Here is a 57,671-nt window from a genome sequence, read left to right as displayed (position 1 = left end):
CCGAAGTCCAGGCGGCAGTTGATCCTTGCCGTGCTCATGTTGTGCTCGCTGGTGATCTGGCTGGACAACACCGTCCTGAGCACCACCTTGGAGACCCTCGCGGATCCCGTCCGGGGGCTGAATGCCGATCCGGCCGAACTCCAGTGGGCCACGGGCTCGTACACTCTGGCCTTCGCCACCTTGATGTTCACCGCCGGCGCACTGGGTGACCGCTTCGGCCATCGGACCGTGCTCGTGACGGGACTGGTCGTCTTCGCCGGGTCCTCGCTGTGGGCGGCGTACGCGGGCGACGCAGGTCAGCTGATCGCCGCTCGAGCCGCGATGGGTCTGGGCAGCGCGCTGATCATGCCCGCCAATTTGGCCATTCTCATGTGGACGTTCAGCGGGCCCGCGCGGACAACCGCGATCGCCGTTTCCTCGACGTCCGCCGGTGTCGGAATGGCCGCGGGACCGGTGCTGGCGGGATTGCTTCTCGACCATTTCTGGTGGGGTTCGGTCTTTCTGGTCAATGTCCCGGTCGTGGCCCTTGCGCTGATCGGTATCGCCATGCTGGTCCCCAATTTCCGCAGCCCCGTCCGGCGGCCGCTGGACCCGGCCGGGATGTTGCTGTCGATCAGCGGCCTCGCGGCCTTGGCCTACGGGCTGATCCGTGCGGGGCAGGTGGCCGCCTGGAGCCATGCGGATGTCTGGGCGCCGATCGCCGCCGGACTGGTCCTGCTGACCGCTTTCGTACTCGTCGAACTCCGGATCAAGTCGCCGAGCTTCGATCCCCGCCTGCTCGCGCAACGCGCATTCGGTGGCGGCAACGCGGCCCTCGGCCTGCTCCTCTTCGCCATGGCCGCCGTCACCTTCTACAGCGCGTTCTATCTGCAGGGCGCGCGCGGCTTCTCGCCGATGGAGGCGGGCCTGGCCACTCTCCCCACCGCCCTCGGAGCGGTCCTGGGGGCGACCCTCGGCGCGCGTCTGGTCCGCCGCTGGTCGCTGCGCCCCGTCTGCGTGCCGGCCCTCACCGTGGCGGCGCTGAGCATGGGCGCGTACGGGGTGCTCGGACTGCAGACCCCGCTCGTCTGGATCGAGATCGTGCTGTTGGTCCAGGGTCTCTCGATCGGCATGGTGATCGGTCCGGTGACGGCAGCGATGATCAGCTCACTGCCGTTGGCGCAGGCCGGGGCCGGGTCGGCCGTCACCAACACCGTGCGGCAGACCGGCAGCGTGGTCGGGATCGCGGTGGGCGGCACGATCATGTCGATCGTGTACCGGCGCGCGATCGATCCCTCGCTGAGCGAGGTACCCGGGCCGGTACGGGACCGGGCGCGGGTCTCCGCCGAACAGGCCCGGCATGTCGCCGCCGCGACGGACCGGCCCACCCTCGTGCACGCTGCGGACGACGCGTTCGTTCACGCCATGCACGTCGGCGCGGTCTGGGTCATGCTCGTCGCACTCGTCGGAGCGGCGGTGCTCGTGACGGCCCTGCGCCCCACCGGAAAGCCTACGGAAGCCGCGCAGGAGCCGACCATGAGCGAGTCCGGCGCCGGTAGTAATGCACTGTGACCGCGCCCAGCAGCGGACCCCACAGCAGCAACGGCGCGTACGCGATGTTGAGCAGCCAGATGCCCCAGGTGGTGGCTTCGATGTCCGCGTTCAGCGACGTGAGGACGAACAGCGCGCCGAAGACACTCGTGGCCAGCGCGCCGAGTCCCGCCACGCCGGTCCCCAGCAGGATTGGAACCCGACGCCCGCGCAGACAGGGGACCCAACGCGGCCACCTCTCGCCCCAGCTCCGCACCAGCCCGAGCGTGAGGAACGCGAAGGCCTCGGAGACCAGGCTGAGGGCGACGAGGACCAACGATCCGAGGCCAGGAGCCCCCATTTGATCGTATTCGGATCGCGCCAGCCCGACCGGGACACCTACGGCGATGGCCACCCGCCAAAGCGCCGACGGCACGTTGGTCAACGCGGCGCCCGCCGCGGCGAGTCGGGCCCAGCGCGGCACATCGGGCAGTGCGTTCATTCTCGTTCTCGGCATGTGAGCCACGCTCGTCGAAGGGGCGCCGACACACATCGGCCTGCGGTCCCATGCCACCTCACGTGTCTCACCCGTGAGGCGCAGCTACCCGTACGACCGGGCCTTCGACGCGAGGCCGGTGGCGCGACGGCTGCTCGGCTCAGGTCAGTCGCACGTGGTCTCCCCACCAGTTGCCCGGTGGCCGCTGCCAGGAGGTGTGCGGTCCGGCGAGTCTGCCGTCGGCGGTGCCGGACAGGGTGAGCAGCGTGGCCGCCCCGTCCGCCGTGCTCTTGAACAGCGCGATGTCCCGCCGCCCGTCCGTGTCGTAGTCGCCGGAGACGAGGTGGCTGTGGGAGAACCTCCAGGTGCCGGGCGGGGAGCTCCAGGGCACGGTGGGTATCTGGAAACCGCCGTCGGGGGTGGTCGCGAAGCGGAACAGGGAGACCGATCCGTCGTCGTACCCGTACATCGCGACCAACTCGTCGCTGCCATTGCCGTCGTAGTCCCCGGCGGTCAGCTTCGTGTGGCTGCCCCACCAGTTGCCCGGCGGCCGCTGCCAGGACTTGAGCGGTGCGCCGAGGCCGCCGTCCGCCGTGCCGGTGAGGGTGAGCAGTTCGGCGGCGCCGTCCGCGGTGCCTTTGAACAGGACGACGTCCTGGCGCCCGTCCGCGTCGAAGTCGCCCGTGGTGAGCCGGCTCTGGGCGAAGTTCCAGGTGCCGGCCGGCGCCTTCCAGGGAGTCGAGGGCACCTGGAAGGCGCCCTCGGCGGTGGTGCGGAAGCGGAACAGGGCGGCGCTGCCGTCGTCGTAGCCGTACAGGGCCATGACCTCGTCGCGGCCGTCGCCGTCGTAGTCGCCCGCGGTCAGTTGCACGGCGGCGCCCCACCAGTTGCCGGGCGGTCGTTCCCACGACTTGAACGGGGCGGCGTACCCGCCGCCGGCGGTGCCGAGCATCGTCAACAGAGCGATGGAGGCGTCGGCTTGGCCGCGCAGCAGTGCCACGTCGCGGCGGCCGTCTCCGTTGAAGTCCCCGGCGGTGACATGGCTCAGGGCGGAGTTCCAGGTGTCGGCGGGGGAGTGCCATGCCACGTCGGGGGTCTCGAACCCGCCCGCGCTGTTCGCGGGGAAGCGGAACAGCGAGGCCGCCGAGTTGTCGTACCCGTACAGGGCGAAGAGGTCGTCGCGCCGGATGTCGTTGCCGGTGCGGTCCGGCCGTTGCTGGAAGGCGATCCCTTTCTGGTTCGCGCACGTCGACAGCACGATGGGGGCGCCCCGGCGCTCGGAGGAGTTCTCCACTTCCAGGCAGCGTGTCGGCGTGGTCGCCATGGAGAGGATCCACGCGAACTCCGCACGGCTGTCGAGCACGAAGTCGACCCCCGGCGAGCCGGCGCAGCCCCACTGCTCGACACGCGGCGCCGATGTGCCGCCCTGAGGCGCGTCCGTGCGTACCGCCAGGCATTTGCCGCTGTGCGCGTTCACGATGTTGACCGCGTCGGAGGAGGTGGCCGAGGGGCGGAGCAGCCACCGTGCGCCGGGCTGGCCGTCGCAGTCCCACTGCCGGATCCTCGCCCCGTCGGCGCTGGAGGAGTTCTCCACCTCCATGCACCTGCCGCTGTGGACGTTGAGGAGGTTGACCGGTGTGTCGGCCCCGGAAGCCGCGGCCGTCGCGGTCCTCGGCGGTGCCAGCAGGGCGGCCATGACGGACAGAGCGGTGACGAGGAACCACGCGAGCGTCCATCGGCGTGTACGGACACTCCCACTGCGCATGCGGACCACCTCTGGGCGTCGGACGAACCGGGCCGGATCCTCGCAGCCCGTCCTGACGGGCTGCTGATACGTATCCGGGGATCCGGCCGAGCAGAGGGGGGAGCGACGATCAGGTACGGAGTTCAGCGCACCGGGAAGCCGAAGGCGTGGCCCTGCTCCTTGAGCCGGGGGAGGAGCCGGCGCAGGGCCTCGACGGTCTGCGTACGGTCACCGCCCGCGTCGTGGAAGAGGAGCGTCGGTCCGTTGGGCAGCTCCCGCTCGACGGTGGCGACGATGGCGTCCGTACCCGGACGCTCGAAGTCCTTGGTGTCCACGTTCCAGCCCAGCGGGCGCATGCCCCGGGACGCGGCGAGCTTGCGGCTGTACGGGGTGAACGCCCCGCCGGGCGCCCGGTAGTACATCGGCCGCACGCCCCCGGACGCCTTGGTGATCATGCGCTCGGCGTCGAGTATCTGCCGTGACTGGTAGGCCTGGGAGTCCTTGTCCATGGCGGTGTCGTGCGACACCGTGTGATCGCACAGCCGGTGCCCGGCCGCGACCACCTTCTTCACCAGGTCCGGGTGGGCCTGCGCCTGCGTCCCCACCATGCAGAACGTGGCCTTCACGTCGTACTCCCGCAGCACGTCGAGCACTTGAGGGGTCCATACCGGGTCGGGGCCGTCGTCGATGGTGAGGTTGATGCCGCGCGCCCCCTTCTCCGAGGCGTGCGCGATGGTCGCCGCGACCCGCTTGACGTCACTGCCCGGCGCGGCCGGTGCGCTCGCCTTCGGTGACGAATCGCCCGTGACACCGGCCTGCGCGGTCCACACCGAGGCACCGGTGGCGAGCACCGTCACCCCGAGCGCCGCGCCGATCATCTTGCCGTACCAGCTGCGCCCGCCACCGTGCCGTGCCATGTCCGCCCCTCTCACGCAAATTCCTCGCCGATTCCCGGTCGCCCTGCGACCACCTGGCAGGACGAGGCGTGGGGGCCAGGGGATGCGTCCGTTACCGTTCACGGACAAATCCGGGATGGTTCGCGGACAACTGGCGGCGTTGATTCTCGGGGGGTACGTGTGCTCTGCCTCTGGAGCGCGGTCTGCCCGGGTGCGCTGTCAGTGGCAGCTGCAAGGCTGGACGGATGGAGCGTGATGATGAGCAACTGCTGCGCCGCCGGGTCTACGGCGCCGACCACGACCACCCGGGCCCGCGGCCGGACCGGCGCTACGTCGAGTTGGTCGGCGGGCCGCTGGACGGCCTGCTCCTCGATATCACCGGCTGGACGCGGGGCGAAGTCGCCACCGGCGTGGCGCTCCCCACCGAGCTGGGCCAGTTCGGCGCCGGCGGCCGGGTGATGTACGACCCGCGCCCCGGCGATCCGTCCCGCTTCGACTGGACCGGCGACACACCTTGACCACGGGCCCCCGGCCGACCAGCCCTGGCCTTCCCAAGGCCACCGGCGGAGGGCTGGTTTGCGGGGTTGCTGGTTCGTCGGGCCAGCCCAGTGGTGGTCTGACCTCGCTGTTCCGCATAGCGGGAAAGCGCGAGCAGGACGGCCGGAGCCGCCGCCGAACTCCCAGGCGTCGACGTCGCGGTAGCGGATCGGTGCCGGGCCGCGGCCGAAGTTGCTGGCGACCAGATGCAGACGTTCATCCGCCCTTCGGCCGCCCGCACCGCGCCAGTCAGATGCGGGCGCAGCTCCCGCTCCACGAACCGGATCCCGCACTCCTTCACCACGGCACGCACGTCGTCAGCCAGCAAGTGCAGCCCTTCGAGGTCCCCGTCGATCCCGCTCCACAGCACACGCTCGTCGAAGTGCCCACCACCGCTCAGTGACAGGGTGAGCGGACGGCGCGCCGCCGCGAGGTCCGCGAGCGGCGGGCACAGCGACGGCACGACCGCCCTCTGGACCTCGCCGAGGAACGCCAGGGTGATGTGCCAGTCCTCGATACGGTTCCACCGCATCCGCGGATGGTCGTCCCACGCGGGCCCGAGCTCCCGCGCCAGTTCCTGCTTCGCCTCGTCCGGTGGGGCCAGCGCGATGAACACACGAACGGTCGCGGGCTGAATCTTTTCCTTCACGAAGGACTTCGTACCGCATCCACGTGACGCGCCGACCGGCGCCCCCTGACCCGCCGGGCTTCAGCGCTGCGTGCCGTTCGCCTTCAGCTGCCGCATGGGCCCGTCGAGCGCGCGCTGGTAGAAGTCGATGAAGCCCTCCGGATCGGGCCCCGCGTTCTGCATGACCAGCCTGTCGAAGCCCGCGTCGACGAACTTCTGCGCCACTTCCAGATACCGGGCGGGGTCCGTGCCGCAGGCGAACTTCTCCAGGATGTCCTCCTCCCGCACCGTCGTGGTCGCGGCGTCGAAGTTGACCGGATTGGGCAGCTCGCTCATGACCTTCCAGCCGGTCACCGCCCACCGGGACGTGTCCAGGGCCGCCCTCGCCGCGGTGTGCTCGTCGGCCGCCCAGGCCATCGGCACCTCCGCGTAGCGCGGGCCACTGCCACCGGCGTCACGGTAGTCCCGGACGATCTCCGGCTTGTCCTCCGTGGCGAACAGCCCGTCGCCCAGCTCCGCGGCGATCCGCGTGGACGCCTTGCCGCTGGCGGCCACCGCGATCAGAGGCAGCTCCTCGGGCAGGTCGAACACCCGAGCGTCCTCCAGCCGCAGGTGCTTGCCCTCGTACGACCGGTAGCCCCCGCTCCACAGCAGCCGGATGATCTCCAGTGCCTCCCTGAACATCTCGTGCCGGATACGCACCGAGTCCGGGAAGCCCTGCCCGACCACGTGCTCGTTCAGCCGCTCGCCCGAACCGACACCAAGCACGAACCGGCCCTCCGACAACAGGGCGAGGGTCGCGGCCGCCTGGGCGATGATCGCCGGGTGGTAGCGCACGGTCGGGCATGTCACGCCGGTCGCCAGCCCGATCCGGGAGGTCTTGGCCGCGATGCTGCCCAGCACCGTCCACGCGAAGGGCGAATGCCCCTGGTTGTCGAGCCAGGGATGGTAGTGGTCGCTGATCTCGACGAAGTCGAAGCCCGCTTCCTCGGCGAGCACCGCCTGCCTCACCAGCTCTGCCGGACCGAACGCCTCGGCGGCCAGCTTGTAACCGATCTCCACGCTGCTCCTCGTCTCCTCACACCGGCGCCGTCGTCATCCGCACAGGGGTACCCGCCGACGCCGGGGCACAACGCGACGCCTGTCGACGCCTGCCCCGCCCTCCCTATTCTTTTCACCCGGCCCGCTCCACCGCACCCCGAAGCGAGGGGCATGGCGGAGCCCCGGGCCGTCACGGCGAGCTGTCGAGAAACCGACCGGGTGAAAAGAAGGTGTGGGACTGTGGCGACGCGTCGAACGGTGCTCAAAGCGGCAGGTGCGGGACCCCTGGCAGGCGCCCTGACCGCGCCCGCCGCGGACGCGTCACGGGCGGCGGAGGCCGACGTCCTGGTCGTGGTGGAGAAGAGCGGCCACGCGGTCGGCTTCTACGACACCACGTCGGGGCAGCGCCTGCGGACCGTCCCCCTGCCCGACCACCCGCACGAGATGGTCGTCGACTCGCGCCGACGGTTCGCCTATGTGGGGCACTACGGCGTGCGCATGTCCTCCGCCATCGGCGAGGGCGGCGCCGCGGTGTTCGTCATCGACCTGGCCGAGCGCTCCCTGGCCCGCACCATCGACGTCCGGCCGTTCAACCGCGTCCACGGCATGGGCATCGACCGACACGACCGGCTGTACGCCCTGAGCGAGGAGAAGGCGGTGCTGCTCGGTTTCGACGACCCGGCCACCGACGTGGCACCGACCCGGGCGGTGCCCACGAATGGAGTGAAGACCCATCTGTTCACACTCAGCCGCGACGGCGAACGCGCCTACGTCACCGGCCTCCTGTCACACACGGTCAGCCTCGTGCGCCCCCACGACGCCTCCGTGCCGCCGCTGCTTGCGACCCCCGGCCAACTGCCCGAGAGCAGTTGCCTGAGCCGGGACGAGAAGACCCTGTTCGTCGGAGCCCGCAAGAGTTCCTCGCTGGTGGCCCTCGACGCCCGCACCCTGAAAGTCCGGCGGCGCCGCGACGTCGGCGGAGACCCCCTGCGCGTCTACACCCTCGACGACGAGCGGCTGCTGGTGGCGGACATCGCCGCCGACACCCTCACCGTGTGGAGCACCGACCTGCGCCGGATCCGCTCCCTGGAACTCGACGGAACACCGGCCGCCGTCTCACTGCACCCGACCAGTTCCCTGGCCTACGTATCTCTGCTGGGCGCCAATCGGGTCGCCGTGGTCGACCTGGACCGGCTCGCCGTCGTCGGGGGCTTCGGGACGGGACTGGAGCCCGACTCCTCCGTGCTTCTGCCGGGCACGCCGTGAGGGCGGTTGTGCCGCCCCCGCCCCCGGCCGCGGGGGCGGACGTGGCCGGAATACAACCTTGACCGTGGCATGCCGAAGTCTATGGTCTGGACTAATCGCCCCACGGGAGCACTTCACGCCGCACGCCCCACGTAGCACCGCTCGTGAAGGAGTCACGCATGGACAAGAAGCGGAAGATCGCCGCGGCGATCGGTGCCGGAATGGCACCGGTCCTCGCCCTCACCCTGCCGACCGGTTCGGCCAGCGCACACGGGTACGTCAACGCTCCCGCGAGCCGGCAGGCGCAGTGTGCCGCGCGCACGGTGCCCTGCGGCGACATCAAGTACGAACCGCAGAGCGTCGAGGGGCCCAAGGGCCTGCGCAGTTGCAGCGGCGGCAACGCCCGGTTCGCGGAACTGGACAATGACGCCAAGGGCTGGAAGGTCAGCGACGTCAGCAGGACGCAGACCTTCACCTGGACGTTCACCGCCCGGCACCGCACCGCGAACTACGAGTACTTCGTCGACGGCACCAAGGTCGCCACCATCGACGGCGGCAACCAGCAGCCACCGGCGACCGTCTCGCACCAGGTCAACCTCGGCAACTTCACCGGCAGGCACAAGGTCCTCGCGGTGTGGAACATCGGCGACACGTCCAACGCCTTCTACGCGTGCATCGACGTCAACATCCGCTGAATCAGGGCTCGGCACCCCGCCGCATTGAGGCACGCCCGGGCACGGAACGGGCGCCCTTTCCGGTCGGCGAATCCGCGCGGCGGAACATCGGAATGGACGGGCCGGGGTAGATGGGTGCCATGGCCGATGTCGTGGACTCAGACGAACTGCTGCGGCGCATTCAGCGCGCGAAAGCCTATGCGGGGGAGGAGGAGCGGGAGTGGCGTAAGCGGGGCGAAAGCCTGCGGGCGACCGATCCGGAGGCGGCGCGTGAGGCCAACGTACGGGTCATCGCCTACGAGGCAGTCCTCACGGTGCTGGACGAGATCCTCGCCCCAGGACGTCATTGACGCTGCCGAGGCCGACACCGTCCGCAGGGCCTGCCGTCCACCTCGCCGGTCCTCTGGCGGCCGGCGGTTCAGGCCGGCCGGTGCGGCCGCGGTCGGCGATGCGGGGGTCGCCCGCCCTCACCACCGCTGACCACTGCCTGCGTGGAGTACGGCCGCCGCGATCTCCCGCACGCGGTCGAGAGTGATCCCCGTGCGCTGTTCGACGGCGAGGGGATGGTCGGTGGGCTCAAGCTCGACGTAGGGGCGTTCACCGACCGGGCGGGTGTGGACATGCGTTTTCAGGTCGAGGGTCGTGGGGGAGTAGACCGGCAGGTCGGTGGTGAGCCAGCCGAAGTACGGCTGCTCCGCCTCGCGGTCGGGGCTGTCCCACAGATCCGCGGCTCGGGCGAAGTTCTCACGGCTGAGCGAGACCCATACACCCCAGGAAAACACCTCGTCGCTGTCGACGACCGGTATCTCGATCAGCCCCTTGACGAAGTAGTGCTGCCCGCGGACCATGCACTGGTCCGATGAGAGCAGGCAGTCATCGGCGCCGACGAAGGCCGGATCCCACACGGCCGGGGCCTCGGCCGTGTGGTTCATCGGCAGTTCAAGGTGCTGAGCCCCGCAGCACGTGCAGGTGAATCCGGGATCACTGGTCATGGCGCTGGAGCCTAGCGACAGGCGCCGGAACCACCTTGGACGGGAACCCGACCGGGTGCGGCTGCGAAGCTGGGGCGGTGATCTTCGAGATCCCGATCCTTGAAAGGAACCGCCGTGCCCGACAGTTGTGCCCCGCGTGTCAGTGAGGTCCGGATCGCCGAGGAAGGGGCGGGCCCGTACGGCATCGCTGCCGGTGCCGACGGCGCCCTGTGGCTCACTCTTAACGGCAGCGGTGAGATCGCGCGCCTCACGGTGGAGGGGGAGTTCACCCGGTACGACCTGGGCGCGCCGGAGTGCGGCCCGTCCGTCATCACCGCCGGGCCCGACGGCGCGCTCTGGTTCTCCCGTCTGAAGGACCACCACATCGGCCGCGTCAGCGTCGACGGGAAGGCCGAGGCGTACCCCGTGCCGACGCCCGGGAGCGGGCCCTACGGCATCGCCGCCGGGCCGGACGGCGCCCTGTGGTTCACGGAGTTGAACAGTGACCGCATCGGTCGTATCGGCGCGGACGGTGAGATCACCGAGTTCGAACTGCCGGTCGAGGGAGGGTTCCCCTCGATGATCACGGCGGGCCCCGACGGCGCGCTGTGGTTCACCCTCAATCAGGCCAACGCGGTCGGCCGCATCGGTGTCGACGGCACCGTGAACCTGCATCCGCTGCCCACCGAAGGCGCCGGGCCGGTGGGCATCGCCTGTGACGGCGAGGCCCTGTGGTTCGTCGAGATCATGGCCGGACAGATCGGCAGGATCTCCGTGGACGGCCGGATCGAGGAGTTCCCGCTCCCCGACCGCACCGCCAAGCCGCACGCCATCGTCGCGGCGGCGACCGGGGACTGCTGGTTCACCGAATGGGGTGCCAACCGCGTCGGCCGCATCACGGCGACGGCCTCCGGGGCGTACGAGATCAGCGAGTACGACCTGCCCTCACCCGCGTCCGAACCGCACGGCATCACCGTGGGCCCGGACGGCGCGCTCTGGACGGCCCTGGAAACGGGCGCGGTCGCCCGCATCGCCCCCTAGGAAGGGCGCCGCCGGTGTGGGGCGGCTGCCGGTGGTCGTGGGTGGTCGTCGGTGATCTGTCGGTGATTTGTCGATGCGTGCCGGGACATTGGAGTCCGTGGTCGCGCCGGGCTCCCAGAGCACCGGCCACCGGCCACACCGGCTCGCATCGCACGACCACTGGAACGACGCTCCCGGCGTGACCTGCCGGGTGTCCGTCCAGCGGTTCATGCCCAGGAAGGAACCCCCCTCATGACCACTGACGTCACGATCATCGGCGCCGGGCTCGGCGGCCTCACGCTCGCCCGCGTACTGCACCTCCACGACATACCGGTCACGGTCTACGAGGCGGAGGCGTCCCCGGTCGCGCGCTCACAGGGCGGGATGCTCGACATCCACGACTACAACGGACAACTCGCCATCGAGGCAGCGGACCTGATGGACGAGTTCCGTGGGCTCATCCTTGAGGGCCGCCAGGCGATGCGGGTCCTCGACCCGGACGGGACCGTCCTGTTCGACAAGGCCGACGACGGCACGGGCGGCCGCCCCGAGGTGCAGCGCGGCGAGCTGCGGCGGCTCCTGCTCGACTCGGTCCCGGCCGGCACCGTCCGGTGGGGGCACAAGGTCAGCGGCGCCCGCACCCTCGGCGAGGGGCGCCACGAAGTGACGTTCGCCGACGGCCGCACCGCCGTCACCGGCCTGCTGGTCGGCGCGGACGGCGCCTGGTCACGGGTCCGGCCGCTGCTCTCCGCCGCCACGCCCGAGTACACCGGCAGGTCGATCGTGGAGACTTACCTGTTCGAGGCAGACACCCGGCACCCGGCCACCGCGAAAGCGGTCGGCGACGGGTCGATGATGGCGCTCACGCCGCGCAGGGAGATCTTCGCCCACCGGGAGGCGGGCGACACGCTGCACGCCTATGTCGGGCTGGCCGAGTCGCAGGACTGGTTCGCCGCCATCGACTTCGCCGACGGCCCCGCCGCGGCCGCGCGGATCGCGAAGGAGTTCGCCGACTGGGCACCGGAACTCACCGCGCTGATCACCGACGGCGACACCGCCCCCGTCCTGCGGCCCCTCTACGCGCTGCCGACCGGACACCGGTGGGACCGCGTGCCGGGGGTGACCCTGCTCGGCGACGCCGCCCACCTCGCGCCGCCGAACGGCGAAGGCGCCAACCTGGCCATGCTCGACGGAGCCGCCCTAGGCCGGGCTCTGGCGACGTACCCCGACGACATCGAGGCCGCCCTCGGCGAGTACGAGCAGGCCATGTTCGCCCGCGGCGCCGATGCTGCCCTCTCCGAAGGCGCCAACGGGGCTGCCGCCGGCTCCGGCAACGATCCGGTCCACGACCTGATCACCACCTTCACCCGGCACGAGCCTTCCCGGTAGGGCCCGGGGCCCGGCGGGGCCCTCGGCAGGCAGCGCCTGTCACGTGGGGGGCTGGAAGCAGGCGATGACGGCCTTGCCCTTGGCGCAGGGCCTGACCTGCCAGTCGTCGGCCACCGCGTCGACCAGCATCAGGCCGCGCCCGCCCAGGGCGTCGTCTCCGGCGTCGCGCGGCTGCGGCAGGCCGGGGGCCGGGTCGTGCACGGTCACGTGCAGACATTCGTGATCCCAGGTGAGGATGAGCTGCGCGTCGGCGCGGGTGTGCACATGGGCGTTGGTGACCAGCTCCGACACGGTCAGCAGGACGGCGTCCACCATGTCGGGCGCCGTCTCCGACCAGTGCAGCGACCGCAGATGCTCACGGGTCCAGTCACGAGCGGCCTTCACGCCGCTGCTCACCGGCAGCGATCGCGCCCAGCCCACGGCGGTGAGCGAGACTTGCTCTTCCATCATCCCTCCTTCGTCCTCGTAGCGTTCGTCTTCGTCGCGGTACCTGTCCCTGTGCCCCGCAAAGCGGCAGGCACGCCGTGCCGAAGCGGACAGGAGGGAGGCCCGGTTGATACTGGACGTGCTGCGCGCCGCTCCACCGCCCTCAACGAGGCGCAGAGAGAGAAGAGTTCGAACCAGTGAGCACAGGCGAGGACGTCATCAGGCCGATCGCGGAGATCCTTCGGGACCATGCCGCGCGCCACGGGGAGAAGGTCGCCTTCGAGGACCGCCGAGTGCGCAGGACCTACCGGGACCTGGAGCGGCGGACCGGACGGCTGGCCGGCCACCTGGCCGGGCTCGGACTGGCGCGGGGCGGCCGGGCCGCCGTCCTGCTCGGCAACCGCGTCGAGGCGGTCGAGAGCCTGCTGGGCGTGACCCGGGCGAGCGGAGTGGGCGTACCGCTGGACGCCGGTGTCCCGGAAGCGGAACTCGACCGCCTGCTGGAGGACTGCGGTGCGCGGGTGCTCGTCACCGACGAGGCGCGGCTGAACCGGCAGCCGGGGCTGCTCTCCCGCCCCGGACTCACCCTGGTGGTCGCCGGGGGCGGCGGTGAGGAGAGCGGTGACAGGAGGCCCGCCGTCGGGGATCCGGTCGTGCCGACGCACGCGTCCGGTGCGCCGGACGGCGTCGTGCGGTACGAGGACCTGGCGGGCACGGAGGCGGTCGCGCCCGCCCGGGACGACCTGGGGCTGGACGAGGTGGCGTGGACGCTGTACACCTCCGGCTCCTCGGGCACCCCCAAGGGCGTGCTGTCCACGCAGCGCAACCGCCTGGCGCCGGTCGAGACGGGCCTTATCGGCGTGCTCGGCCTGTCGGCGCGGGACCGGCTGCTGTGGCCGCTGCCGCTGCACCACGCCATGAGCCAGGTCGTCTGCGTCCTCGGCGTGACGGTGACCGGGGCGAGCGCCATGCTGGTGCCCCGGTTCTCGGTACGGGACGTCCTCGCCGAGCTGCGCCGCGAGGACGCTCCGTGCACACTCCTCGGCGGGGTACCGACCACGTACTCGGCCCTGCTCGACGAGGTGCGGGGCACCGGCCACGGGGTACCGGCCAGGGACGGCGAGCGCGACGCCGGCGGTCTCGGCGCGCCCGCGCTGCGCGGCTGCATCAGCGGGGGCGCCTCCGCGGGGCCCGAATTCCGCGGCTCCTTCGAGGCGATCTGCCGCGTCCCCTACTTGGAGCACTACGGCAGCACCGAGGCAGGACCGGTCACCATGACGGCGCCCGGCGAGACGTCGGCGGGGGAGTCCTGCGGCCGCGCGCTGCCCGGCACCCGGCTCCGGGTCGGCGGCGGCGCGGACGGACAGGACGTCGGCGAGGGCGAGTTGTGGGTGCACGGGCCCGGTGTCATGACCGGCTATCACGGCGCGCCGGAGGCCACCGCGGAGGTGCTGCGCGACGGCTGGTTCCGTACCGGCGACCTGGCGAGGATCGAGCCGTCCGGCGAACTTGTGATCACCGGCCGGGCGAGCGACCTGATCATCCGGGGCGGCACGAACGTCCATCCCTCGGAGGTGGAGGCGGTGCTGCGGCGGCTGCCCGGGGTGGCGGACGCCGCCGTGCGGGGACGCCCGCACCCCGTCCTCGGCGAGGTGCCGGTCGGTTACCTGGTACCCAGGGCCGACGGCGGCGCCCTGGACCGAGGCGCCCTGCTCGCCGCGTGTCGCGCGGAACTGCCCGCCTACAAGGTGCCCGCAGAGCTGTACGAGGTGGACCACATCCCTCGTACCGCCTCCGGGAAGGTCCAGCGGTACGCCCTGAACGACCTGAACGCGCGGGCGTTGGATGCCGGGACGGCGACCGGACCCACGGACGACCTGCTGGCCCTGGTGCGCGGCGAGACGGCGGCCCTGGTCGGCTGCTCGGTGGCGGAGGTCGAACCCGAGACCGCCCTGCGGGACCTGGGCATGGACTCGCTGACGGCGACGGCGCTCCGGGAGCGCTTGTCGGCGGCCACCGGGCTTCCCCTCTCCGAGGCCGTCGCCTTCGACTTCCCCACGGCCGCGGCGCTGGCCGCCCACCTCCGCTCGCGCGGCGCCACGGATCGCCCCGCCACCGCCACCGCCACCGGCGCCGCGCACGCGGGCACGGACCGGCCGGACGACGACCCCGTGGTGATCGTGGGCATGGCCTGCCGCTACCCCGGAGGCGTCACCTCCCCCGAGGAGCTGTGGGAGCTGGTGGCCGAAGGGCGGGACGCCATCGGCCCGTTCCCCGCCGACCGCGGCTGGGACACGGAGGCGTTGTACGACCCCGACCCCGGGCGCCCAGGGCGGACGTACGCGCGTGAGGGCGGTTTCCTCTCCGGCGTCGACCGCTTCGACCCCGGCTTCTTCGGCATATCGCCCCGCGAGGCCGTGGCCATGGACCCGCAGCACCGGCTGCTCCTCGAAGTGGCCTGGGAAGCCTTCGAACGCGCCGGTCTCGTACCCCGCACCCTGCGCGGCACGCCGACCGGTGTGTACGTCGGGATGATGTACAGCGACTACGCGAACCGTCTCGTCGAGACGCCCGAACAGATGGAGGGCTACCTCAGCCTGGGCAACGCGGGCAGCGTCGCCTCCGGCCGCATCGCCTACACCTTCGGTCTTGAGGGGCCGGCGCTCACGGTGGACACGGCCTGTTCGTCGTCCTTGGTGGCCCTGCACCTGGCGGCCCAGGCGCTGGACCGAGGGGAGTGCTCGTACGCGCTGGCCGGCGGGGTCACGGTGATGTCCGGACCGTCGTCGTTCGTGGAGTTCAGCAGGCAGCGGGCGCTGGCCCCGGACGGCCGCTGCAAGGCGTTCGGCGCCTCGGCCGACGGCACCGGCTGGGCCGAGGGCGCCGGCATGCTGCTGTTGACCCGGCTGTCCGAGGCGCGCCGCGCACGGCTCCCGGTCCTGGCGGTGGTGCGCGGTTCGGCGGTCAACCAGGACGGGGCGAGCAACGGGCTGACGGCACCCCACGGACCGGCGCAGCGGCGAGTGATCCGGCAGGCCCTCGCACAGGCGCGGCTGACACCCGAGGACATCGACGCGGTGGAGGCGCACGGCACCGGCACCCGGCTCGGTGACGTCATCGAGGCGGAGGCGTTCCTGGCGACGTACGGGCGCGAACCGCGGAAGCGTCCGCTCTGGCTGGGCTCGGTGAAGTCGAACATCGGTCACACCCAGGCCGCCGCGGGAGTGGCCGGAGTGATCAAGACGGTGCAGGCGATGGCGCACGACCTGCTGCCGCGCACGCTGCACGCCGACGTACCGACCGACCGGGTCGACTGGTCCTCGGGGCGGGTGACGCTCCTGTCCCGGCCGGTACCGTGGCCGAGGACGGACCGCCCGCGCCGGGCCGGAGTGTCCTCGTTCGGCATCAGCGGCACCAACGCCCATGTCGTGATCGAGGAAGCGCCGACGGACGCGGGCGACGGCACCTTGTCGCCGGTCCCCGTGACAGGTGGCCGTCGGGGAGCCGGGGCCGGGTGCGGCCGGTCCGACGAAGACGCCGGCGGCGTGGTGGCGGCGTCCATCGCCGTGCCGGGGCCGGTGCCGGTGTCGGTGTCGGCGAGGAGCGCGTCCGAGCTGCGGGCCCAGGCACGACGGCTGCACACGCGGGTGGCCGCCGACCCGCACGCGACCCCTGTGGACATCGGATACGCGCTCGCCACCACCCGGACCGCCTTCGAGCACCGGGCCGTGATCGTGGCCCGCGACCGCGCCCAACTGCTCACCTCCCTCCAGGGAGCGGCCGAGGGGGCGAGCCCACCCGGAACATGGACGGGCACGTCCCGCAGTCAGGGCCCGCTGGCCTTCGTCTTCACCGGCCAGCGGAGTCAACGGCTGGGAATGGGGAGGGAGTTGTACGCGTCGCCGGACCTGTACCCGGGCTTCGCCCGCTCCTTCGACGAGACGTGCTCCCTGCTCGATCCTTGGCTGCCGGTGCCCCTGCGGGACGTCGTGTTCGCCGATCCCGGCACGGAGACGGGCGCGCTCCTCGCGACGGCCCGGTTCGCGCAGCCCGCCCTCTTCGCCCTGGAGACGGCCCTGTTCCGGCAGTTGGGGGAGTGGGGTGTGCGCCCGGACCTGGTGGCCGGGCACTCGCTAGGCGAGGTGACCGCCGCACACGTCGCGGGTGTGCTGTCCATCGAGGACGCCTGCGCGCTGGTGGCGGCCCGTGGCCGGCTCATGGGCGCGCTGCCTCCGGGCGGCGCGATGGCCTCCCTGGACGCGACCGTGGAGGACGTGGCGCGCCACCTCGCCGAGACGCCGGGCCGGACCGTGGAGATCGCCGCCGTCAACGGCCCCTCCTCGGTGGTCGTCTCGGGGGACGAGGCGGCGGTGGCGCGGACCGTCGCGGACTTCCGGGAGCGGGGCCGGTCCGCGACACCTCTGCGGGTGAGCCATGCCTTCCACTCCGCGAGGATGGAACCCATGCTGGCCGACTTCGCGGAGGCGGTACGCGGTCTGACCTTCGCCGCGCCACAACTCCCCCTGGTCACGGCCGTGTCGGGGCGAGCGGCCACCGAGGAAGAACTGCGCTCACCGGATTTCTGGGTGGACCACGTCCGCCGCCCGGTCCTCTTCGCCGATACGGTGTCCCACCTGCAAGGCCCTGGCGCGGCGCACTTCGTGGAGGTGGGCCCGGACGGGGTGCTGTCCGGCCTGGTACGGGACTGCCTCACTGAGCCCGTGCCGCTGATCCTGCCGACACTGCGCAAAGCCCGGCCCGAAGCGGACACGCTCACCGAGACCGTGGCGGCCCTGCACAGCCATGGGGTGCCCGTCGACTGGGAAGCCGTCTTCGCCGGGCACCACCCTCGGCGCGTTCCCCTCCCCACCTACGCCTTCGAGCGCCGCCGGTACTGGCTCGACGCCACCTCGCCGCGACACCGGGCCGCGCCCGCGCCCGCGCCCACGTCTGCGCCCGCGTACGGCGAACCGGCCCATCCGTTCCTGACCCACCGCACCGCGACGGCCGACGGCGGGCTGTCGCTGGGTGGGACCCTCTCCGTCCACGACCACCCCTGGCTGGCCGACCATACGGTGGCCGGGGCGGTACTGCTGCCGGGAACGGCTTTTGTGGAGATGGCCCTGCATGCCGGTGCGTCGGTCGGCGCGCCCTGCCTGGACGAACTCGCCCTGACGACGCCGCTGTTGCTGCCTCCGGACGAAATGGTCGACCTTCAAGTGACGGTGTCGGGCCCGGACGCCGCGGGCCGCCGAACCGTCCTCTTCCACGGTCGGCCGGCCGCGCGGGCGGATGGCCACCACCCCTGGTGCCTGCACGCCTCCGGGACGCTCGTACCGGAGCGGAAACCGGAGCAGCAGCCGAAGGACGCCGTCGCGGCCCGTACCGGCACCTGGCCGCCGTCGGGCGCCATCCCGCTGTACGCCGACGGCACGGCCGGCGATCCGTACGAGCTCTTGGCCGAGGCCGGGCTGGACTACGGTCCCTCCTTCCGGGGCCTGCGGGGCGCCTGGCGGCACGGAGAGGAGCTGTACGCCGAAGTCGCGCTGCCCGAGACCGCGCAGGCCCTGCTCACGCCGGACCGTGGCCCGGACTTCCTCCTCCACCCCGCGCTGCTCGACGCGGCCCTGCACGTCCTCGCCCTCGACGGCCGCTCGCCGGAACGTGCCGGGGCGGGCGAGACCCGCGGCGACGGGGTGAGCCTGCCGTTCGCGTTCGAAGGAGTGACGCTGCGCGCCACCGCCGTCGGGCAGCGGCTGCGGGTGCGGATCTCACCGGGGGCGAACGGCCGGGCCCGGGTGGAACTGGCGGACACGGGAGGGGAGTTGGTCACGGCGGTGCGCTCGCTCGCGCTGCGGCCGCTCCCGCAGGCCGGGCTGAGCGCGGCGGAACCGGACGCCGGGCTGCTCCACCGGATGGTCTGGGTGCCCTCGCCCCAGCCGCCCGCCCCCGGGGCGGCCCCCTCCTGGGGCGTACTGGGGCCGGTCGGCACACCGCTGGTCGACGTCCTGGCTCCCCGAGGCTCCGGCATCCCGGTCCTCCGCGATCCGGCATCGGCAGGCGACGTGCCGCCGGCCGTCGTCATCGCCCCGTGTCCGTCATCTGCCCCGTGTCCCTCACCCGCAAAGACACCACGGGGCGCACAGGACCCGGCGGCACGGATGCTGGAGACGACGAGCCGCGTTCTGCGGCTCATTCAGGACTGGCTCGCCGAGCCACGGCTTGCCAACTCCCGCCTCGTCCTCGTCACGTCCGGCGCTGTCTCCCCGCTCGGCCCTGACGCCGACACGAAGAACTGGGCGCCGGCCCACGCCGCGGTGTGGGGTCTGGTCCGCTCGGCCCTGCGTGAGCACCCGGGCCGGCTGGCCCTGCTCGACGTGGACGATCACCCCGACTCGTGGCAGCTCGTCCCCACCCTCCTGGCCGCACCGGCGCCGGAAACAGCTGTGCGGAACGGGCAGGCATACGTACCCGAGCTCGTCCGCCTGGATGATCGCGAGGAACCGCAGCGGCGACTCGACCCCGAGGGCACCGTACTGATCACCGGCGGCACCGGTTCGCTCGGCATGCTGGTCGCTCGGCACCTGGTCACCGACCATGGCGTACGGCATCTGCTCCTCGCGGGCCGACGCGGACCGCACGCCCCGGGAGCGGAGGCGCTGGTCGCCGAACTCACCGCGGCAGGCGCCGAAGTGAGCGTACGGGCCTGCGACCTCACGGACCGGGAACAGCTCGCCGCCCTGCTCGACTCCGTACCGGCGGCCCATCCGCTGACCGGAGTCGTCCACAGCGCGGCGGTGCTGGACGACGGCATCGTTTCCACGCTCACTCCCGACCGCCTGGAACGCGTACTGAGGCCCAAGGCGGGCACGGCCCTCGCGCTGCACGAACTGACCCAGGGGCACGACCTGGCGGTGTTCGCCCTGTTCTCCTCCGTGGCGGGCGTCCTCGGCTCCCCGGGACAGGCCAACTACGCGGCGGCCAACCACGTCCTGGACGCCCTCGCGCGGCACCGGAGGGGACGCGGCCTGCCGGGCACCTCCATCGCCTGGGGGCCGTGGCGGCAGAGCGACGGCATGACGGCGCACCTCACCGAAGTGGACCTGCGCAGGATGGCCCGCTCCGGATTCGTCCCGCTCACCCCGGAGGAGGGCCTGGCCCTCTTCGACGCCGCCGTGGCCGGTGACGACGCCGAAGTGGTCGCGGCCCGCATAGCCCCGGCCGCCTTCACCGACGCCCCGCCGGACGCGGGCGGTCACCGGACACCCGTACCCGGCGCCGTGGAAGCGCGCGGCGGCGGCACGATCGGTATCGCCGAGCGATGGAAGGCCGCTTCCCCGGTGGAGCGGACCGACCTGCTGCTCACGGAGGTGCGGTCGCAGGCGGCCGCCGTCCTCGGCCACCCGGAGGGGGCGAGCGCGATCGACGCGAGCGACCGGTTGGCGGACCTGGGACTCGACTCCCTGGCCGCGGTGGAGCTGCGCAACCAGCTCTCGGCATCGACGGGGCTCACACTCCCGTCCACATTGCTGTTCGACTTCCCGACGGCACAGGCGGTGGCCGCCGAGTTGGCGGAGCGGTACGCACGGGACGGCGTCCCGGACGGTTCACCCGGCGCCCCGGTACAGGCCGCGGGCGTGCCGGACAGCGAGGGCGCGCCGGATTCGCTGAGCGCACTCTTTCGCAGCGCCTGTCTCCGGGGCCGCGTCTGGGACAGCATGGCGCTGCTCACCATCGTGGCGCGCCTGCGGCCGGTCTTCGACGTCACCGGGGCCGGCCGTGCGGCACTCGAACCCGTCCCCCTCACATCGGGCGGCACGGGCGCCCCGCTGATCTGCTTCCCGTCCCTCAGCGCGCTCTCCGGACCTCACGAGTACGGTCAACTCGCCGCCGCCCTAAGGGGATTGCGTTCGGCCTCAGCGGTGCGGAACCCCGGCTTCGCGCCCGGCGAGGACCTGCCGGCCACGCTGGACGCGCTGGTCACCGCCCACGTCGCCGCGGTCCGCGCCGCCGCCGGGCAGGCACCGCCGGTGCTGCTCGGCCGGTCAGCCGGTGGCTGGGTGGCCCAGGCGGTGGCCGAGCGGCTGGCGGCCGAGGGCACCGCCCCGGCCGCCGTCGTGCTGGTGGACACCTATCCGCACGATGCGGACGCCGCCGGACAGTCGTTCTCCGCGATGACGTCGGACATGCTGCGACGAGCCGCGAGGTCGTCCGCGCCCGACCCCGACCGGCTCACCGCCATGGCCGGGTACTTCGAACTCTTCGCCGACTGGAAACCCGCGCGGCTCGCCGCCCCGACCCTGTACCTACGGGCCCGGGACCCGCTGCCCGGCGCGGAACCCGCCCCGCCCTGGAGCCTTGCGCACGCCCAAGTCGCCGTGCCCGGCGACCACTTCAGCGTCCTGGAGGAACACGCCCGAACGACGGCGCTCGCCGCCCACGACTGGCTCGCCGGGCTCTGAGACGCCGCTCTGTCGGCCAACGTGGCCGGAACCGGTCGAAACACCAGGAAGGGAGGCTCGGCCGGCAGGGCCGGGTATGTCTCGGGCCTGCCGGTTCCGGCAGGCCCGAGAACCCTCGTCGGCGCAGGTCACGCGCGTGTCTTCGGCGTCGAGACATCCGTGGAAGGCCCTGGCCGGTCGGTTCGCCTTCGAAGTTTGAGCACAAGTTGCACACATCCCCTCTTCAGGCGGGCCCCGATGGTCTAGATTGACCGTGCTTCGCATGGGGACACCAGGCGACAAACCCGCGCACATCGGGAGCCTGGCCGTACATGCGAGTCCGCCGCCGCCAGGGCGGGTTGCTCAACCAGCGCTGAAACAGCAGGAATGTCATGCCCGGGAGGCGGGGGCCTCCCGAGGGGGAAGAACAGCGCGGCGCGGGGGGCGGGGGAGCCTCCCGGGGAGAGAAAACAGTGTGGGGCGAAGACGTCGAACCACTGGCGACCTGGGGGGTTCTGTGGAGCAGGGGGAATTAGTCAGCCCTTTTCCGTCGGCGCACGGGCATCTGACGGACGAGGTGATCAGTCGGCCCGCGACCGACTGGGAGCAGCGGTACCGCCGTACCGTGATCACCAGCGATACGGTGGCCACCGCCTGCGTGGTGGCGGCGATCGGCATCTTCTTCGGGGCCAGGGACGCGGCCAACTGGCACGAGAAGTGGGGCATTCTCGCGTTCGGCACCGAATTGCTGGTGCTGGGAGCGCTCGCGGTGAGCCGGGCGTGGGCTCCGGCCGTGCTCGGCCAGGGGGCCGAGGAATTCCGCCGGCTCGGACGCTCGCTGTTCGCGGCGGTCGTCGTACTGGCGCTCGGCGGGATCGCCCTCACCTCGCGCAACATCAAACTCTGGATCTTCGTCGCGATCCCCGCGATCGCGCTGACCACCATGATCGCGCGGTATCTGCTGCGCCTGCGGCTACACCGGCAGCGGAAGGACGGACGGTGCCTGCGACCGGTTCTCGCCGCCGGAAGCCCGGCCACCGTGCGCGACCTCATCGCCCGGTCCCGCAAGTTGCCGCACCTCGGCTGGCGGGTGGACGCGGTGTGCACGGCGGACGGCCACGGGCTCGACGGTGACCAGCTGGACGGAGTCCCGGTCGTCGGCCGGCTGACGGACGTCGCGGGCCACGTCCGCCGCGACGGCTACCGCGTCGTCGCGATCACACCGGACCCGCACTGGTCACCGGACCGGCTCCAGCGGCTGGCCTGGAACCTCGAAGGCAGCGACGCCGAGATGGTCGTGGCCCCCGTGCTGATGGAGGTGGCCGGTCCACGGCTGCACGTCGACGCGGTGCTCGGGATCCCGCTGCTGCGGGTCAGCATGCCGGCCTTCACCGGGGGCCGCCGGGCGGTCAAAGGGATCGTCGACCGGCTGGCCGCCGCGATCCTGCTGGTCCTGTTCGCGCCGCTGATGGTGCTCGTCGGGCTGCTCGTCCTGGTGGACAGCCGGGGCGGGCCGTTCTACCGCCAGCGCAGAGTCGGCAAGGACGGCCGCGAGTTCACCATCCTCAAGTTCCGCACCATGGTCGCCGGGGCCCACGAGGCGCGTGCCGCGCTGGCCGACCGCAACGAAGGCGCCGGCCTGCTGTTCAAGCTCCGCCGGGACCCGCGGGTGACCAGGGTGGGGGCGGTGCTGCGCCGGTACTCGATCGACGAGCTCCCGCAGCTCTTCAACGTACTCACCGGCTCGATGTCGCTCGTCGGCCCGCGGCCTCCCCTGCCGGAGGAGTCCGCCGCGTACGGACCGGACATCCGGCGGCGGCTGCTGGTCAAGCCCGGCCTCACCGGCCTGTGGCAGATCAGCGGACGCAGCGACCTGCCGTGGGAGGAGGCGGTCCGGCTCGACCTGCGCTATGTGGAGGACTGGTCGCTCGCCCTCGACACGGTGATCTTGTGGAAGACGCTGCGTGCGGTGATCCACGGGCACGGAGCCTACTGATGCGCGGGGGGCGTCGTCCGATCGGCGCACGGACGGCAGGCCGCAAGGGCCTGCCCGGGGGGAGGAACCGGTCATGAGAGTAAGCGTCTTAGGGCTCGGCTATGTGGGCTGCGTGTCGGCCGCATGCCTGGCCGGCCTGGGGCACGAGGTCATCGGGGTGGACGTCAACCAGGTGAAGGTCGACCTGGTCAACGACGGCAAGGCCCCGGTGGTCGAGGAACGGATCGGCGAACTCGTCACCGAGGCCGTGGCGGCGGGAACACTGCGCGCCACCGGCGACGTCCGAGAAGCGATCCTCAACAGCGACGTGTCGCTGGTCTGCGTGGGCACGCCGTCGGAGCCCAACGGCAGCCTGTGCACCACGTACTTGGAGCGGGTCACCGAGCAGATCGGCGCCGCGCTGGCGGATCGCGGTGAGGACAGCGGGCGGCACACCGTCGTGTTCCGCAGCACCATGCTCCCGGGCACCTGCCTGAACCTGCTGGTACCGATCCTGGAGAAGTACGTCGGCGGCACGGCCGGAGTGGAGTTCGGGGTCGCGGTCAACCCGGAGTTCCTGCGCGAGGGCACCAGCGTGCGGGACTTCTTCGACCCGCCCAAGACCGTCATCGGCGAACTGGAACCGGCAAGCGGTGACGCGGTGGCGGCGCTGTACGACGGCCTGCCCGGCGAGGTGTTCCGGGTACCGGTCCCGACGGCCGAGGCGATCAAGTACGCGGACAACGCCTTCCACGGCCTCAAGATCGGCTTCGCGAACGAGCTGGGCGCCGTGTGCCAGGCGCTGGGGGTGGACTCGCACCAGGTGATGGACGTGTTCCTGGCCGACCGCAAACTGAACATCAGCCCCGCCTACCTGCGGCCCGGCTTCGCCTTCGGCGGCTCCTGCCTGCCCAAGGACCTGCGCAGCCTGGTCCACGCGGCGCAGCGGGCCGACGTCTCCGTACCCATCCTGTCCCACGTGCTGCCGTCCAACTCCGACCACTTGCAGCGTGCGGTGGAGCTGGTCGAGCGCACCGGCAAACGCCGGGCCGGACTGTTCGGCCTCTCCTTCAAACCCGGCACCGACGACCTCCGCGAGAGCCCGCTCGTCGAACTGGCGGAGAGGCTCTTCGGCAAGGGGTACGACCTGCGGATCTACGACGCCAACGTGAGCCTGTCCCGGCTGCTCGGCGCCAACCGCGAGTACATCGAGACCCGGCTGCCGCACCTCGCGCAACTGCTCGCGGGCTCCGTCGAGGAAGTGCTCGAACACGCCGAGGTGTGCCTGGTCGGGACCAGTGACCCGGCCGTGCTGTCGGCACTGCCGCACGGTGAGAGCCCGGTGATCGTCGACCTCATCCACCTCCCCGACGCCGAGGCGCGCCGGGCCGAACCGGGGTACGTGGGCCTTGCTTGGTGACACGTCGTTCGATGACACAGCCGACGGCCACAAGCCTGACCGGCGCGCGCTGATCCTGGTCGAGAACCTGTCGGTGCCGTTCGACCGGCGGGTGTGGCAGGAGTGCACGACGCTGCGCGACGCGGGGTGGGAGGTGCACGTCATCTGCCCCCGGGGCACGAAGCGGGACACGGAGCCGGAGGCGGAGATCGACGGGGTGCGGATCCACCGCTACCCCTTGCGTGCCGCCACCGGAGGGCCGGCCGGCTACCTGCGGGAGTACGGATCGGCGCTGTGGCACACGGTCCGCCTCGCCCGGAAGGTCGGCCCGGTCGACGTGGTCCACGCCTGCAACCCGCCCGACCTGCTGTTCCTGCCCGCACTGTGGCTGAAGCGGCGCGGCGCGCGGTTCGTCTTCGACCAGCACGACCTGGTGCCCGAGCTGTACCTCTCCCGGTTCGACCGCGGCAAGGACCTGCTCTACCGCGGTGTGTGCGCGCTGGAGCGGATGACCTACCGGGCCGCGGACGTCGTCCTCGCCACGAACGAGAGCTACCGGGACGTCGCGGTGCGCCGCGGCGGCCGGCGGCCGCAGGACGTCTTCGTGGTGCGCAGCGCGCCCGACGCCGACCGGTTCCACCCCGTACCGCCCGAGCCCGAGCTGAAGCGCGGCAAGCCCCATCTGCTGTGCTACCTCGGCGTCATGGGCCCGCAGGACGGCGTCGACTACGCCTTGCGGGCCCTCGCGAAGCTGCGCGACGAACTCGGGCGGAGCGACTGGCACGCGGTGTTCGTCGGCGCGGGCGACACCTTCGACGCGATGGTGGAGCTGTCCCGGCGGCTCGGGCTCGCGGAGCAGGTCCAGTTCACCGGGCGCATCCCGGACGCCGACCTGGCGCGCTACCTGTCCACCGCGGACGTGTGCCTCTCCCCGGACCCGCACAATCCGCTCAACGACGTGTCGACCATGAACAAGGTCCTGGAGTACATGGTGATGGGCCGGCCCATCGTCTCCTTCGACCTGCGGGAGGCCAGAGTCTCCGCCGGTGACGCCGCCCTCTACGCGCCCGCCAACGACGAGGCCGCGTTCGCCGGGCTGATCGCGCAGCTGCTGGACGATCCGGAGCGGCGGGCCCGGATGGGCAAGACCGGCCAGGAGCGGATCGGCGGAGAGCTTTCCTGGCGGAACTCGCAGGCGTCGCTGCTCGCCGCCTATGCCGCTGCCTGCCGCGACCACGCCCCGGTGACGGGCGGACCGGTCCGGGCCCGGAGGAGGCAGCGCAGTTGAGCGAAGACCCGATACGCCTGGTCACGATCGGGCGGATCCTCCGCCGGCGCGGGCGGCTGCTCATCGTCGTCGCCGTGGTGGGCGCCCTCGTCGGCTACGGCACCTCGCTGCTGTTCCCGCCGAGGTACACGACGTCGACATCGGTCCTGCTGGCGGGACAGTGGGAGGAGCGCGAGCTGCTGACCCAGGCGGAGATCGCCGCCAGTTCGGCGGTGGTCGACCGCGCCGCCGCCACGCTCGACTGGAACGGCGTCAGCGGCAGCGAGCTGCGGGACCGCGTCAGCGCCGAGGCCGCCGACGGGAACATCATCAAGATCTCGGGGACGGCCGAGAGCCCGGAGCGCGCGCAGCGGCTCTCCGACCAGGTGGCCCGGCAGTTCGTCACCTTCGCCGCGCGGATCGCGGGCGACGGCACCGACCCCGACGCCGCGGCGGGCCCGGAGACGCTGCGGCAGAAGGTGGTGCAGACCAACCGCCGCATCTCGGACCTGGCCGGCGCCGCCGACCCGGGGCGGACCGTGGAGGGCGTGCAGGCCCGCACCGAACTGGAGAAGCTGCGCACCGCGCTGCACGAGGCCATGAAGAAGCTGGACGAGGCCGACCCGGCGAGCGGCAAGGCCGACCTGGTCGTCATGGGACCCGCCGCCCGGCCGACCGGCGAGGCGCCGCCGACGAGGACGCAACTCATCGCCGCCGGGGCGCTGTTGTTCTTCCTGCTCGCGGTCGTCGGCCATCTCGCCGCCGCACGGGCGAACCGCCGACCGCGCACCGCAGGGGAGATCGCCGCGGCGCTCGGCTCGACGCTGCTCGGCACCGTCGACGTACCCGGTGAACGGCTCCCGCACCGTCCACCGGGCCGCGACCCGCGGGCCTGGACCCGCCGGCTGCTGGGCGTCGACACCCCATGGGACATCCCGGCCCCGCAGCCGTCCGGCGGCGAAGCGGGCCGACAGCTCCGCTACCGGCGGGTGTGCGCTCGCCTCCGGGACCAACTACCCGCTCCCCGGCGGCTGCTGCTCGTCGTACCGGAGGGCGACGAGATCGCCCGCCGGGCCGCCCGGCAACTCGTCGCCGAGGCCGAGAGCGGCCCTTCCCCGAGTTCGTCGGGCATGGGCTGCCCCATGCTGCGCGTGGTGGAGGTCCCGGTGTCCCGGCCGCTGGTGCCGGACCGCGACACCGAGTCCGGTGCCCTGGTCGTCCTCAGCGCGGGCAGCCGGACCGCCGAGGAGCTCGGCGGCCTCGCCGAAGCGTGCGCGGACGCGGGGCACGAGGTCGTCGGGACCGTCGTCGCCGGCACGGTCCGCACCCGCGCGGCAGGGACCGCCGGCCGCTCCGCGCGTCACACCCCTGCCGGGGTCGCGGTGGGCGACGACGTGAGGGGCTCAGGGTGACCACGACCAGGACTCCGGAGCCGTCGGCCGCCGCTCCGCTCCTCGACTTGCAGGCACTGGTGGTGGCGGTGCGCAGGCGCCGCCGCCTCTGGTGCTGCCTGGCGCTGCTGGGGCTGCTCGTCGGCGCGGCGGTGGCGGTCCTGCGGCCACCGCCGCCCACCGCCGTGACCAAGGTGCTGGTCACGCACAAGGAGGACCAGCCGAACGACACCGGAACGCTGATCCGCACCGACGTCGAGCTGCTGGGAACCACACGGATCGCCGACAAGGCCCTGCGCGCCCTCAACTCCCCGGAAAAACCAGAAGACTTCATGCGGGACTACCGCGGCACCGGCCTGACCAACAACCTGCTGCGGATCGAGGTGACGGGCGACAGCGACGCGGACGCGGTGGCCCGGGCCAAGGCGCTCGCCGACGCGTTCGTCGACGACCATGTGCGGCGGATGCGGGAGACCGCGAAGGCCGAGGCCAAAGCCCTGCTCGACCAGCGCGACCGCATGCGGGACGAGTTGGGCAAGGTCAACAAGGCGATCGGTGACCGGTCGCCGGAGACCGAACCGAAGGATGCGGCGAGCATCGAGACGCTCTTCGCCCGCCGGGCCGAACTCAACTCGCGGATCGCCGACTTCGACCAGCGCGCCGAAGAGGCACGCATCGGCACGCCCCGGCTCGTCGCCGGCACCCAGATCGTGGACGCCCCGCGCGCGGTGCGGCACTCCCTGCCCAGGACCGCCGCCACCAACGCCGCGATCGGGCTCCTCCTGGGACTCGTCCTCGGGCTCGCGGTGGCGGCGGTCGGCGCGGTGGTTGCGGACCGCCCCGTGCTGCGCCGGGAGATCGCGGCGAACCTGGGCGCCTCGGTCATCGCGGAGCTGCGCCACACGTCCTTGCCCTCGCGCGGGCCGTGGCAGCGCCGCAGGACCCGTGCGGCACGCGAACGCCTCACCACGACCCTGGCCCGCGCCGTACGCGGCTCCACGGAACCGGTGTCGCTCCTCGAACTGGGCTGCGCGCGCGGCACGAGCGTGATCGCCATGGACCTCGCCCGGGCCCTGGCGGCGAAGGGGCCGGTGGCCGTCGTCGACGGGCTGCCGGGCCCGCAGCTCGCGTACCGCCGCCCCGAGCCGGGAGACCCAACCGTGGTCAGCGGTGAGCGCGCCACGGCCACGGCGCAGCGAGAGCTCCGGCTCGGCGTCGGCTCGGTCGCGCCCGGCACGGCGTGGACCGACCTCCCGTACCTCGGCAGCCGGACCGTGCTCGTCGTGCGTGCCGGGCACGCCGGCGCCGCCTGGCTGCACACCGTGGCGCGGCAACTCGCGGACCAGCGCATCGCGGTGCTCGGCGTGGTGCTGATCGACCCGGATCCGCGCGACCGGACCGACGGCACGCTGTGGGACGGCACGGACATCGCGCTGCGGGGCCGGAGCGGGCGGCCGGCCCGGCAGAACGGTGGGGGCACCTCCCACGCCGTTCAGGCAGTGAGGGAGGGCCGGTCGCGGACGGAGCGGCCGCCCATGTGGGCCACACGAGTCCCGGACACCGACCAGGAGGCACGTTAGAACATGTGTGGCATCGCAGGCACTTACCGGTGGCCGGACGGGAAGGCCGTGACCGACCGGCTCACGGACACCCTCGCCCACCGAGGCCCGGACGGGGCGGGCCGGTACGGCCACGCCGCCGGTGACGGCGAAGTGCACCTCGGACACCGCCGGCTGGCCATCATCGACCTGTCCGGGACCGGCGCCCAGCCGATGGTCTCCGGCGGCCTCGCCCTCACGTACAACGGCGAGCTGTACAACGCGCCCGAGCTGCGTGCCGAGTTGGCCGCATCCGGGGTGCGCTTCCGCGGCACCTCCGACACCGAGGTGCTGCTCGAGGCCTGGCGGCGCTGGGGCACCGACTGCCTGCCCCGGCTGCGCGGCATGTTCGCGTTCGGGATCTTCGACGAGCGGACCGGCGACCTGGTGCTCGCCCGCGACCAGCTCGGCGTCAAGCCGCTGTTCCTGCTGCGGCGCGGCGAGGGCCTGATGTTCGCCTCCGAGCTCAAGGCGCTCGCCGCCGTGAGCGGCGGATCGCTGCGGGTGGACCCCGCGGCGCTGGTGGCCTCGCTGCTCTACTACTGGGTGCCGGACTCACGCTGCGCGTTCCGCGAGGCGGAGAAGCTGCCGCCCGGGAGCTGGCTCAGGTGCCGGGCCGACGGCCGCGTGGAGCGCGGCCGGTACTGGCACCTGAAGGACGTCGCCGCCGCGGGCCAGGAGCGGGCCCGCAGCGGCGAGCAGCCGGACCTGGCCGCCGTCGTCGAGGAGTCGACCCGCCGGCATCTGCTCTCCGACGTACCCGTGGCGACCTTCCTCTCCGGCGGTCTCGACTCCAGCTACCTGACCGCGCTGGCGGCCCGCCACCGGCCCGGGATCTCCGCGTACACGATCGGGTTCCGCGCCGAGGACGCCAAGTTCGAGGCGATGCCGGACGACCTGCGCTACGCCCGACAGGTGGCCGAGCGGTTCGGCGTCGACCTGCACGAGATCGAGATCGCCCCGAACGTCCTCGACCTGCTGCCGCGGATGACGCACCACCTGGACGAACCGATCGGCGACCCCGCCGCGATCAACACCTTCCTGATCTGCTCGGCCGCCCGCGAGGCCGGCGTCAAGGTGATGCTCTCGGGGATGGGCGCCGACGAGCTGTTCGCCGGGTACCGCAAGCACCTGGCCAACCTGCTCGCGCTGCGCTACCAGCGCGTCCCGCGGCCCCTGCGGCGCGGCCTGTCGAGGGCCGTGGACCGGCTGCCGGTCGCCACGGCCCGCCGGGGGTACCGGTCGGTGCGCTTCGCCAAGCGGTTCCTCTCCTTCGCCGATCTGCCGGAGGAGACCGCCTTCCGGCGCAGCTACACCATGTACGACCGGGAGGAGCTGCTCGCACTGATCGATCCGGACCTCGCCGGGACGGTCGAGGACGTGCTGACCGAGCATGCGGACATCTACCACGACAACGACCTCGACGACCTCGTCAACCGCATGTGCCTGGGCGACGCGCGGATGTTCCTGCCGGGCCTGAACCTCGCCTACACGGACCGCTCCAGCATGGCCGCGTCGACCGAGGTGCGGGTGCCGTACGTGGACGTCGAGGTGGTCGAGGCGGCGTTCGCCGTGCCCGGGGACCGCAAGATCGTCGGACGGCAGGGCAAGGCCGTCCTCAAGGAGGCGGCCGGCTCGGTCCTGCCCCGGGAGATCGTGTACCGGCCCAAGGGCCTGTTCAGCGCCCCGCTGCGCGCCTGGATGAGCCGGGATCTGGCACCGCTGGTCCGCGAGGTGGTGCACGACGGCGTGCTCGTCGGCGCGGGGATCCTGCGCCGCGACGCGCTGGCGCGGATGGTCGCCGAGGACGCGGCCGGCCGGCGGGACTTCTCCAAGCATCTGTGGCATGTGCTGACCCTCGAGTACTGGTACCGCGGCGCGACCTCCGGCTCCGGCCGGACCGCCCCCTGACGGGGCCCTGAAAGACGTGGAAACAGAAGGAGTTCGGGTGAAGCAGGTCGTACAGAACTACAAGAGCGGCGAGCTGGCGGTGCTCGACGTGCCGGTGCCGGGGTGCAAGCCGGGCGGTGTGCTGGTGCGCAGCGCCTACTCGCTGATATCCACCGGGACCGAGCTCATGAAGGTGTCCGAGGCCGGCATGTCGATGCTGGGCAAGGCCCGCTCCCGGCCCGACCAGGTGGCCAAGGTCGTGCAGAGCGTGGCCACCAACGGAGTGCCCGCCACCTACCGCAAGGTGATGGGCAAGCTGGACTCCTACACGCCGCTGGGCTACTCGCTGTGCGGGGTGGTCGAGCAGGTCGGCGCCGGGACCGACGACGTGAAGGTCGGCGACCTCGTGGCCTGCGCCGGCAATGAGCACGCGCTGCACGCCGAGTCGAACTGGGTGCCGAAGAACCTCTACGCCCGGGTGCCCGATGGTCTCGCGCCGCGGCACGCGGCCTTCGGCACCGTCGGGTCGATCGCGTTGCAGGGCGTCCGCCGCGGCGAGTCACAGCTCGGCGACGTGGCACTGGTCATCGGCCTCGGGCTGATCGGACAGCTGGTGGTACAGCTCCTGACCGCCTCGGGAGTCCGCGTCGTCGGCGTCGACCCCGACCGGGAGCGCTGCGCACTGGCCGAGCGGCTGGGCGCCGTGGCCTGCGGCGATCCCTCCTCCGCGGCCGTGGAGGCCACCGTCGCCGAACTCACCGGCGGCCACGGCGTGGACCAGGTGTACCTGGCCGCCGGCGGCGGCAGCAACCAGCCCGTCGAGCTGGCCGCCCGACTCTGCCGGGACCGCGGCCGGGTCGTCGACATCGGCAAGTGCCGCCTGGACCTGCCCTGGAACGCGTACTACGAGAAAGAGCTCGACGTCCGGTTCTCCCGCAGCTACGGCCCCGGACGCTACGACCCGGAGTACGAGCTGGAGGGGCGCGACTACCCGATCGGCTACGTGCGCTGGACCGAGCGCCGCAACCTGGCGTGCTTCCTCGACCTCGTCGCCCGCGGCCGCGTCGACGTGGAGCCGCTGGTCTCCCACATCGCCGACTTCGACGACGCCGTCGAGACGTATCAGCGGCTGAAGAACGGCGAGTTGAAGGCGGTGGCCGTGCTGTTCCGCTACCCCGGCCACGCCGAGAACACGGCGGAAGCCGAGGCCCCGGCGGTGGCCGTGCCCGAGGTGCGGCGCAACGGCGTGGTGCCCGCCCCGGCCCGGGCCGCCAAGACGCCGGTACGGCTCGCGTTCGTCGGCGCGGGGAACTACGCGACGTCGATGCTGCTGCCGCACCTGGCCCAGCGCGACGGCGTCACGCTGTCGACCGTCGTCACCACGACGGCGCTGTCCGCGGCCAACGCCAAGCGGAAGTTCGGCTTCGCCGAGGCGACCACCGACCTCGACGCCGTGCTCGGCGACAAGTCCATCGACGCGGTCTTCGTGGTCACCCGGCACAGCTCGCACGCCGAACTGACCCGAAGGGCCCTCCTCGCCGGCAAGACGGTGTTCGTGGAGAAGCCCCTGGCCCTCACCGAGGACGAGCTGACCGGCGTGCTCGCGGCGGTGGAGGAGTCCGGCAACGACCGGATCCAGGTGGGCTTCAACCGCCGGTTCGCGCCGCTGCTGCAAGAGGCCCGGAAGCGGTTCGGCGCCCGGACCGGCCCGGCGAGCCTGCGCTACCTGGTCAACGCCGGGCGGCTGGACCACGGCAGTTGGTACCTCCGGCAGGGCGCCGAGGGCTCGCGGTTCACCGGCGAGGGCGGGCACTTCATCGACACGGCGAGCTGGCTGCTCGGGGCCGACCCGGTCTCCGTGTACGCCCTCGCCCCGCCCGGCAACGAAGACCTCCAGGTCGTCCTGCGCTACCCGGACGGGTCCACGGCCACCATCAGTTACGTCACCACCGGCGCGTCCGGCTTCCCCAAGGAGACGCTGGACCTCGTCGCGGACGGCAAGGTGCTCAGGCTCGACGACTTCGTCCGCGCCTCCGTCCACGGTGGCCGCCGCAAGCGGTGGGTCAGTTCACGGCTGCCCAAGGCCCGGGACAAGGGGCAGTCCGCCGAGCTGGCCGCGTTCGTCAAGGCGGTGCGGACCGGCGGGCCGATGCCGGTGCCGCTGGAGTCGCTGGTCGCCACCACGGCGGCGACCCTCGCCGTCCGGGCGGGCCTGGCCGGCGGCGCGCCGGTGACGCTGGCGAGGGCGCGATGACGGTGGGCCCGGCGAGCGCGGGCTGGTACCTGCGGCGGCTGTCCCGGATGGGACCGCGGGAGATCGGCGGCCGGGCGGGCGACGCGGTGCGCAGGCGGCGGTGGCGGTCGGCGCGGCCAAAGTGCCCGAGCGTGACCGGCGCCCGGTTCACCGCGGTCCTGCCCGCCGGGACGATCGCCTCGGTCCCGCCGGACGCCGCGAAACGTCTGGTCGCCGAGGCGGACCGGCTGCTGGCCGGGCACGTCGAGTACTTCGGCGTGGACCGCGACGACCTGGCCGACCCCGACTGGTGGTACGACCCCAAGACCGGGCGCAGGGCCCCGTGGGGCTACGCCTTCGACGTGCCGTACCGCGACGAGAACGCGGCCGGTGACATCAAGCAGATCTGGGAGCTCTCCCGGCACCAGTACCTCACCGTGCTCGCCGCCGCCTACGCCGTCACCGGGAACGAGCGGTACGCCGAGCGCGTGGCCGAGCACCTGCGCTCGTGGTGGGCGTCGAACGCGCCGCTGCGCGGAGCGCACTGGATCAGCGGCATCGAGCTGGGGATCCGGCTGCTGTCCTGGGTGTGGATCCGCCGCCTGCTCGACGACTGGCCGGGCGCGGCCGCGCTGTTCGAGGACAACCCGGTGGCGCGCCACCAGATCTGGCACCACCAGCGCTGGTTGGCCGCCTTCCCCAGCCGGGGCTCTTCGGCGAACAACCACGTCATCGCCGAGGCCGCCGGGCAGTTCGCCGCGGCCTGCGCCTTCGGGTGGTTCCCCGCCTCGCCGCGCTGGCGGTCCGACGCGCTGCGGTCCCTGGAGCGGCACCTGAAGAGCAACACCTTCGGATCGGGCCTCAACCGCGAGCTGGCCACCGAGTACCACGGCCTCGTGCTGGAGCTCGGCCTGGCCGCGCTGGCCGAGGCGGACGCCGCGGACGTGCCCGTCCCCGCCTCCGTCCGGCTGGTGCTGCTGCGGATGACCGACGCGCTCGCGGCCGTCGTGGACAGCCGATTACGGCCGCCGCGCCAGGGGGACGCGGACGACGGCCACGGTCTGGTTCTGGACGGCACGGGCACTGACCGCTGGGCGTCCCTGCTGGCCACCGGGGACGCCGTCTTCGGCCGGCTCGACTGGTGGCCGTCGGTGACCGCCACCGATGTCCGCACCCCGCTGCTGACCGCGCTCATCCGGCCGTACGCGAAGAACGGAACCGCACCGGCCGTGACCCGCCCCCCGCGCAGGCCGGGCCACTTCACCGACGCGGGCATGACCATCCTGCGCGGCCCGGGGGAGATCTGGTGCCGGTGCGACGGCGGCCCGCACGGCTTCCTGTCCATCGCCGCGCACGCCCACGCGGACGCGCTGTCGCTTGAGGTCCGGCACGACGGGGTCGACGTGCTCGCCGACCCCGGCACGTACTGCTACCACGGGGAGCCCGCATGGCGGCGGTACTTCCGGTCGACCCTCGGCCACAACACCCTGCAACTGGACGGCGCCGACCAGTCCGTATCCGGCGGGCCGTTCCTGTGGACCCGCCACGCCCGCAGCCGCGTCCTGGCCGCCGAGACAACCGGTGACGTGGCCCGCTGGTGTGCCGAGCACGACGGCTACCGCCCCTCGGTGCACCGCCGCAGGGTGGAGCTGACGGCCGCGAGCCGTGAGCTGAGGGTCGTCGACGAGGTGCGCGGCCCGGGCCGGTCCGTACGCCTGGTGTTCCACCTCGGCCCGGCGATCACCGCGGACCTGGCGGGGGAGCGGGCCGTGCTCACCTGGACCCGGGACGGCGAGGAACGCTCCGCGGTGCTCGACCTGCCCGAGCAACTGCGCTGGCGGGCGCATCGCGGTGAGAGCGATCCGCCCCTCGGCTGGTACTCCGCCGGCTTCGGGCGCAAGGAACCCGCCACCACGCTGGTCGGCACCGGCTTCACCGACGGCGCCGAGGGGTTCACCACCGTGCTCGGCTTCCGGGGCTAGGGGGACTCGTGGGGAGGAAGTGGCGGAGCTGGGTGCTCCCGGCGGCGGCGCTGGCCCTGCTGGCGGCCGGCTGTGAGAGCACTCCGGACGCCCGGAAGAAGCCGGCCGCCGCACCCCCGACGTCCGCGGCCCGGCCCGTGGCCCGCGTGTGCGCCGAGCCGGCCGCCGGACCGGCGAAGGCACCCGCGGGCGCGGTGACCGTCGACCCCGCCAAGGTCGGCGACCTGGCCACGAAGACCAAGAACAGCCCCCCGAACACCACGTTCTGGCTCCGGCCGGGCAGACACAGGCTCCAGCCGGACCGCTACGCCCAGGTCATCCCCAAGAAGGGCAACCGCTACCTCGGAGCGCCGGGCGCGGTGCTCGACGGCCGGAAGGCCAACCAGTACGCGTTCGGCGGCAGGGCCCGCGACGTCACCATCCGCCACCTGACCGTGCAGCGCTTCGTGGCGCCGCCGGACGAGGGCGTGGTCAACCACGACTCGGCCGACGGATGGGTGATCGAGCACGCGACGATCCAGCACAACTCCGGTGCCGGACTGATGGCCGGCGCCCGCCAGCGGGTCCGCGCCAACTGCCTGCGCGGCAACGGCCAGTACGGCATGAACGCGTACAAGGCGACCGGCCGGCTCAGGGACCTGGTGGTCGAGGGCAACGAGATCGTCGGCAACAACACCGACGACTGGGAGCGGCGGCGCAAGGGCTGCGGCTGCACCGGAGGCATCAAGTTCTGGGCCGTCGACGGCGCCGACGTGCGCGGCAACTGGGTGCACGACAACCGCGGATCGGGACTGTGGGCGGACACCAACAACAACGACTTCCGCATCGAGGACAACGTCCTGGAGACCAACGACGGTGCCGCGCTGATCTACGAGACCAGCTACAACGCGGTCATCCGGAAGAACACGATCCGGCGGAACAACTGGGTCGAGGGCCGCAGGTACGCCGACCGCGGCGACAACTTCCCGTTCGCGACCGTCTACGTGTCCGAGTCCGGCGGCGAACCACGGGTCCGGGCCCGCACGGACAAGATCGAGATCTACCGGAACGTGCTGGAGGACAACTGGTCCGGCATCACCCTGTGGGAGAACGCCGACCGGTTCTGCAACAGCCCCGCCAACACCTCGTCCGGTGACTGCACGCTGCTGGTGAAGGACACCGACCGCTGCGCGCGGCCCGCGATCGCCACCGCACCGCTCTACGGCGACTGCCGGTGGAAGACCCAGCGCGTGGACATCCACGACAACCGCTTCGTGCTGGACAAGTCCGTCGTCGACTGCGCGGCGAAGTGCGACCGCATGGCGGTCCTCGCCAACTACGGCACCTATCCGGACTGGTCGCCCTACCAGGGCGAGCGGGTTGCCGAGGCGATCACCCGCAAGCAGCACAACCGCTGGCACGACAACGCCTACCTCGGACCGTGGAAGTTCGTGGCCCACGACCCGAGCCGCGTACTCGACTTCGGACAGTGGCAGAGCACGCCGTACCGGCAGGACGCGGGCAGCACCTTCCGCGCACGGGACGGTGGCTGAGATGAGCACGGGCCACATACCGGGCGCGGACCACACGCCGAAGACGGTCGGGGCGGTCTGGGGGCTGCTCGTCCTCAACACGCTCGGCTCCACCGGGGCGAGGACCATCGTCCCCCTGCCCCGCTCCCTCATCCAGATGGTCACCATGGGCGCGCTGGTCGCCGCGTTCGCGCTGGCGCTCGCGGTCAATCTCCGGCTGCGCATCCGGGCCGGCGCCTTCCTGTTCCTGCTCACCCTGCTGCTGGTGCCGAGCGTGATCTCCAGCGCGGGCCTCGAGTCCGGGTTCGGCGCGCTGTTCCGCTGCGTCCGGCTGGCGCTCTTCGTCGCCACGCTGTGGCTGCTCAGCCGCTGGTGGGACCGGAGCGTGACGTTCGTCCGGCACCACATCCGGATGTACTTCGCGGTGCTCGGCTCGGTCGCCGCCGGCCTGGTCATCTCACCGGGCGCCGCCCTGCCCGAGCTCTACGGCGGACGCCTCGTGGGCGCCCTGTGGCCGCTCACCCCGCCGCAGATCGGCCAGTACGCCGCGGTGATCATCGGACTCACCGTGCTGCTCGTCCTGGGCCGCCGGACGGACCGGGGCAGCGCGGCGGTCGTCATCGTCCCCTCACTCGTCCTGCTCGCGCTGACCCACACCCGTACGGCCACGCTCGGTCTGCTCATCGGGCTCGCGGCGGCGATCGGCTCCCTCGCCTTGACCAGCGCCGCCGCCCGCCGGTTCTTCACCTGGGCGGTGCTGTGCGCCGCCGTGGCCGCGGTGGGGTTCGGCTCCGCGCTGCGGACGTGGTTCCTGCGCGGGCAGAGCCAGGAGCACTTCACCAGCTTCACCGGCCGCGAGAAGGTCTGGGACGCCCTGCTGGCCGCCCCCCGGACGGCCTCGGAGCAGCTGTTCGGCATGGGCCTGGGCGACAAGTCCTTCGGCGGCCTGCCGATCGACAACAGCTGGCTGGCCGTCTACCACGAGCAGGGCCTGACCGGCGCCGCCATCGTGGCGCTGATCGTCGTCGTCCTCGCCGGTGTCGCGTTGCTGCGGCCGCCGTCGCTGCCGAGGGCCTGCGCGATCTTCCTGATCAGCTACTGCGCGATCGCGTCGTACACCGAGGCCGGGCTCGGCGACGCCTCGCCGTATCTGCTGCATCTGGCCGTGGCCGCCTCCCTGTTGGCGCCACCTGCGGCGGCCGTGCCTCCCGCGGCGCCCGAAGCCCCCCGACGACGCGTCCCGCGATGGGCCAGGAACGAGAGGTGAGCGCGGACATGCACGTCCTCGTGGTGCACAACCGCTACTCCTCGGCGCAGCCGAGCGGCGAGAACAAGGTCGTCGACCAGGAGGTGGAGCTGCTGCGCGCGGCCGGCCACCGGGTCGAGGTCTTCGAGCGGCGCAGCGACTCCATCGCCGCCCGCTCCCTGCTCGGCAAGGCCGCGGTACCGCTCCTCGTGCCGTGGAACCCGGCGGTCCGCACGGAACTCGCCGCCCGGCTGCGCACCGAGCGCCCGGACGTGGTCCACGTCCACAACGTCTTCCCGCTCCTGTCGCCCGCGGTCCTCGCCGCCTGCGCCGACGCGGGCGTGCCCGCCGTCGCCACGCTGCACAACTACACCCAGATCTGCCCGCCCGGCACATTGCAGCGGGACGGGCGGCCGTGCACCGAGTGCGTCGGGTCGGCGCCGCTGCCCGCCGTCCGCCACGGCTGTTACCGCGACTCCCGGCTCGCGACGGTGCCGCTCGCGGTCAGCCTGTCGGTCAACCGGCGGCGCTGGTGGTCCGGCGTGGAGCGGTTCTTCTGCATCTCCGCGGCGCAGCGCGACGTCCTGGTGCGGGCCGGCATGCCGGCCGAACGCCTCGCGGTGAAGCACAACTTCGTGCCCGACCCGGACATCCGCCGGTCGGGCGCCGGCGAGCACCTGCTCTACCTCGGGCGGCTCGCGGAGGCCAAAGGCGTGCGGCTGCTCATGGCCGCGTGGGACGAGATCGCGGCGAGCGGCGGTGTGGGTGTGCCGCTCGTCATCGCCGGCGCGGGGCCACTGGAGCGGGAGGTGAGCGCCTGGGCGACGGGCCGGGACGACGTACGGTACGTCGGCCTGTACGACACGGCCCAGTGCCGGCAGGCCATCGCGCGGTCGGTCGCCGTGGTGGCCCCCTCGACGTGGCTGGAGGCGTTCGGCCTGGTGGTCGTGGAGGCGATGGCGGCCGGCGTCCCGGCCGTCGCCGCCGGTCACGGCGCCTTCGTCGAACTCGTCGAGGACGGGGTGAGCGGCCTCCTGCACCGGCCGGGCGACTCCGCCTCGCTCGCCTCCCGCATACGCCGGATCACCGCCGGGCCGGCCCTGGGCCGGGAGATGGGCCGGGCGGCCCGGCGCCGTTACGAGCAGCACTTCAGCCCGGCCGTCGGGCTGGAGCGCCTGGTGGAGGAGTACCGCACCGCGATCGCGGTGCGGACGGAATCAAGGGGGACGGAATCCATGGGGGGCAGTAAATGACACGATGCCGACTCTGCGGCTCGGAAGCGATGGCGAGCGTCGTCGACCTCGGGGCGACGCCACCATGTGAGAGCTTTCTCGCCGCGGACCAACTGGACCAGCCCGAGCCCGCGTTCCCGCTGCACCTGCGGGTGTGCACCGACTGCTGGCTCGCGCAGATCCCGCCGCTGATCACGCCGGAGGAGACGTTCAGCGAGTACGCGTACTTCTCCTCCTACTCCACCTCCTGGGTGGAGCACGCGCGCACGTTCGTCGCCGACGCCGTGCGGCGACTCGCCCTTGGCCCCGACGCCTTCGTGGTCGAGGTCGCGAGCAACGACGGGTACCTGCTGAGGCACATGGTGGACCGGGGGATCCGCTGCCTCGGCATCGAGCCGTCGGTGAACGTCGGCGCCGCGGCGCGGGAGGCGGACGTGCCCACGCTCACCGAGTTCCTCGACCCCGGCGTCGGCTCGGCCGTCCGCGCCGAGCACGGCCCGGCGGACCTGGTCGTGGCCAACAACGTGTACGCGCACATCCCCGACGTGGTCGGGTTCACCGAGGGGCTGCGCGCCCTGGTCGCCGACGACGGCTGGGTCTCCATCGAGGTGCAGCACCTGCTGACCCTGATCGAGGAGAACCAGTACGACACGATCTACCACGAGCACTTCCAGTACTACACGGTCGCCTCCGCGACCCGGGCGCTCGCGAGCGGCGGACTCACCCTCGTCGACGTCGAGTTGCTGCCCACGCACGGCGGCTCCATCCGGCTGTGGGCCCGCCCGGCCGAGGTGGCGGGCGAGCCGTCCCCGGCGGTGGCCGACGTGCTGAGCCGGGAGAAGGCCGCCGGGCTCCAGGAGCTGTCGGGGTACACCGAGTTCTCCGCCCGGGTCGCCAAGGTGCGCAGGGACCTCCTGAAGTTCCTCGTCGAGGCGGCCGAGCGCGGCGAGACGGTCGTCGGCTACGGCGCGCCGGGCAAGGGCAACACCCTGCTCAACCACTGCGGCATCCGGCCCGACCTGCTCCCGTACACGGTCGACCGCAACCCCTACAAGCACGGCCGGTTCACCCCCGGCACCCGCATCCCGATCCTGCCGCCCGAGCGGATCGCCACCGACAGGCCGGACTACGTCCTCGTCCTCCCGTGGAACCTGCGGGCCGAGCTGACCGAGCAGCTGTCCTTCGTGCACGAGTGGGGCGGCCGTCTCGTCTTTCCCATCCCGGAACTGAGCATTGTCGAGGTCAAGGCATGAAGGTCGTACTGTTCTGCGGCGGTTACGGGATGCGGATGCGCAGCGGCGCAGGCGTCGACGACGAAGCGCCCAAGCCGATGGCGATGGTCGGCCCGCGACCGCTGATCTGGCATGTCATGCGCTACTACGCGCACTTCGGGCACACGGAGTTCATCCTGTGCCTCGGCTACGGGGCGCACCACATCAAGAACTTCTTCCTCAACTACGAGGAGACGGCGTCCAACGACTTCGTGCTGCGGGGCGGGCGGACCGAACTGCTCTCCACCGACATCTCGGACTGGACGATCACGTTCGCGCAGACCGGCATCGAGTCACCGATCGGCGAGCGGCTGCGCCGGGTGCGGCACCACTTGGACGGCGACGAGATGTTCCTCGCCAACTACGCCGACGTGCTCACCGACGCCCCGCTGCCGCAGATGATCGACCGGTTCGCCCGGCGTGACGCCGGCGCGTCGATGATGGTGGTGCCGCCGCAGTCGTCGTTCCACTGCGTGGAGCTGGGCGAGGACGGCCTGGTGGGCGGCATCACCGCCGTGAGCGACCTGCCGCTGTGGGAGAACGGCGGCTACTTCGTCCTCCGCCAGGAGGTCTTCGACCACATCCCGGAGAACGGGGACCTGGTCGCCGACGGATGCGCCCAACTGGCCAAGCGCGGACGGCTGGTGGCGCACCAGCACCGCGGCTTCTGGAAGCCGACCGACACCGTGAAGGAGCGGGCCGCGCTCGACGCCGCCTACGCCCGGGGCGAGCGCCCGTGGGCCGTGTGGGAACGGGACACCGCGGCGGTGAGCGCGTGATCGGGCTCGGGACGGGGCGCCTGCACCGGATCGCCGCGGTGGGCGCGCACTGCGACGACATCGCCATCGGCGCCGGCGGCACGCTGCTGACGCTCTGCCTCGCGCACCCCGGCATACGTATCGACGCGCTGGTGCTCTCCGGCGGCGGCAGCGAGCGGGAGCAGGAGGAACGGGCCGCGCTCGCCGCCTTCTGCCCGGACGCCGACCTGCGCCTCACCGTGCTCAAGCTGCCGGACGGCCGCATGCCCGTGCACTGGGACGAGGCCAAGGCCGCCGTCGAGGAACTGCGCGGGCAGACCGACCCCGGCCTGATCCTCGCCCCCCGCACCGATGACGCGCACCAGGACCACCGCGGCCTGGCCCGGCTGATACCCACCGCGTTCCGCGACCACCTCGTACTCGGCTACGAGATCGTCAAGTGGGACGGCGATCTCGGCCGCCCGGCCGCGTACCAGCCGCTGTCGCCGGAGATCGCCGAACGGAAGGTGCGGCTGCTGCAGGAGCACTACCCCTCGCAGCGGCACCGGCCCTGGTACGACCGGGAGGCCTTCCTCGGGCTGGCCCGGATCCGCGGCATCGAATGCCACGCGCGCTACGCCGAGGCGTTCGCCGTCACCAAGCTCACGCTCGATCTCGGCACTTCCGACCTGGGGGAATGAACCTTGCGCGTACTGCTCACCGGACATCAGGGCTACCTGGGCACCGTGATGGCCCCGGTACTCGCGGCCGCCGGCCACGACGTCGTCGGTCTCGACGCCGGCCTGTTCGCCGACTGCGTCCTCGGCCCGCCGCCCGCGGACCCGCCGGGGCACCGGGTGGACCTGCGCGACGTCACGGCCGAACACGTGGCCGGCGTGGACGCCGTGATCCACCTGGCCGCGCTGTCCAACGACCCGCTGGGCGCGCTGGCGCCCGACCTCACCTACGACATCAACCACCACGCGTCCGTACGCCTGGCCCGGCTCGCCCGCGACGCCGGGGTACGGCGCTTCCTGTACGCGTCCACCTGCTCGGTCTACGGCGCCGCCGGCGGCGGCGAACTCGTCGCCGAGGACGCCCCGCTGCGCCCGGTGACGCCGTACGCCGAGTCCAAGGTGCGGGTGGAGGACGACCTGCACGCCCTGGCCGACGGCGACTTCAGCCCGGTGTTCATGCGCAACGCCACCGCCTTCGGCCACTCACCCCGGCTGCGCGCCGACATCGTGCTGAACAACCTGGTGGGCCACGCCCTCCTGTCCGGCGAGGTCCTCGTGCTCTCCGACGGCACGCCCTGGCGCCCGCTGGTGCACGCCGCCGACATCGCACGTGCCTTCACGGCCGCGCTGACCGCGCCGCGGGAGGCCGTGCACGACCGGGCGTTCAACATCGGCAGCGAGACCAACAACGTCACGGTCGCCGAGATCGCCGAGCAGGTCGCCGAGGCGGTGTCCGGCGCGAAGGTGGTGATCACCGGGGAGACCGGCGCCGATCCGCGGTCGTACCGCGTGGACTTCTCCCGGTTCCGCGCCGCGATACCCGGCTTCGACTGCGCGTGGACGGTGAAGCGGGGCGCGCTCGAACTCGCCGACGCCTACCGGGAACACGGGCTCACCCGGGAGGACTTCGAGCAGCGCTTCACCCGGCTCGCGGTGCTGCGCGCGGCGTCCGACGCGGGCACCGTCGACGACACGCTGCGGTGGCGCCGGTGACCGCGGACGGCTTCGGCGATGAGATGCACGCGCTGGTGGAGCGGCTCTACCCGCTGTGCCGCAGCATCACCGGCGACGGTGTGCGCGCCACCCTGAAGATCGTCGACGAATACCTCCCGCTCCGGATCCACGAGGTGCCGACCGGGACACAGGTGCTCGACTGGACGGTGCCGCAGGAGTGGAACATCCGCGACGCGTACATCGCCGACGCCTCCGGCAGACGGGTCGTCGACTTCGCCGCGTCCAGCCTGCACGTGCTCGGCTACAGCGTGCCGGTGTCGACGACCCTGCCCCTGGCCGAGCTGCGCGAACACCTGTACACCCTGCCGGACCACCCCACCTGGGTGCCCTACCGCACCAGCTACTACCGGCCGGAGTGGGGATTCTGCCTGGCCCAGGAGACCCTGGACGCGCTGCCGGACGGCGAGTACGAGGTACGTATCGACTCCACGCTCGCCGACGGCCACCTCACCTACGCCGAACACGTGGTCCCCGGGCAGGTCCCCGACGAGGTGATCGTCTCCTGCCACGTCTGCCACCCGTCGCTGGCCAACGACAACCTCGCCGGGATCGCCGTGGCGACGTATCTGGCGCGGGCGCTGGGGGAGCGGACGCCGTACTACACCTACCGGTTCATCTTCGCGCCCGGCACCATCGGCGCGATCACCTGGCTGGCCCGCAACAAGGAGCGCATCGACCGCGTCAAGCACGGCCTGGTGCTGGCCTGCGCGGGGGACCGGGGCCAACTGACGTACAAACAGAGCAGGCGCGGCGACGCGGAGATCGACCGGGTGCTGCGGCACGTCCTCACCGCCTCCGAACGACCCCACGAAGTAAGGGAGTTCACTCCGTACGGCTACGACGAGCGGCAGTACTGCTCGCCCGGGTTCGACCTCGGCGTGGGCTCCCTCAGCCGTACGCCGTACGCGGGCTACCCCGAGTACCACACCTCGGCCGACAACCCCGACTTCGTCTCCCCGGCGGCGATGGCGGACACGCTCGCCGTCTGCCGCGAGGCGTTCACCGTCCTCGACCGCAACCGGCGCTACCTCAACCTCAGCCCCTACGGCGAACCGCAGCTGGGCCGGCGCGGGTTGTACGACTCGCTCGGCGGCCGCAGCGACACGAAGCAGGCGCAGCTGGCCATGCTCTGGGTGCTCAGCCTCTCCGACGGCGCGCACAGCCTCCTGGACGTGGCCGAGCGGGCCGGGCTGCCGTTCGACACCGTCGCCGCAGCGGCCGGCGCCCTGCGCGACGCCGGGCTGATCAAGGCATGACGCCGATGGCCACCGGGCGGCAGAAGACGGCGCGGCCCACCGCCAGGCGGGCCATGGTCGGCAGGCTGTCCTGGGGACTGGCCGACCAGGCGGCCTCCAGCCTGACCAACTTCGCGGTGGGCATCTACGTGGCACGCTCCCTCGGCCTCGCCGCGTTCGGCGTGTTCAGCCTGGCCTGGGTGACCTACGGAGTGGTGCTCAGCGTCTCCCGCGGCCTGGCCACCGATCCGCTCGTGGTGCGCTTCAGCGGAGTGCCGGACGCGTCCTGGCGCGGCGCCGTGGCCCGGTCGTCGGGTGCCGCCCTCGGTGTCGGCGCCGCCATCGGCGCGGCGTGTCTGGTGGCCGGCCTCGCCCTCGGCGGCCGCGTGGGCCCCGCGTTCGCCGGCCTCGGCGTCATGCTGCCGGGGCTGCTGCTCCAGGACGCCTGGCGCTACTCGTTCTTCGCCGCCGGCGCCGGGCGCAAGGCGTTCGTCAACGACCTCGTGTGGGGCGTCGCGCTCGTCCCGGCCATGGTGGTGGCCGCCCGCGTGGGCAGCGTCGCCGCCTTCGTGCTCGCCTGGGGCGCGTCCGCCGCCGTGGCCGCGGTGTACGGCTGCTTCCAGTCCGGGATCCGGCCCCGCCTGACCGGCGCGCGCGAGTGGCTGCGCGAGCACCGCGACCTCGGCTACCGGTACCTGGCCGAGAACGTCTCCACCAGCGGCGCGAGCCAGCTTCGGGCGTACGGGCTCGGCGCCATCGCCGGGGTCGGCGCGGTCGGTGCGGTCCGGGGCGCCGAGCTCCTGCTCGGCCCGTTCCTCGCCGTGCTGATGGGCCTCTCGCTGGTCACCGTCGCGGAGGCGGCCCGGGTGCTGCGGCGGGCCCCGCACCGCCTCGGCGCGTTCTGCCTCCTGCTGGGCGGCGCGCAGGCCGTCGCCGCGCTGCTCTGGGGCGCGGCGCTGCTCCTCGTGCCGGACCGGGCCGGCGAACTCGTACTGGGCGACGTCTGGAGCTCCGCCTCGCAGCTCATCGTGCCGGCCACGCTCGGCGTCGCCTTCGCAGGGCTCGGCACCGGCGCGGCGGCCGGACTGCGCGCGCTCGCCGCGGCCGGGCGCAGCCTGCGCAGCCAGCTGTTCGCCTCCGCCTGCTATGTCGGCGGCGGGCTCGGCGGGGCGGCCGTGGCCGGCACGGTCGGCTCGGCCTGGGGCGTCGCCGCCGCGACCGTCTGCGGCTCGGCCGTGTGGTGGCTCCAGCTGCGGTCCGCCCTGCGCGAGCGCCACCAGAACTCCATCCGTGAAGTGAGGACACCATGACCGCCCACCCCCGGCTCAGCATCGGCCTGCCCGTGTACAACGGCGAGGAGTACCTCGCCGAGGCGTTCGACGCCCTGCTCGGCCAGACCTACGAGGACTTCGAGCTGGTCGTCACCGACAACGCCTCGACCGACGGCACCCGCGACATCTGCCGCAAGTACGCCGCGCGGGACTCCCGTATCCGCTACATCCGGCTGGCCCGCAACATCGGCGCCGCGCCGAACCACAACTACGTGTTCACCCAGTGCCGCGGCGAGCTGTTCAAGTGGGCCTCGCACGACGACCTCTACGCCCGTGACCTGCTGCGGCGCTGCGTCGAGGCGCTGGACGAGCGGCCGGACGTGATCCTCGCGCACAGCGGCCAGGCGGTCATCGACGAGGACGGCCGGGTGAAGGTGCCGTACGAGTACGGGCTCGCCACCGACTCACCGCACGCCCCGGCCCGCTTCCGCAGCCTGCTGTTCGAACCCGGCGGCGACGACTTCTACGGGGTGATGCGGGCCGACGTGCTGCGCCGGGTGAAGCCGCACGACAGCTACCACCACGCGGACCGCACGTTCGTCGCCGAGATCACCCTGCACGGACCGTTCCACCAGGTGCCGGAACTGCTGTACTTCCGCCGCGACCACCCCACCCGCGCCGAGCGGGCCAACCCCTCCAAGCGCTCCCGGTGCGTCAACCTGGACCCGCGCAGGGCGGGCCCGCTGCACCCCACGCCCCGGCTGCTCGCCGAGTACGTCGGGGGCTTCGCCTCGGCGATCCGGCGGGCGCCGCTGTCCTCGGCCGACCGGCGCGCCTGCTACGGCCACCTCGCCGCGTGGCTGACCAGCCGGGTCCGGCCGGGCACCGGCGAGCGGGTCGAGGACCGCGCCCCGGTGGACCCGAGCCGGCTCGCCGTCTCCGTCGACGCCCTCGTCGCCGGACGTGAGGGGAGGCAGGCGTGACCGCTGCCCGCGTCGGGGTCTTCGGTCTGCTCGGCTCCGGCAACCTCGGCAACGACGGGTCGCTCGAAGCCGTGCTCCGGTACCTGCGCGCCGAGCACCCGGAGGCGGTCGTGGACGCGCTGTGCGGCGGACCCGAGGTCGTCGCGGCACGGTACGCGATCCCCGCGACCCGGCTGCACTGGTACCGGGGGGAGTACCGCACGGCGTCACGTGCGCGCGCGATCGCGGGGAAGGGACTCGGCAAACTCGTCGACGCCTTCCGCACCGCCGCCTGGGTGCGCGGGCACGACGTGGTGATCGTGCCCGGCATGGGCGTCCTGGAGGCCACGCTGCCGCTGCGTCCGTGGGGCTTCCCGTACTCGCTGTTCCTGCTCTGCGCGTCCGGCCGGCTCTTCGGCACCCGGGTCGCGCTGGTCGGCGTCGGCGCGGACGCGATCGGCAACCGGCTGATCAGGGCCCTGGTGCGCCGATCGGCACGCCTCGCCGCGTACCGGTCCTACCGGGACACCCTGTCCCGCGACGCGCTGCGGGCCATGGGCGTGGACACCGCGCGCGACGCGGTCTACCCGGACCTCGCCTTCGCCCTGCCGACACCGCCCACGGGCACCCCCTCGGGCACGGTCTGCGTCGGTGTCATGGACTTCCACGGAGGCGACGACGACCGGGCCAGGGCGGAGGAGATCCACCGGCGCTATCTCGAAGGGACGACCGCGTTCGTCCGCGCGCTGGTCGAGGACGGCAGGCCGGTCCGGCTGGTCACCGGCGACGCGTGCGACGCGCCGGTGGTCGCCACGATCCTCGACGCGGTGGACTCGCCGCTCGTCACCGCCGCGGAGGCGGCCTCGCTCGCCGACCTGATGAAGGAGATGGCGGCGGCCGACTCCGTGGTGGCCACCCGGTACCACAACCTGGTCTGCGCGCTGAAGGTCGGCACACCGACGCTCGCCCTGAGTTACGCGGCGAAGAGCGACGCGCTCATGGCCGGGATGGGTCTCGACGCGCACTGCCACCCGGCCCGTGAGATCGACGCCGACCGGCTCCTCGAACAGTTCCGGGAGCTGGAGAAGCGATCGGCGGAGCTGCGGCGGACCCTCGCCGAGCGGAACAAGCGCGCCGCGCGGCAATTGGACCACCAGTTCACCGCCTTGACCAGGACGCTGTTCAAGGGCACCACCCGGCAGGAGGCTCCATGAAAGCGACCGAAGTCCCGCAGATCGCGGGCGCGTTCCTCTTCGAACCGACCCCGTACGCCGACGAACGCGGCTTCTTCTGCCGCACCTTCGACGCCGACGTCGTCCGCTCGGTGGGCCTTGACCCGGCCGCCTTCGTCCAGGACAGCGTGTCCCGCTCGGTCCGGGGCGTGCTGCGCGGCCTGCACCTGCGCTCCGGCGCCGGTGAGGCCAAGCTGGTGCGGTGCTCGTACGGCAGGATCTTCGACGTCGTCGTGGACCTGCGGCCGGACTCGCCGACGTACCGCGACCGGGCCTTCTTCGAGCTGTCCGGCGAGACGCAGACGACCCTGTACGTCCCGGCGGGGTGCGCGCACGGCTTCCAGGCGCTGAGCGAGACCGCCGACACCTCGTACCGGATCGACCGCGAGCACGATCCGGCCGAAGACGTGACGATCGCCTTCGACGACCCGGAACTGGCCATTCCGTGGCCCTTGCCGCCCGCACTGATGTCCCGGCGGGACCGCGAGGCACCGAGCCTCGCCGAGGTTCTGAAGCAGTCGCAGCAGCAGAAGGAGAGCTGAAGTCAGCGTGGACACCGAAGAGTTCCGCCTGCCCCGGTCCCGACGGGCGAACGAGCGGCTGCACGCCGTGATCCCCGGGGGCGCGCACACCTACGCCAAGGGCGACGACCAGTACCCCGAGAACCTGGCCCCGGTCATCAGCCACGGCCACGGTGCCCACGTGTGGGACCTCGACGGCAACCGCTACATCGAGTACGGCTCCGGCCTGCGGTCCGTCAGCCTCGGCCACGCCCACCCGCGCGTCCTGGAGGCGGTGCGGCGGGAGCTCGACCGCGGCAGCAACTTCGTCCGGCCGTCCATCGTCGAGGCCGAGGCCGCGGAACGCTTCCTGGCCACCGTGCCCACCGCCGACATGGTGAAGTTCGCGAAGAACGGCTCCGACGCCACCACCGCGGCGGTACGCCTCGCCCGCGCCGTCACCGGGCGCCCCCGGGTGGCCATCTGCGCCGACCACCCCTTCTTCTCCGTGGACGACTGGTTCATCGGCACCACGCCGATGTCCGCCGGTATTCCGGCGGCGACCACCGAGCTGACCGTGGCCTTCCCGTACGGGGACCTGGCAGCCACTGAGGAACTGCTCACTCGGTACCGGGACGAGGTCGCCTGCCTGATCCTGGAACCCGCCGGGCACACCGAACCCCCGCCCGGATACCTCCAGGGCCTGCGCGAGCTGGCCGACCGGCACGGCTGCGTACTGATCTTCGATGAGATGATCACCGGCTTCCGCTGGTCCGAGGCGGGCGCCCAGGGCCTGTACGGCGTCGTCCCCGACCTCTCCACGTTCGGCAAGGCGCTGGGCAACGGCTTCGCCGTCTCGGCGCTGGCCGGGCGCCGCGAGCTGATGGAGCGGGGCGGGCTGCGTCACTCCGGCGACCGGGTGTTCCTGCTGTCCACCACGCACGGCGCGGAGACACACTCCCTGGCCGCCGCGATGGCCGTGCAGACCACCTACGTGGAGGAGGGCGTCACCGCGCGGCTGCACGCCATCGGTGAGCGGCTGGCCGCCGGTGTCCGCGACGCCGCGGCCGGCATGGGCGTCGGCGACCACATCGTCGTCCGGGGCCGGGCCAGCAACCTGGTCTTCGCCACCCTCGACGAGAACCGGCAGCCGTCGCAGCGGTACCGCACCCTGTTCCTGCGGGGGCTGCTCGCGGGCGGGGTGCTGGCCCCGTCGTTCGTGGTGAGCAGCGCGCTCGACGACGCCGACGTCGACCGCACGGTCGAGGTGGTGGCCCAGGTGTGCGCGGTGTACCGGAAGGCGCTGGACGTCGGCGACCCCACGCCGTGGCTGGCCGGGCGGCCGGTGAAGCCGGTATTCCGCCGCTTGGTGTGAGGTGACGCGACGTCAGCGGCGCGTGTTCTGCCCGACGTTGTCCGTCCGGTCGTCTGTCCGGTCGGCCAACCGGTCGGCCACCCCGTCGACCAGCCACGCGGTAGCCGGGACCACCGCAAGCGCGGTGCACCAGCCCCCGAGGGCGTCGGTCGGGTAGTGCGCGCCCAGGGCGACCTGTGCCCAGCCCATCGCGGCCCCGGGGACCAGCGCCGAGGCGAACACGAGCGACGTGCCGGCCGTCCTGCCGAGGCCGAGCCGGCCGGCCGCGAGCAGCGCCACCGCGAGGGCGAGCGCGGTGACGAAGGCGGTGTGCCCGCTCGGGTAGGACAGGTTCCCGCCGTGGATGGTGCGTCCCACCAGGGACTTGAGCAGCGTCGTCGTCACCACGGCCGTGCCGGGGCCGACAACGACGAGCACCGCCGCGCGAGGCCGCCGAAGCAGCAGGCAGCCCACCACGGCGACCACGACGAGCACCGCCGCGCCCGCGGGTTCCCCCAGGAAGTCCGTGGCCAGAGCGACGTTCCGCCACGGCGGCCGCACACCGTGCACCGCCGCCCAGATCCACGCGTCCACCGGGCCGGGCTCGCTGTCGCCGGCGTACAGGACCCCGAGCACGAGGACCGCCGGCGCGGCGAGGCCCCCGGTCAACGCGAGCCACGCGCGCAGCGAGGGAGGCAGCACCGCGGGCGCCGACCGGCGACTCACACGCCCGCCGTGTCCGGCCGACTTGCGGCAGCCCGCTCCGACGAGGCGATCCAACGCGAGCCCCCCGTCGTCTCCGACCCACCCTCCAGCGACCGTGACCGGCCCGCTGCTTGGCACCCTAACCAACAACCCGGCCACCACACACCAGCTGATGCTCTCAAGCGCATCCTGGCCGGCGCCGGGACCGAACGCATGGTCGCCCGGGGCGACTTGGCCGACCCTGGATCGCTCCGCGCCTTCGAGGGCATGGCGGTCCGCTACCGTACCCGTCATCGTCCACAGAGCCTCGCCGAACCCAGCCGTGGAACCGAGTGAGAGGGCCCCATGACGACGACCACCCCGGCCACCGCCGACGACTTCGCCACCCCCATCGAAGACCGGTACTTCGATGACTACGTCCCCGGCACGGTGCACGTCTTCGGCAGCAGCCCCTCACTGAGCAGGACATCCTCGAGTTCGCCCGGCGCTTCGACACCCAGAGCTTCCACACGGACCCCGTGGCGGCGCAGCACGGACCGTTCCAGGGACTGATCGCGAGCGGCTGGCACACCACGGCCGTGATGATGCGCCTGTACGCGGACCACTACCTCAGCAAGGTCGCCTCGCTCGCGTCCCCCGGCGTCGACGAAGTGCGCTGGCAGCGGCCGGCGCGGCCGGGCGACACCCTGTCGGTCCGGGCCACGGTCGCCGGGGCCCGCGTCTCCCGCTCCAAGCCCGACCGGGGCCTCGTGCACACCGACGTGGAAGTGCTCAACCAGCACGGCGAGACAGTGCTGACGATGACCATCATAAACATGCTGCGGCGCAGGCCACACAGCCCAGCCGGTGGCACAGCGCGGGCGGACGGTACAGGCCTGTCGTCACCCCCCCCCACGCGTCACGGTCCGTACGTGTGATTTTCACGAGTAGCGCGTGACAGTCAGTGGTGTTCCCCACCGCGGAAGTCTGGGAGAGTCGCAGATAAGCGGTGCTCCGGCGGCCGGGAAGCGACATTCCCCCGCCCCGGCGCCGCTGCGCGAAACAACCGCTTCAGGGGCTGACCCGCCCCGGAAGGGGATGGCCCCAAGTGGACAAGCGCTACGAGGTCTACTGCCTCATGGACGCGCGCTTCTACGACACCCCGGCCCGCGCCCGTGGCGACGACACCGCCTTCGCGCAGGCCCGGCGTCCGGCTCCGCACACGTGGCAGCGCTCCGAACTCGACGACTGGATCGTGCTCCGCCCCGACGGCGCCCGGCTTCCGCTCCAGGGCTGGAAGATCCACGTCTCGGCGTGTCTCGACAACGCGGCGCGGATCCTCACCGACGTCTGGGACTACTGCGTCCCACGACGTATCCCTTTCAAGTTCCTTCCCGGCAAGGACGAGCTGCTGCTCGCCAACGCCAAGTACGCGCACCGCGGATCGGCGGGCAAGTTCGTGACGATCTACCCCGCCGACGAGGAGCAGCTGGAGCGCGTCCTCACCGAGCTCGACACGGTCCTCGGGGGGCGGCCGGGACCGTACGTCCTGAGCGACCTGCGCTGGGGCGAAGGACCGCTGTACGTACGGTACGGGGCCTTCGCCGAGCGCTTCTGCGTCTCACCGGCGGGAGAGGTCGAGCCGGCGATCGAGGACGGCGGCGGACAGCTGGTGCCCGATGTCCGGGGGCCGACGTTCCAGGTGCCCGACTGGGTCGAGCTGCCGGGCTTCCTCGCCCCCCACCTGGCGGCGCGGGGCGGCGCGCGGGTCGCCGACCTGCCGTACCGGCTGGAGAGCGCCCTGCACTTCTCCAACAGCGGCGGCCTGTACGCCGGTGAGGACCTGCGCACCGGGGAGCGCGTGGTGCTCAAGGAGGCGCGGCCGCACGCGGGCCTGACCGCAGACGGCCGGGACGCGGTGGCCAGGCTGCATTGCGAGAGGGAGACCCTGGAGCGCTTGAGCGGCCTCGACTGCGTACCGGCGCTGCGCGATCACTTCGTGATGGGGGAGCACCACTTCCTGGCCGAGGAGTTCGTCGAGGGCAAGGAACTCAACCATCTCTTCGTGGAGCGCTACCCCCTGACCCGGCTGCGGACCGACGAGACGGTGACAGCCGACTACACCTCCTGGGCCATCGACGTGTACGACCGCGTGGAGCGGGCCGTCACACGGATCCACGAACGCGGTGTGGTCATCGGCGACCTCCAGCCGTCGAACATCATCGTCCGCCCGCACGGCGACGTGGTGCTGATCGACTTCGAGGGGTCGGCGGACGTGTCGCAGGAGCGGCCCCAGTCCCTCGGCGCCCTGGGCTTCACCGCGCCGCGCGAACGGCGGGGCACCGCCGTCGACGACTACGCCCTCGCCTGCCTCAAGCTCTTTCTCTTCATGCCGCTGACCTCCCTGTTCTCCATCGACCCCGGCAAGGCGGGACAGCTCGCCCGGGAGGCGGCGCGCATGTTCCCGCTCCCCGACGGCTTCTTCGACCAGGCCGTACGGACCATCACCGGCGCCGACGGGGCCACGGGCGCGGAGCCCCGGATCCGGCCCGACGACGAAGGCTGGGCGGAGGTCCGGGAGTCGCTGTCCTGCGGCATCCTCGCGGAGGCCACGCCGGAGCGGGACGACCGGCTCTTCCCCGGCGACATCGCGCAGTTCGCCACGCCGGGCGGTGGCCTCGGCATCGCGTACGGCGCGGCCGGCGTGCTGTACGCGCTCGACGTGACCGGCGCCGGCCGCCACCCCGACCACGAGGAGTGGCTGATCCGGCGGGCCCTGCACCCCGAGCCGGGAACCCGTCTCGGCTTCTACGACGGCCTGCACGGCGTCGCTTACGTACTCGACCACCTCGGCCACCGGCGTGAGGCGCTGAAGATCCTCGACCAGTGCGCCGGTGAACGCCGGAAGGAACTCGGCCTCGATCTCCAGGGCGGCCTGTCGGGCATCGGTCTGAACCTCCTGCACTTCGCGTCGGCCACCGGCGACCCCGCCCTGCACGACGAGGCCCGGGACGTGGTGGACGCCGTGGCCGCCCGCCTCGGCCCTGCCGACTCCGTACCGGAGGTCAGCGGCGGCCGGCACCCGTACGCCGGTCTGCTGCGCGGTTCCGCCGGGCCGGCGCTGCTCCTGCTGCGGTGGTACGAGCACACGGGCGACCCCGCGTTCCTCGACCTGGCCGCCACGGCCCTGCGGCAGGACCTGCGCCGGTGCGTCGTGCGCCCGGAGGGCGAGATGGAGGTCGACGAGGGCTGGCGGACGATGCCCTACCTCGCCGACGGAAGCGTGGGCATCGGGCTCGTCCTCGACGGCTACCTCGGCCACCGCCAGGACGACCGGTTCCGTACGGCCTCGGCGGCGATCCGCAGGGCCGCCGAGGGCGGGTTCTACATCGAGCCCGGTCTCTTCCACGGTCTCGCCGGGATGATCCTGCACCTCAGCCGCGCGCACCCGGCGGGAACCGCGGCCCGGCGCGATCCAGTGGTCGCGGACCACATACGACGGCTGGCGCGGTACGCCGTGGTCCACCGGGGCCACCTCCTCTTCCCGGGCGAGGAGTTGCTGCGGCTCTCCCTGGACCTGGGATCCGGCAGCGCCGGCGTGCTGCTGGCACTCGGCGCCGCCCTCCACGACCGCCCCGTACGACTGCCGTTCCTCGGACCACTCGGGCAAGAAACAGCAGAAAGGAGGTGACAGGACATGACGATCCTCGACCTGCAAGGCATGGACCTGCCGGACAGCGCTTCACCGCCGCCGGGCAGCCGGGCCAGCAAGCAGTGCAGCGGCGCGAGCAGGTACAGCCTGCTCCTCTGTTGACACCCGCCGGGGCGGGGACGTCGAGCGCGTCCCCGCCCTCTTTCTGTCTCCGTACCAGGAGGCGTCCATGGACCGACGTGCCGCGGGCCAGCGTCCCGCCGGCCGGTCTGCCGCGGACCGGCTGCTCCTGACGACGACGCGCGCGGGCGGGCCCTGGGTGGCCGCCATGATGGCCGTCTCGCTGCTGCTCGCGGGCATCTACACCGTGCTGCCCGCCCTGATGGGCCGTACGGTCGACGCCGTGCTCGACGGCGGTGACTTCGCCCTGTGGCTGGGCCTGAGCGTCGCGGCGGTCTGCGTGCTGATGGCGGCCGACACGCTGGACGACTTCATGGGAAAGATGGCCGAGGCGCGTTCCACCGCGTGGCTGCGTCACACGCTGCTCAAGCACGTACTGCGCCTGGGCCCCCGGGCCGCGCGACGGTTCACGGCCGGGGACCTGGTGAGCCGGCTGGTGGGCAACTCCGCCCGCACCGGACAGGTGGCGTCGACGCTCGTCTGGGCCCTCATGGACCTGGTGCCCCCGCTCGGCGCGATCGTCGCGCTCGCGCTGATCGACCCGTGGCTCTGCCTCACCTTCCTGGTGGGGCTGCCCGTCGTCCTGGCCGTGGTGCGGACCTTCATCCGGGACGCCTCCGGCATAAACGAACGCTACTTCGACGCGCAGGGCCAAGTCGCCGCCCGGCTCGTGGACGCCCTGTCCGGCATCCGGACCATCACGGCGGCCGGAACCGTGGACCGCGAGGTGCGGCGCGTGCTCGGTCCGCTGCCCGAACTGCGTCGCCACGGGTACGGCATGTGGGGCGCCCTCGCGCGGGTGTCGTCGCGGGAAGCCCTGGCCATCCCGCTGCTGGAGGTCGCCGTGCTCGCCGTCGCCGGTCTGGAGCTGGCGCGCGGCCGGATCACCCCCGGGCAGATGCTCGCGGCCGGCGAGTACGTGGTCCTGGCCACCGGCATCAGCTCGCTGGTGGCGTCGGCGAACCGGCTCGCCCTCGCGCGGGGAACGGCCGGCCGCGTCGCCGAAGTGCTCGCGGAACCACCCATGGCGTACGGGGGCGAACCGCTCCCCGAAGGGCCCGGGCGGCTGGAGTTCCGGGGCGTCACGGTACGGGGGCCGGACGGCGCCGCCGTACTGGAGAACCTGTGGTCGACCGTCCCGGCAGGAGCCCTGGTCGCGGTCGCCGGGCGCTCCGGTTCCGGCAAGTCCGTGCTGGCCGCCCTCGGTGGGCGCCTCCTCGACCCGGACGAGGGCGAGGTGCTGCTGGACGGCCTGCCGCTGCGCCTGCTCGACCGGCACGCGCTGCGGCAGGCGGTGGCCTACGGATTCGAGCGGCCCATCCTGCTCGGCGAGACCTTCGCCGACGCGATCGGGTTCGGGCCGGCATCGGCGGGACCGGACGAGGTGGCGCGGGCGGCCACGGCGGCTCGGGCCGACGCGTTCATCCGGCGGATGCCCGAGGGGTACGGGACGCGGCTCGCCGACGCGCCCATCTCGGGGGGCGAGGCGCAGCGGGTGGGACTGGCACGGGCGTTCGTCCAGTCGGGGCGGAGGGGGCGGGTGCTGGTACTGGACGACGTCGCCGCGAGCCTCGACACCGTGACCGAACACCACATCAGCCGCATCCTCACCGGCACGGGCGCCCTGGCGGGCCGCACCCGCCTGGTGGTCACGCACCGCGCGTCCACCGCGGCCCGCGCGGACCTGGTCGTCTGGCTGGACGCCGGCGGCGTACGCGGGCAGGGCCGCCACCGCGACCTGTGGGCGGACCCGGGCTACCGGGCCGCGTTCCAGCCCGAGGCCCCGGTTACGGGGACGGGTACGGACGCGGCGGCGGTGGGCTCCGGTGAGGCGACCGGTGTGCGAACCGGGGAGCGGGCGTGAGCGGCAGGGCCGGAGGGCTGCTGCGGGAGTCGCTCCACCGGCGGCGTGGTGAGTTCCTGCGCCTCACGGGGTGGTCGCTGATGCAGGCGGTTCCCGCCGCCCTGTCCGGGTGGATGGTCGCCCGGGCCGTGGACGACGGCTTCCTCGCCGAACGGACAGGGAAGGGCCTCGCCTGGCTGGTGGCGCTGGCCGGCGCCGTCATGGTGGGCGCCTGGGCGACGCGGCGCGTGACGCTCGGGCTCTCGGCCGTGGTGGAACCGCTCCGTGACGAACTGGTCACCCTCGTCACGTCCGGCACGCTGAACCGTTCCGCACAGGCAGGACGCTCCGTCGACACGGGCGGCGTGGCGCGCCTCACCGAGCATGTCGAGATCGCCAGGGAGGCCTACGGCGCCGTCGTCATGTTCGTGCAGGGCTTCGTCGTCACCGCGGCGGGCGTGCTGCTCGGCCTGGCCGCCCTGGATCCGGCCCTGCTCGTGTTCGTGCTGCCGCCCCTGGTCCTGGGGCTGGCGCTGTTCGCGGGGGCGCTGAGAGCCATGGCCGGGCGGCAGCGGGACGTGGTGCTGGCCGACGAGCGGATCGCGGAGTCCGCGAGCGCGGTGACGGGCGGACTGCGGGACGTGGCGGCGTGCGGGGCCGAGGACCTCGTACAGCGGCGGGCGGGCGAGCGGATCGACGCCGCGGCGAAGGCCACCCGGGCACTGGCGCGGATGACGGCGGTACGGACCGTGTCGCTGGGCATCGGCGGGTGGCTGCCCCTCGTACTCATCCTGGCGGGAGCGCCCTGGCTGGTGCAGCGCGGGGTATCGGCGGGAGCGGTCCTCGGCGCGGTGACATACGTGTCGCGCGGCCTCCAGCCCGCGTTGCAGGGCCTCGTCCAGGTGCTCGGCGGCAGCGGGCTGTGGCTGCTGGTCACCCTCTCCCGGATCGCTGAAGCGGCCGAGCGGCCCATGCCGGACACGACCGGCACGGCGGACGCGCCACGGGGTCGCCCGGGCACGGTGCCGCCGGGCGGCTTCGGCGGGGTGGAGCTGCGCGGTGTCACGTTCGGTTACGCGCGCTCGGCGGAGCCGGTGGTCGACGGGCTCGACCTCGTGCTGGAGCCGGGCGAGCACCTGGCCGTCGTGGGGCCGAGCGGAGCGGGGAAATCGACGCTCGCCTCGCTGGTCGCGGGGGTGCTCGAACCGCAGGCCGGGCGGATCCGGCTGGACGGCGTACCGGTGCGGGCCCTCGGCACCGGCACGCTCGCCCGGCATCGGGTACTGATCCCGCAGGAGGCCTACGTCTTCGACGGCACGCTGTGGGAGAACCTCACCTATCTGGCGCCCGATGCCACCGCGGCCCAGGTGGACGCGGCGGTGGACGCGGTCGGCGCCCGGCCGCTCGTGGCGCGACTGGGCGGTTACGAGGTGCCTGCCGACCCTCGGGAGCTGTCGGCGGGGGAGCGCCAGCTGGTGGCGCTCGTCCGCTCGTACCTCCCCCCTGCCAGGCTGGTGCTGCTGGACGAGGCGACCTGCCACCTCGACCCGGCATCGGAGGCCCGCGCGGAGGAGGCGTTCGCCCGCCGCCCGGGCACGCTGCTCGTGTGCGCGCACCGGATCAGCTCGGCGCTGAGGGCCGACCGCGTGCTGGTGCTCGACGGCACGGGCACCGCCCTCGGGACGCATGAGGAGCTGCTGGCGGGCTCCGCGCTCTACCGGGACCTCGTCGGACACTGGGAGGTCACGGAGCCCTCGCGGGCCGCGGGGTTCCCGTCGGCCGCGAACGTCACAGCCAGCCGGACCCCCGGGCGATCCTGATCGCGTCGATGCGGTTCCGGGCGGCGACCTTGCGGGTGATCGCCGACAGGTGGTTGCGGACGGTTCCCAAGGACAGCGCCAGCCGGTCGGCGATCTCCCGCGTCGGTGCGCCCTCGGCGGCCAGCCGCAGGACCTGCCGTTCACGCGGCGTGAGGGGGTTCTGCACCGCGTCGAGCACGAGTACCGCCAGCTCAGGGGCGATGTAGCGGTGTCCGCCGACCACCTTGCGGATGCCCTCGACGAGCCGGTCGGGAGGCCCGTCCTTGCCGATTAGCCCGGGCGGCCGCAGGGCCAGCACCGTGCGCAGCCGTTCGAGCGTCGGCGCCCCCGCCACCAGGAGGGTCCGGCACTCCGGGAGGCACTCGCCCATCTTGCTCGCCATGGCGAGCGCCTCGTCCTGGTGGCCGTCGACGTCGATGACGACCACATCGGGGCGGT

Annotated in this window: 42 protein-coding genes and 1 pseudogene (2 of these 43 running past the window's edge); 34 read left to right on the top strand and 9 right to left on the bottom strand. The window is 72.6% G+C overall.

Features of this window, described 5'->3' with window-relative positions:
• Positions 1-1,551 carry the 3' portion of an MFS transporter gene (locus KKZ08_RS01295; RefSeq protein WP_223772643.1) on the top strand. Its footprint begins 21 nt before the window's first position, so 1,551 of the gene's 1,572 nt are visible here — the last part of the coding sequence; its start codon lies off the left edge, out of view; its stop codon occupies positions 1,549-1,551.
• Here the strand turns inward: KKZ08_RS01295 and KKZ08_RS01290 are convergent.
• The 3 genes from KKZ08_RS01290 to KKZ08_RS01280 all read right to left on the bottom strand — a co-directional run bounded on the left by KKZ08_RS01290 (position 1,490) and on the right by KKZ08_RS01280 (position 4,666).
• Entirely contained in the window at positions 1,490-2,011 is a 522-nt protein-coding gene (locus tag KKZ08_RS01290; RefSeq protein WP_223772642.1) for a hypothetical protein, read from the bottom strand. The genes KKZ08_RS01295 and KKZ08_RS01290 overlap by 62 nt on opposite strands.
• Before the next feature lie 154 nt (positions 2,012-2,165).
• Positions 2,166-3,770 (bottom strand): FG-GAP-like repeat-containing protein, encoded by a 1,605-nt coding sequence (locus tag KKZ08_RS01285; RefSeq protein WP_223772641.1) that lies wholly within the window; start codon positions 3,768-3,770, stop codon positions 2,166-2,168.
• A 122-nt stretch (positions 3,771-3,892) separates the two neighbouring features.
• Positions 3,893-4,666, bottom strand: a complete 774-nt coding sequence (locus KKZ08_RS01280) for a polysaccharide deacetylase family protein (protein WP_223772640.1) — start codon at positions 4,664-4,666, stop codon at positions 3,893-3,895.
• Between the two features lie 224 nt (positions 4,667-4,890).
• Between KKZ08_RS01280 and KKZ08_RS01275 the strand changes: the two genes are divergently transcribed.
• Entirely contained in the window at positions 4,891-5,163 is a 273-nt protein-coding gene (locus tag KKZ08_RS01275) for a hypothetical protein (RefSeq protein WP_223772639.1), read from the top strand.
• A 311-nt stretch (positions 5,164-5,474) separates the two neighbouring features.
• Here the strand turns inward: KKZ08_RS01275 and thpR are convergent.
• Together thpR and KKZ08_RS01265 are read right to left on the bottom strand one after the other, a co-directional pair.
• A pseudogene (gene thpR / locus KKZ08_RS38900) lies at positions 5,475-5,798 on the bottom strand (RNA 2',3'-cyclic phosphodiesterase); the annotation flags it as partial.
• A 93-nt stretch (positions 5,799-5,891) separates the two neighbouring features.
• Complete coding sequence (locus KKZ08_RS01265) at positions 5,892-6,872, bottom strand: TIGR03557 family F420-dependent LLM class oxidoreductase (protein WP_223772638.1); 981 nt, start codon at positions 6,870-6,872, stop codon at positions 5,892-5,894.
• Between the two features lie 219 nt (positions 6,873-7,091).
• On the opposite strand from KKZ08_RS01265, the gene KKZ08_RS01260 reads away from it, so the two are divergent.
• The 3 genes from KKZ08_RS01260 to KKZ08_RS01250 all read left to right on the top strand — a co-directional run bounded on the left by KKZ08_RS01260 (position 7,092) and on the right by KKZ08_RS01250 (position 9,120).
• Positions 7,092-8,117: a YncE family protein gene (locus tag KKZ08_RS01260; RefSeq protein ID WP_223772637.1), complete on the top strand. Its 1,026-nt coding sequence runs from the start codon at positions 7,092-7,094 to the stop codon at positions 8,115-8,117.
• A gap of 158 nt (positions 8,118-8,275) precedes the next feature.
• Complete coding sequence (locus tag KKZ08_RS01255; protein WP_223772636.1) at positions 8,276-8,791, top strand: lytic polysaccharide monooxygenase auxiliary activity family 9 protein; 516 nt, start codon at positions 8,276-8,278, stop codon at positions 8,789-8,791.
• A 119-nt stretch (positions 8,792-8,910) separates the two neighbouring features.
• Positions 8,911-9,120 (top strand): hypothetical protein, encoded by a 210-nt coding sequence (locus KKZ08_RS01250; RefSeq protein WP_223772635.1) that lies wholly within the window; start codon positions 8,911-8,913, stop codon positions 9,118-9,120.
• Between the two features lie 117 nt (positions 9,121-9,237).
• On the opposite strand, the gene KKZ08_RS01245 is transcribed toward KKZ08_RS01250, so the two are convergent.
• Complete coding sequence (locus KKZ08_RS01245; protein ID WP_263303396.1) at positions 9,238-9,702, bottom strand: DUF2199 domain-containing protein; 465 nt, start codon at positions 9,700-9,702, stop codon at positions 9,238-9,240.
• A 174-nt stretch (positions 9,703-9,876) separates the two neighbouring features.
• On the opposite strand from KKZ08_RS01245, the gene KKZ08_RS01240 reads away from it, so the two are divergent.
• Together KKZ08_RS01240 and KKZ08_RS01235 are read left to right on the top strand one after the other, a co-directional pair.
• A complete protein-coding gene (locus tag KKZ08_RS01240; RefSeq protein WP_223772633.1) occupies positions 9,877-10,782 on the top strand; it encodes a virginiamycin B lyase in 906 nt (301 codons plus the stop codon).
• Positions 10,783-11,013: 231 nt separating this feature from the next.
• Positions 11,014-12,150, top strand: coding sequence for an NAD(P)/FAD-dependent oxidoreductase (locus KKZ08_RS01235; RefSeq protein ID WP_223772632.1), 1,137 nt, complete (start codon positions 11,014-11,016; stop codon positions 12,148-12,150).
• Between the two features lie 39 nt (positions 12,151-12,189).
• Here KKZ08_RS01235 and KKZ08_RS01230 read toward each other — a convergent pair whose 3' ends face one another.
• Positions 12,190-12,597, bottom strand: coding sequence for an ATP-binding protein (locus KKZ08_RS01230; RefSeq protein WP_223772631.1), 408 nt, complete (start codon positions 12,595-12,597; stop codon positions 12,190-12,192).
• Between the two features lie 176 nt (positions 12,598-12,773).
• Between KKZ08_RS01230 and KKZ08_RS01225 the strand changes: the two genes are divergently transcribed.
• The 22 genes from KKZ08_RS01225 to KKZ08_RS01120 all read left to right on the top strand — a co-directional run bounded on the left by KKZ08_RS01225 (position 12,774) and on the right by KKZ08_RS01120 (position 49,075).
• Complete coding sequence (locus KKZ08_RS01225; protein WP_223772630.1) at positions 12,774-21,038, top strand: type I polyketide synthase; 8,265 nt, start codon at positions 12,774-12,776, stop codon at positions 21,036-21,038.
• A 496-nt stretch (positions 21,039-21,534) separates the two neighbouring features.
• On the top strand, positions 21,535-23,013 hold the full coding sequence (locus tag KKZ08_RS01220; protein ID WP_223772629.1) for a sugar transferase: 1,479 nt from the start codon (positions 21,535-21,537) through the stop codon (positions 23,011-23,013).
• 73 nt (positions 23,014-23,086) lie between these two features.
• Complete coding sequence (locus KKZ08_RS01215) at positions 23,087-24,412, top strand: nucleotide sugar dehydrogenase (protein ID WP_223772628.1); 1,326 nt, start codon at positions 23,087-23,089, stop codon at positions 24,410-24,412.
• Complete coding sequence (locus KKZ08_RS01210; protein ID WP_223772627.1) at positions 24,402-25,679, top strand: glycosyltransferase family 4 protein; 1,278 nt, start codon at positions 24,402-24,404, stop codon at positions 25,677-25,679. The genes KKZ08_RS01215 and KKZ08_RS01210 overlap by 11 nt, the downstream gene beginning before the upstream one ends.
• The gene (locus KKZ08_RS01205) at positions 25,676-27,070 is read left to right on the top strand and encodes a Wzz/FepE/Etk N-terminal domain-containing protein (RefSeq protein WP_223772626.1); all 1,395 of its coding nucleotides are present in this window, start codon (positions 25,676-25,678) and stop codon (positions 27,068-27,070) included. The genes KKZ08_RS01210 and KKZ08_RS01205 overlap by 4 nt, the downstream gene beginning before the upstream one ends.
• On the top strand, positions 27,067-28,629 hold the full coding sequence (locus tag KKZ08_RS01200; RefSeq protein ID WP_223772625.1) for a Wzz/FepE/Etk N-terminal domain-containing protein: 1,563 nt from the start codon (positions 27,067-27,069) through the stop codon (positions 28,627-28,629). The genes KKZ08_RS01205 and KKZ08_RS01200 overlap by 4 nt, the downstream gene beginning before the upstream one ends.
• Positions 28,630-28,632: 3 nt before the next feature.
• Positions 28,633-30,558, top strand: coding sequence for an asparagine synthase (glutamine-hydrolyzing) (asnB, locus tag KKZ08_RS01195; protein ID WP_223772624.1), 1,926 nt, complete (start codon positions 28,633-28,635; stop codon positions 30,556-30,558).
• A 37-nt stretch (positions 30,559-30,595) separates the two neighbouring features.
• Positions 30,596-32,791 carry a bi-domain-containing oxidoreductase gene (locus tag KKZ08_RS01190; RefSeq protein WP_223772623.1) on the top strand — a complete coding sequence of 732 codons (2,196 nt, stop codon included), beginning with the start codon at positions 30,596-30,598 and terminating at the stop codon, positions 32,789-32,791.
• Positions 32,788-34,752 (top strand): alginate lyase family protein, encoded by a 1,965-nt coding sequence (locus tag KKZ08_RS01185; RefSeq protein ID WP_223772622.1) that lies wholly within the window; start codon positions 32,788-32,790, stop codon positions 34,750-34,752. Before KKZ08_RS01190 ends, KKZ08_RS01185 begins: the two co-directional genes overlap by 4 nt.
• Positions 34,753-34,760: 8 nt before the next feature.
• On the top strand, positions 34,761-36,284 hold the full coding sequence (locus KKZ08_RS01180; protein WP_223772621.1) for a right-handed parallel beta-helix repeat-containing protein: 1,524 nt from the start codon (positions 34,761-34,763) through the stop codon (positions 36,282-36,284).
• A gap of 1 nt (position 36,285) precedes the next feature.
• Positions 36,286-37,530: an O-antigen ligase domain-containing protein gene (locus tag KKZ08_RS01175; protein WP_223772620.1), complete on the top strand. Its 1,245-nt coding sequence runs from the start codon at positions 36,286-36,288 to the stop codon at positions 37,528-37,530.
• Positions 37,531-37,538: 8 nt separating this feature from the next.
• On the top strand, positions 37,539-38,762 hold the full coding sequence (locus tag KKZ08_RS01170) for a glycosyltransferase (protein WP_223778870.1): 1,224 nt from the start codon (positions 37,539-37,541) through the stop codon (positions 38,760-38,762).
• Complete coding sequence (locus KKZ08_RS01165) at positions 38,759-39,994, top strand: class I SAM-dependent methyltransferase (RefSeq protein WP_223772619.1); 1,236 nt, start codon at positions 38,759-38,761, stop codon at positions 39,992-39,994. Before KKZ08_RS01170 ends, KKZ08_RS01165 begins: the two co-directional genes overlap by 4 nt.
• Positions 39,991-40,791 (top strand): glucose-1-phosphate cytidylyltransferase, encoded by an 801-nt coding sequence (locus tag KKZ08_RS01160; RefSeq protein ID WP_223772618.1) that lies wholly within the window; start codon positions 39,991-39,993, stop codon positions 40,789-40,791. The genes KKZ08_RS01165 and KKZ08_RS01160 overlap by 4 nt, the downstream gene beginning before the upstream one ends.
• On the top strand, positions 40,788-41,450 hold the full coding sequence (locus tag KKZ08_RS01155) for a PIG-L deacetylase family protein (RefSeq protein ID WP_223772617.1): 663 nt from the start codon (positions 40,788-40,790) through the stop codon (positions 41,448-41,450). The genes KKZ08_RS01160 and KKZ08_RS01155 overlap by 4 nt, the downstream gene beginning before the upstream one ends.
• Before the next feature lie 3 nt (positions 41,451-41,453).
• Positions 41,454-42,479 (top strand): SDR family oxidoreductase, encoded by a 1,026-nt coding sequence (locus KKZ08_RS01150; RefSeq protein WP_223772616.1) that lies wholly within the window; start codon positions 41,454-41,456, stop codon positions 42,477-42,479.
• Positions 42,467-43,756 carry a DUF4910 domain-containing protein gene (locus KKZ08_RS01145; protein ID WP_223772615.1) on the top strand — a complete coding sequence of 430 codons (1,290 nt, stop codon included), beginning with the start codon at positions 42,467-42,469 and terminating at the stop codon, positions 43,754-43,756. The genes KKZ08_RS01150 and KKZ08_RS01145 overlap by 13 nt, the downstream gene beginning before the upstream one ends.
• Positions 43,753-45,045 (top strand): hypothetical protein, encoded by a 1,293-nt coding sequence (locus tag KKZ08_RS01140; protein ID WP_223772614.1) that lies wholly within the window; start codon positions 43,753-43,755, stop codon positions 45,043-45,045. The genes KKZ08_RS01145 and KKZ08_RS01140 overlap by 4 nt, the downstream gene beginning before the upstream one ends.
• The gene (locus KKZ08_RS01135; protein WP_223772613.1) at positions 45,042-45,989 is read left to right on the top strand and encodes a glycosyltransferase family 2 protein; all 948 of its coding nucleotides are present in this window, start codon (positions 45,042-45,044) and stop codon (positions 45,987-45,989) included. The genes KKZ08_RS01140 and KKZ08_RS01135 overlap by 4 nt, the downstream gene beginning before the upstream one ends.
• Entirely contained in the window at positions 45,986-47,182 is a 1,197-nt protein-coding gene (locus tag KKZ08_RS01130) for a polysaccharide pyruvyl transferase family protein (protein ID WP_223772612.1), read from the top strand. Before KKZ08_RS01135 ends, KKZ08_RS01130 begins: the two co-directional genes overlap by 4 nt.
• Positions 47,179-47,742: a dTDP-4-dehydrorhamnose 3,5-epimerase gene (gene rfbC / locus KKZ08_RS01125; RefSeq protein ID WP_223772611.1), complete on the top strand. Its 564-nt coding sequence runs from the start codon at positions 47,179-47,181 to the stop codon at positions 47,740-47,742. The genes KKZ08_RS01130 and rfbC overlap by 4 nt, the downstream gene beginning before the upstream one ends.
• A 7-nt stretch (positions 47,743-47,749) precedes the next feature.
• Positions 47,750-49,075 (top strand): glutamate-1-semialdehyde 2,1-aminomutase, encoded by a 1,326-nt coding sequence (locus KKZ08_RS01120; protein WP_223772610.1) that lies wholly within the window; start codon positions 47,750-47,752, stop codon positions 49,073-49,075.
• A gap of 12 nt (positions 49,076-49,087) precedes the next feature.
• On the opposite strand, the gene KKZ08_RS01115 is transcribed toward KKZ08_RS01120, so the two are convergent.
• Positions 49,088-49,780, bottom strand: a complete 693-nt coding sequence (locus tag KKZ08_RS01115; protein WP_223772609.1) for a phosphatase PAP2 family protein — start codon at positions 49,778-49,780, stop codon at positions 49,088-49,090.
• Between the two features lie 446 nt (positions 49,781-50,226).
• Between KKZ08_RS01115 and KKZ08_RS01110 the strand changes: the two genes are divergently transcribed.
• The 5 genes from KKZ08_RS01110 to KKZ08_RS01090 all read left to right on the top strand — a co-directional run bounded on the left by KKZ08_RS01110 (position 50,227) and on the right by KKZ08_RS01090 (position 57,233).
• Complete coding sequence (locus KKZ08_RS01110) at positions 50,227-50,676, top strand: MaoC family dehydratase (RefSeq protein WP_223778869.1); 450 nt, start codon at positions 50,227-50,229, stop codon at positions 50,674-50,676.
• 170 nt (positions 50,677-50,846) lie between these two features.
• Complete coding sequence (gene lanKC, locus KKZ08_RS01105; RefSeq protein ID WP_223772608.1) at positions 50,847-53,429, top strand: class III lanthionine synthetase LanKC; 2,583 nt, start codon at positions 50,847-50,849, stop codon at positions 53,427-53,429.
• A 6-nt stretch (positions 53,430-53,435) separates the two neighbouring features.
• Positions 53,436-53,552, top strand: coding sequence for a SapB/AmfS family lanthipeptide (locus KKZ08_RS01100; RefSeq protein WP_223772607.1), 117 nt, complete (start codon positions 53,436-53,438; stop codon positions 53,550-53,552).
• Between the two features lie 67 nt (positions 53,553-53,619).
• On the top strand, positions 53,620-55,434 hold the full coding sequence (locus tag KKZ08_RS01095) for an ABC transporter ATP-binding protein (protein WP_223772606.1): 1,815 nt from the start codon (positions 53,620-53,622) through the stop codon (positions 55,432-55,434).
• On the top strand, positions 55,431-57,233 hold the full coding sequence (locus KKZ08_RS01090; RefSeq protein WP_223772605.1) for an ABC transporter ATP-binding protein: 1,803 nt from the start codon (positions 55,431-55,433) through the stop codon (positions 57,231-57,233). Before KKZ08_RS01095 ends, KKZ08_RS01090 begins: the two co-directional genes overlap by 4 nt.
• Here KKZ08_RS01090 and KKZ08_RS01085 read toward each other — a convergent pair.
• Positions 57,202-57,671, bottom strand: the 3' portion of a protein-coding gene (locus tag KKZ08_RS01085) for a response regulator transcription factor (RefSeq protein ID WP_223772604.1). Its footprint extends 136 nt past the window's final position; the window shows 470 of its 606 coding nt (coding positions 137-606); its start codon lies beyond the right edge, outside the window — the gene reads right to left on this strand; the stop codon is at positions 57,202-57,204. The two genes, KKZ08_RS01090 and KKZ08_RS01085, sit on opposite strands and share 32 nt — an antisense overlap.

Origin of the sequence: Streptomyces sp. 135 (assembly GCF_020026305.1) — a bacterium.
Classification (GTDB): domain Bacteria; phylum Actinomycetota; class Actinomycetes; order Streptomycetales; family Streptomycetaceae; genus Streptomyces.
Note: the sequence above shows the minus strand (reverse complement) of the source record. Positions and strands in the feature narration are given on the sequence as shown.

Bases quoted from the DNA above. Each gene is read 5' to 3' on its own strand.
- KKZ08_RS01290 (WP_223772642.1), bottom strand. From the start codon at position 2,011: ATGAACGCACTGCCCGATGTGCCGCGCTGGGCCCGACTCGCCGCGGCG.
- KKZ08_RS01285 (WP_223772641.1), bottom strand. From the start codon at position 3,770: ATGCGCAGTGGGAGTGTCCGTACACGCCGATGGACGCTCGCGTGGTTC.
- KKZ08_RS01280 (WP_223772640.1), bottom strand. From the start codon at position 4,666: ATGGCACGGCACGGTGGCGGGCGCAGCTGGTACGGCAAGATGATCGGC.
- KKZ08_RS01275 (WP_223772639.1), top strand. From the start codon at position 4,891: ATGGAGCGTGATGATGAGCAACTGCTGCGCCGCCGGGTCTACGGCGCC.
- KKZ08_RS01255 (WP_223772636.1), top strand. From the start codon at position 8,276: ATGGACAAGAAGCGGAAGATCGCCGCGGCGATCGGTGCCGGAATGGCA.
- KKZ08_RS01250 (WP_223772635.1), top strand. From the start codon at position 8,911: ATGGCCGATGTCGTGGACTCAGACGAACTGCTGCGGCGCATTCAGCGC.
- KKZ08_RS01245 (WP_263303396.1), bottom strand. From the start codon at position 9,702: ATGAACCACACGGCCGAGGCCCCGGCCGTGTGGGATCCGGCCTTCGTC.
- KKZ08_RS01235 (WP_223772632.1), top strand. From the start codon at position 11,014: ATGACCACTGACGTCACGATCATCGGCGCCGGGCTCGGCGGCCTCACG.
- KKZ08_RS01230 (WP_223772631.1), bottom strand. From the start codon at position 12,597: ATGGAAGAGCAAGTCTCGCTCACCGCCGTGGGCTGGGCGCGATCGCTG.
- KKZ08_RS01215 (WP_223772628.1), top strand. From the start codon at position 23,087: ATGAGAGTAAGCGTCTTAGGGCTCGGCTATGTGGGCTGCGTGTCGGCC.
- asnB (WP_223772624.1), top strand. From the start codon at position 28,633: ATGTGTGGCATCGCAGGCACTTACCGGTGGCCGGACGGGAAGGCCGTG.
- KKZ08_RS01185 (WP_223772622.1), top strand. From the start codon at position 32,788: ATGACGGTGGGCCCGGCGAGCGCGGGCTGGTACCTGCGGCGGCTGTCC.
- KKZ08_RS01175 (WP_223772620.1), top strand. From the start codon at position 36,286: ATGAGCACGGGCCACATACCGGGCGCGGACCACACGCCGAAGACGGTC.
- KKZ08_RS01170 (WP_223778870.1), top strand. From the start codon at position 37,539: ATGCACGTCCTCGTGGTGCACAACCGCTACTCCTCGGCGCAGCCGAGC.
- KKZ08_RS01165 (WP_223772619.1), top strand. From the start codon at position 38,759: ATGACACGATGCCGACTCTGCGGCTCGGAAGCGATGGCGAGCGTCGTC.
- KKZ08_RS01160 (WP_223772618.1), top strand. From the start codon at position 39,991: ATGAAGGTCGTACTGTTCTGCGGCGGTTACGGGATGCGGATGCGCAGC.
- KKZ08_RS01140 (WP_223772614.1), top strand. From the start codon at position 43,753: ATGACGCCGATGGCCACCGGGCGGCAGAAGACGGCGCGGCCCACCGCC.
- KKZ08_RS01135 (WP_223772613.1), top strand. From the start codon at position 45,042: ATGACCGCCCACCCCCGGCTCAGCATCGGCCTGCCCGTGTACAACGGC.
- rfbC (WP_223772611.1), top strand. From the start codon at position 47,179: ATGAAAGCGACCGAAGTCCCGCAGATCGCGGGCGCGTTCCTCTTCGAA.
- KKZ08_RS01100 (WP_223772607.1), top strand. From the start codon at position 53,436: ATGACGATCCTCGACCTGCAAGGCATGGACCTGCCGGACAGCGCTTCA.
- KKZ08_RS01095 (WP_223772606.1), top strand. From the start codon at position 53,620: ATGGACCGACGTGCCGCGGGCCAGCGTCCCGCCGGCCGGTCTGCCGCG.